Genomic DNA, 56,621 nt, shown 5'->3' on the forward strand with positions numbered 1-56,621 from the left:
CCCATATGAATCAGGCGCTGCCGAAGAAACTCTGGGATCGACTCGGGCTGGTCTCAATACTGGACACGATAACCCGGCTTAACCGCTTAACCTGAACCGCCGTATACGGAACCGTACGTACGGTGGTGTGAGAGGACGGCGGATGTAAATCCGCCTCCTACTCGATTATGAGAGAACACCCATGAACGCCGCCGAAAACCGCATCCTAGAGCTGCGCGCTGAGCTGGATCAGCACAACTACCGTTACCACGTACTGGATGAGCCGAGCATTCCGGACGCCGAGTACGACCGGTTGTTCCACGAACTCAAGGCGCTGGAAGCGGCCCATCCCGAGCTGGTCACCCGTGATTCGCCCACTCAGCGGGTCGGTAGTGCGGCGTTGTCGGCCTTTACCCAGGTGCGTCATGAAGTGCCGATGCTCAGCCTGGGCAACGCCTTCGAAGAAACCGACATGCGTGAGTTCGATCGCCGGGTGAGCGAAGGCCTGGGCCTGCCGGCCGGTGATTTGTTTGGCGGCGGTGTCGAGGTTGAGTACAGCTGCGAACCCAAGCTCGATGGCCTGGCGGTCAGCCTGTTGTACCAGGATGGCGAGCTGGTGCGTGGCGCCACGCGCGGTGACGGCACCACGGGCGAAGACATCAGCATCAACGTGCGCACGGTGCGCAATATTCCGCTCAAGCTGCAGGGCAGCGGCTGGCCGTCGACCCTGGAGGTGCGCGGCGAAGTCTATATGTCCAAGGCCGGTTTCGAGCGCCTCAATGCGACGCAGCTGGAAGCCGGCGGCAAGACCTTCGCCAACCCGCGTAACGCCGCGGCGGGGAGCCTGCGCCAGCTGGATTCGAAGATCACCGCCAGTCGCCCGCTGGAGTTCTGCTGCTATGGCATTGGCCAGGTGTCGGCAGACATTGCCGAAACGCACATTGGTCTCTTGCAGCAGCTCAAGCAGTGGGGCATGCCGGTCAGTCGCGAGCTGAAGCTGGCCAAGGGTATCGGCGAGTGCCTCGACTACTACCGCGACATTGGCGAGCGCCGCAACGCCTTGCCTTACGAAATCGATGGCGTGGTGTTCAAGGTCAACAGCATTGCCTCGCAGCGCGAACTGGGCTTCCGTGCGCGGGAGCCGCGCTGGGCGATTGCCCACAAGTTCCCGGCCATGGAGGAGCTCACCGAGTTGCTCGATGTGGAGTTCCAGGTCGGTCGCACCGGCGCCGTTACTCCGGTTGCGCGCTTGAAACCGGTGAAGGTAGCGGGCGTGACCGTGTCCAATGCGACCTTGCACAACATGGACGAAGTGGCGCGCCTGGGGTTGATGATCGGCGACACGGTGATCATTCGCCGTGCCGGCGACGTGATTCCGCAAGTGGTGCAGGTGGTCGCCGAGCGTCGCCCGGACGATGCCCGCCCGGTGCAGATTCCCGAGAGCTGCCCGGTGTGCGGCTCCCATGTCGAGCGCACGCAACTGGTCAAGCGCAGCAAGGGTCGCGAGACCATCAGCGAAGGCGCGGTGTATCGCTGCGTCGGGCGCCTGGCCTGTGGTGCGCAACTCAAGCAGGCGATCATCCATTTTGTGTCGCGCCGCGCCATGGACATCGAAGGGCTGGGGGAGAAAAGTGTCGAGCAGTTGGTGGATGAGGGCCTGGTCGGCTCGCCAGCGGACCTCTATGCATTGACGTTCGAGCAGATCGTCGACCTCGAAGGGTTCGCCGAACTGTCGAGCAACAACCTGCTGGGCGCCATCGCCGACAGCAAGAAGCCCGGGCTGGCGCGTTTCATCTATGCCCTGGGGATTCCCGACGTCGGCGAAGAGACGGCCAAGGTGCTGGCACGCTCCCTGGGGTCGCTGGCGCGCGTTCAGCAAGCGTTGCCGGAAGTCTTGACCTACTTGCCGGACGTCGGCCTGGAGGTCGCTTACGAGATTCACAGTTTCTTTACCGACGGGCACAACCAGCGGGTGATCGAAGCGTTGCTGGGTCACGGCCTGGACATTCAAGACCAGGGTGAACTGGGGGCCGAGTTCGCCGCCAGCACCACCTTGGGCGGAATGATCGACAAGCTGCACATTCCCTCGGTCGGCCCGGGTGGGGCGCAGAAACTGGCGGACAAGTTCGGTTCGCTGCAGGCGATCATCGCCGCCGACTGGCTGGATATGCGCCAGGCGCTGCCGGAGAAGCAGGCCAACGCGGTGCGCGAGTTCTTCGCCGTCGAGAAAAATCGCCAGCTGGCGTTGAGTGCCGAGCAGCAGTTGCATGATTTCGGCATGCATTGGCACAGCGAGAAGAAAGTCGTCGAAGGCTTGCCGCTGGCGGGGCAGACCTGGGTACTGACCGGTAGCCTGGAGTTGATGAGCCGCGACGTCGCCAAGGACAAGCTCGAAAGCCTCGGCGCCAAGGTCGCGGGCTCGGTGTCGGCCAAGACCTATTGCGTAGTGGCAGGTCCGGGCGCCGGCTCGAAGCTGGTCAAGGCCAATGAGTTGGGGTTGAAGGTGCTGGACGAAGAGGCCTTCGTGGCGTTTCTTAAGGGGCAGGGGATTTCGGTCTGAAGCGGACCTTGTGGCGAGGGGGGAGAGCATGACCCATTGTGGTATCTCTCCTGCAAGCCTTCTTAAGAGTCGCGCTCCCTGAGGTGATGGCCGACGAAATGTTGGTAATTTACTCAATGTATCTTCGATACATATTGAGTGCGATCAGGGCGAAAAAGAAAAAGGTGCTAGAGCCCCATGTTACGACCAATTTTTGTCTCAAGCCTTTCGGGAGTTTTCTGACGTTGGCGACACTCACAAAACCCCTTTTTACAGTGAGGGTTGGCGTCAGCAACACCACAGTAAGAAAGCCATTGCGCATGGCTTTCCCCATAAGGCCCGCTTGTGAAAAAACTCCTATGTTAGCTTCTACGAAACGACTGTTTGGCATCAGTGCTTCCGCTTTTTCTGTGTAGATATGAACCATGTAAAACAACCATATCGTGATAAGCGTCAACGGAGCCCCGATGAAGAGTCCAATCAGACCGAGAGGTGGGGGGCTCATTGCGTCATTTCTCTATGCAAATACTCGCCGACTTTTTCACCCGTTTTTTCCCCGAGCGATCCAGCGGCCCACCCTCCTACAGCACCGCCTATCACGCTGCACACCAGCGCGCCGGGACCTCCGGTAGCAATGCCTAACGCCGCTATGCAGCCGTAAGTTGTAGCGAGCCCGCCTAGAGTGCCCCCACCGGCTCCACCCACCAAGCCTAAAATCAAAGAAGAGCCCTCTACATACTTGGCCTTTGTGCACTCATCCTCCCTCCCCAACGCACAAGCCTTCCTGATATCAAGCCCGGACGAAGCAACATTCAGCGCAACGCCTATATAGACTCCTCTCTTGATAAGTTTCGCGGCCCTGGCCACGCCGCTGACTTTTTGTGCATAGCCCGCAACCTCGCCGGTAGTCATGTAACTTTTAGTAGAAATCCCCAGCATTCTTTTTATCGAGCCTTGATGACGCAGTCCGGAGCCATAGGACGTGACATTTCCCAGTTGCTTTTCCAGTTTGCTGAAAAGCGTGGCGCGTTCGCTGTAAAACCTGTCCCTGGCGGCTATTGATCCAGAACGCAGATATTCCTTATGGAGCTGTTCAATCTCCTCCAGGGTTGTCTTGATCCTGGTCATGTACTTGCTCCACCCATCACTGACGACGGCGGCGCCAACAGAGCCGTGAGCGAGCATGCCCTGGAGCAGTTCGAAGTTGTCCAGAAAGAAGTCGTCAGCGTCGACATGATTGGTCAGCAAGCCGATATGGATTTCGCTCGCCCTGGCCATCAAGTACGCCTCTTGACTCGTATTGGATGCAGTAGACAGGTCACCGATGATAACGAGCTCGCCTGCCAGCACTACCGTGTTGGCGATGTGGCTGTTGAGCGCATCGAACTTGCTTTTTGATATGCCGGTCAGACTCAATTGAGCCTTGAGGGACTCGAAAGGCTGGGTTCGGGAATTGATGAACGATAGAGGCTCCGCCATTTCAGCCTCACGAATATTTTTTATTGCTGATGCGATCCCAGCCGCCCGCTACATTGCCGCCACCGGCACCATCGTTGCGCTTTTGCTGGGTATAGATCGTCTTGATGCGGCCATAATTCAGCTGCACGATTTCTACTGGAATACCAGCGCTGGCATTTTGCATATAGTCGGCAATGATGACTTCCTCGAGAATGATCTCGAAATATTTGAGCTTTTCAGTTCCCGCACGACTAAGAATCAACGTTACTTCTTTCAGGTGTTCGCCGGCGCAACTCGCTTCCATCAGTTTGCAGCTGGATTTGTCCAGAAATTTGGTAAAGGTGAAGTTGCTCAGCGTTGTGCGGCCGGCGGTCGCACCGCCAGCAGAGCTGGCCGTTGCCGAGGCACTTTGATGAGTGCCAAAACTGTATCCGCTGACCTCGATCCAGTTACGGTACTTTTCATCCAGCGCTTCACCTGGAATACCTTCGATTTTGACAAATGCATCAAACGCCATGCTACCTCTCCGTGGTAATTGAATTGTTTATCAATTCTTGCATGAGTAAATGTACTACTCCTGAATAAGCAATGGCTAACCTAAAAGCCATTAAACAGAAAAATCGGATCTTTCCTACTTATGTTTTACTTTGGGCTTGTAGGGTGTTTCCACCAAAATCGCAGACTCTAGCCCTGATTGAAAACGAACGAGTCGTTGCAGTCCACTAGTTCAAATTTCCGTCTTCCCTCCACATGCAATCCCGGGGCCAAACTGTCTCCTGCGTGAAAATATGGGAACGTTCAACAGCCATCCATGATCTAGTCATGGCAAGTCTCAGGGAGAGATCGCCATGTACCGTTTCTTCGAACAGCTCAGTTCGCGTATCGCCGTGCCTTTCATGGGCGAAAACTCGCGCAACAGCAAGGTCTGGTATTGCTGTTGCGGGCAGTAGCTGTTTTTTCGCAACAGTCAGTGTCAGGCCTCTTCCGCGGCCTTGGGCTATCAGTCCGAGCAAAACCGCTTGTCTTCCCCGCAAGCCCGGTTTGCAGCCGGACACCTGGCAACTCGATGCCGAGCTGCAGTCGGGGCCGTTTCGCCGCTGCACCAACTGCGATACCCCGGCGGTCTGTCACTGGCTACTGTCTGAATCAGACACGGGCATGCATTGCATGGCCTGTAGCCTAAACCGGACCATCCCCGACCTGTCGATTACGGAAAACTACGATCATTGGCGCAAAGTCGCGATCGCCAAGCGCCGTCTGGTTGCACAGTTGGTCAGCCTGGGGTTGCAGTTGGTCCTCAAATCTGTCGATGAAGTGTGCGGGCTGGCGTTCGATTTCGTCGGTATCGACCTTGAGGGCAAGTCGCCGACCACGGGCTGATCACTCTAGACATCAAGGAGGCTGACGATGCGCATCGCGAGCGCGTCCGGATGCAGATGCACGACCCCTACCGCACCCTGCTCGGGCACTTTCGACATGAGGTGGGGCACTGCTACTGGGATCGATTGATTGCCAATGGCGCCTGGCTTGAGGGCTTTCGCGGTTTGTTTGGCAATGAACGCTTCCGTTACGCCGAGGTGCTGGAGCAACATTACCAGCAGGATGCACCGCTGGACTGGCAGCAAAGCCACGTCAGTGCCTACGCCACCATGCACCCATGGGAAGACTGGGCGTGGGCGGAAACCTGGGCCCATTACCTGCACGTGATGGACGCGGTGGGGTTTGGCATGAATGCGCGAGAAATGGACTTCGACTATCAGCCATTTGCGTCGAGCGTCCTTTATGACCCACAGCACCCTGGCGGCCCGGTGTTCCTGTTGTTCGTCAACGCGTGGATCGAACAGGCCGGCATGCTCAATGAGTTGTCACGCAGCATGGGGCAGCCGGACTTCTATTCCTTCGTCCTGCTACCCGCGGTGATCGGCAAACTGCATTTCATCCACCTGGTGATCCGGCAGTAGGGTGGCAGGGCGGACGAGGTGTTGGCACAATAAAACCGCGAACAACGCAGGTCCTTGACGGGCCTCGTATTTTTAATCCGAAACCAACGGTTGTAACTTCGTCTCAGATAGGTACAATGGCGCGGCTTGCCGACTGGCGAGCGTCGTTATGGTGACCCCATCGGTCCCCCCGCAACGATCAGCCGTGAACCCGGTCAGGCCTGGAAGGGAGCAGCCGCAGCGGTGACATTGTGTGCCGGGGTGTGGCTGGTGGGGTCGCCACCTTAACGCTAGCTCGTTCTTCAGAAACGGGCTGATCCTCGAAAAATCCTCAAAATAGAACGCCATCTCAGCTGACCCAAACGGGCCCGCGCGAAAGTCTGTTCGTTGCAGACGTCTCTTTTGTCAGTCTCCCTGCCGATTGCCCTCTGAACGCTCCTCGGTTCAAGGTGTCTGCTGCTGCCAATGCGTTCGCGTTATTCCCCCGGTTGGAAAAACTGCACCCATCAACAGGCATCTGATTGATCTCTTTGCGCCTGCGCGCTGGGTGCGCGCATCGGCGTTCTGCCAGTCGCGCGCCCAGGTGTTTGACGATGACGACTTACCGAGGCTGCCAATTCCCGGTCATGGGTCTTTTTTGCCGGGCGCGCTGGTTTCCAGGCGTAATCAAACAAAACAGGCGGGGCAACGATCAGTCGTTACTCCGCCTGTTTCTGTTTCTGTTTCTGGCTCTAAGGCTTGGACAAGGCTTGATCTACCGCTGCGATCAGCTTTCCCAGATCCTTTGGGGGGGCTTTGTGTATGACACCGAAGAGATAGGCACGCTGCTCTTCTTCGTCGCCCAGGTCGGCAAAGAACGCCTTGGGCTTCACGCCCAGTACGTCGGCAAAGCTGAACAGGGCTTCGACGCTGGGGGCGTAGGTGCCGGTTTCGAAGCGGCTGATGGTTTTGGGGTCAAAACCGGTTTTCTCGCCAAGTTCAGCCTGAGTAAGCCCGGCTACCTTGCGGTAGCGTTTGATGGCTGGACCCAAACTTGAAATGTGCATCGCTCGATTCCCATTTAGAATCAAGAACTTAACGACAGTTTTTTGCATTGGACAACTGCATGAACCATCACCTTGCTTTTAAAAACGTGATGTATTTCGTAGAATTAGCGTTTGGCTCGCATATTGGCTGGCCTGGTGCTGGATGTTCGGGTGATGAGAAACGGCCATCATTGCGTCAGCCCTGGACCGGTCTGGAGGGCGTGTCGATGACACCCGGGGCCGTCAACCTTGCCAGTACCGGACGCTCGTCTGAGTGTCGCGAGGTCTTCAAGACTAGTCGATCTTTATATGTCCCGGGGCCATCACCTGCTGTTCATGGAGTTTTAAAGTGCATCTGAATTTGCTGGTCCGCACGCTTGCAAGGACGTTACTCCCGCCGCTTCAAAGGCTGCACGATCCCCGGCAGCGCACCTCCTACTCCTTCATCTCTGCCAGGCATTGCGCACTGGTCGAGCGGTGCAGCCGCTAGATGGGGCACGCTCATGGATGAGAAATACCGCAGGGCAGTGGACGCTGCCGCCATATTTTCCGAGACCGACCTGAGCGGGCGGATTATTCACGTCAACGACCGGTTCTGCGCGATATCGGGCTATAGCCGTGAAGAGTTGCTGGGCGCCGATCATCGCCTGCTGAACTCGGGACTGCACCCTGGCGATTTCTTCGCGACCATGTGGCGCACCATCGCCCTGGGCAAGGTCTGGAAGGGGGAAATCTGCAACCGGGCCAAGGATGGGAGCCTGTATTGGGTCGACAGCACCATGGTACCGGTGCTGGATGAAGTGACCGGCCGGGTGATGCGCTATGTGTCCATTCGCTTCGATGTCAGTGAGAAACGCCAGTTGCTGCACTCCCTGGAATGGCGGGTGGGGCACGATGTGCTGACTGGCTTGCCCAATCGGGCGTTTCTCTTTGATTTGCTCGACCAGGCCCTGGCGTTCTCTCGTGCGGAGGACGTCCCGCTGGCGGTGTGCATGCTCGATCTCGATGGCTTCAAGGCCGTCAACGACGGCTATGGTCATGCCTGTGGCGACTTGTTGCTGGTCGAAGTGGCCAAGCGCCTTCGCGATATTGTGCGGGGCGAGGATGTGGTCGCGCGGCTGGCCGGGGACGAGTTCGTGCTGATCTTGCGCGATGTGAGCGACGTGTCGGAGTTGCGTGCGGCCCTGAACCGGGTACTGGGGGTGATCTCGGCCCCGTATTCGATCCTGGGCAAGGAGTTGCATGTGTACGCCAGTGTCGGCGTCACGCTGTTCCCGGTGGACAACGAAGACGCAGAAACCTTGTTGCGCCATGCCGACCAGGCCATGTACGTGGCCAAGCAAAGCGGGCGCAATCGGTTTCACCTGTTTGATGTGGTGCATGACCGGGAGGTCAAGGCGACCTACCAGACCGTGGCGCGGGTTCGGCAGGCCTTGCTCAATCACGAGTTGCGCCTGCATTTCCAGCCCCGGGTCAACATGCGCAGCGGCACGGTGGTGGGCTTTGAGGCGTTGCTGCGCTGGGAGCACCCGGAGAGGGGCGTGGTGCCGCCCAGGGAGTTTTTGCCATGGGTGGAGGAAACGGACCTGATCGTCGACATCGGCGAGTGGGTCATGGAGCAGGTGCTGGAGCAGTTGTCCCGGTGGCAGCGGCTCGGGTTGCAGTGGCCGGTCAGCATCAACATCGCCGCACGGCACTTTCAGCGTGCCGACTTTTTCGAGCGGCTCAAGGGCGTGCTCCAGCGTCATGCCAGCGTCTCCCCGCGGCTGCTCGATCTTGAGATCGTCGAGTCGGTGGCGATCGAAAACATCCAGCATGTCAGCACTTGCCTGCGAGCCTGCCAGGCGCTGGGCGTGAGGTTCTCGCTGGGGGATTTTGGCACCGGTCACTCATCGCTCAGTTACCTCAAGCGCCTGCACACCCAGACCATCAAGATCGACAAGTCCTTTGTGCGCGACATCCTGCATGATCGTGACGACCTGGCGTTGACCACTGCCGTGATCGGCCTGGCCCGGGCCTTCGGGCGAGAGGTGGTCGCCGAAGGCCTGCACAGTGTGGAGCATGGCCAGTTGTTGCTGCGCCTGGGGTGTGAGGTGGCGCAGGGGTATTTCATTGCCCGGCCGATGCCGGCCAGCGAGGTCCCAGGCTGGGTTGCAGGGTTCGCCGCTCCCGTCCAGTGGCAGGCGCTGGACCGGGTGATCTGAGGTTCATGGCGCGGGGGAGGCCAGGACCGGTTCGCGGGTGCCCGTGTAGAGCTGGATGATGTCGTCGATTTCCCCGGACATTTTCATTTTGTGCAAAGTGCCTAGAATTCGTTGTACCGGTACTTTTGGGTCATTGCGCACGTAGCAACCGACATTCAATTCCTGCAGCACCGTGACGACATGCAGTTGCTGGTCGGGCGTCATCCGTTGATTGAACCAGGCCAGGGTCCATTGATTGCTCACGGCGTACTGATAGCGCCCGGCCTGCAGCTTGTGCAGGACCTGGTCCTGGTTGCGCGCGTCGTCGCGTTGCAGTTGCCCGCTGTCGAACAGTGGCTGCAGGGTCGGGTAGTAATACCCGAGTACAGTGCCGATGGGCTGCGCGGTGAGGCGCGCCGGGACCACTGGGGCGGGAGTGCCAGGCCGGGCGATCAACAGGTCACGCTGCAGCCACAGCGGGACACTCCAGATGTAGTTCCCGGACTGGTTGGGCAGCCAGGCCTGCGCCGCAAAACAGCGCACATCGATTTCCCCGTGTTCCATGCTGCTGTGCACGCGTGCGCGGGCCAGCACCTTGAATTCGGCCGGCACGCCGATCTGGGTGGCCAGGCTGAGCATCATGTCGTACAAAATGCCCTGGACGGGCCGGCCGCGCTCGATCTGCGCCATGGGCATGGCCCAGCTGTCGGTGATCGCGAAACGTATCGGTGTGGGCGCGGCCGTTGCGCAGGTGCCGATTAACAGCAGAACCCCCAGGGCTGAACGCATAAACTCTCCAGCAGAATGCCGCCATACACCGATTAAAGCGTCCCCAAAGACCAGCTTAGACAGATTAGCCGAGCGCACCGGATGCAATTTTGCCCTTGCTCCGCTAGCATTAGCCGCTTCAGCTTCCTTCGTTGCGACGGTTTTCGATGAGTTATCAGGTTCTTGCACGTAAATGGCGTCCGCGCTCGTTCCGCGAAATGGTCGGCCAGACCCATGTGCTCAAGGCTCTGATCAATGCCTTGGACAGCCAGCGGCTGCACCACGCCTACCTGTTTACCGGCACTCGCGGCGTGGGCAAGACCACCATTGCGCGGATCATTGCCAAGTGCCTGAACTGTGAAACAGGTATCACTTCGACGCCGTGCGGCACGTGTTCGGTATGCCGTGAGATCGACGAAGGGCGCTTTGTCGACCTGATCGAGATCGACGCCGCGAGCCGGACCAAGGTCGAGGACACCCGCGAGTTGCTCGACAACGTCCAGTACGCGCCGAGCCGTGGGCGCTTCAAGGTCTACCTGATCGACGAAGTGCACATGCTCTCCAGCCATTCCTTCAATGCACTGTTGAAAACCCTCGAGGAGCCGCCGCCCTACGTCAAGTTCATCCTGGCGACCACCGACCCGCAGAAACTTCCGGCAACGATTCTTTCCCGGTGCCTGCAGTTCTCGTTGAAGAACATGACGCCGGAGCGCGTGGTCGAGCATTTGAGCCACGTGCTGGGTGTCGAGAATGTGCCGTTCGAAGACGATGCCCTGTGGTTGCTCGGGCGTGCCGCCGACGGTTCGATGCGTGACGCCATGAGCCTGACCGACCAGGCCATCGCCTTCGGTGAAGGCAAGGTCATGGCGGCTGACGTGCGGGCGATGCTGGGCACCCTGGATCATGGGCAGGTCTATGACGTCCTGCATTCGCTGATCGAGGGCGACGCCAAGGCGTTGCTCGAAGCGGTGCGCCACCTGGCCGAGCAGGGCCCGGACTGGAATGGCGTGCTGTCGGAAATCCTTAACGTGCTGCACCGGGTGGCGATTGCCCAGGCCCTGCCCGAGGGCGTGGACAACGGCCATGGCGATCGTGACCGGGTGCTGGCGCTGGCCCAGGCCTTGCCGGCCGAAGACGTACAGTTTTATTACCAGATGGGCCTGATCGGTCGTCGCGACTTGCCGCTGGCGCCGGACCCGCGTGGTGGTTTCGAAATGGTCCTGCTGCGAATGCTTGCCTTCCGGCCGGCAGACACCGCGGATGCACCGAGGCAACCGCTAAAGCCAGTGGGGATCAGCCAGGCCACAGTTGATTCCGCGAACTCGGTGGCTGGCGCGCAGCGTGTGGCGCCGGTCGTGGCTGCGGCTCCTGTCGTGGAGGCTGCGGTGCAGCCGATGGCCGAGGTGGCGACACCTGCACCTGCGCCGGTTGCGCCCCAGGTGGTGCCTGCGCCGGTGGTTGAGGCGGTGGCAGCACCCGTGGCCATTGCCGAGGAAGTAGTCGACCTGCCGTGGAACGACCCGGTAGAACCGGCCGTCGTGCAGCAGCCGGCTGCCGAGCCCATGCTGGAAACGACCGCCGAACAGCCTGACCTGACGCCGATGCCGGTGCCGGTTCCAGACAGCGTCGTGCCGGACGCACCGGCCTGGGCCGCCGAGTCGATTCCTGAGCCGAGCGTGGCGCAGGTCGATGCCGCCACGCCGGGCATGGACCTGGACGACGAGCCGCCGCTGGATGAGGACTACATCGAGCCGGACCAGGATTCGGCCTACAGCTACCTGGATGAGCTGGCCAGTGAGCATGCCGCGGAACCGGCGCCGGAGCCTGAACCGGAGCCCGCCGCGATGCCGGCCACCGGTCTGGCGCTGCAATGGCTGGAGCTGTTCCCGAAGCTGCCGATTTCCGGCATGACCGGCAGCATCGCCGCCAACTGCACGCTGATTGCCGTTGATGGCGATCACTGGCTGATGCACCTGGACCCGGCCCACAGTGCGTTGTTCAACGCCACCCAGCAACGCCGACTCAACGATGCGCTGAACCAGTATCACCAGCGTACCCTGACGGTGAGCATCGAACTGATCAAGCCCGAGCAGGAAACCCCGGCCCAGGCCGCCTCGCGTCGACGTGCCGATCGCCAGCGCGAGGCCGAGGATTCGATCCACGGCGATCCGTTCATCCAGCAAATGATGCAACAGTTCGGCGCGGTGATCCGTAACGATACTATTGAACCTGTCGAGGCCCTGGTCAGCCAGGGCTAATAACTGAAGGCGTCCGGCCCGCTTGGCCGGGCGCTGTTTTGATCCAAGTACTTTTGAGGTGATTCCCATGATGAAAGGTGGCATGGCCGGCCTGATGAAGCAGGCGCAGCAGATGCAGGAAAAAATGGCCAAGATGCAGGAAGAACTGGCCAACGCCGAAGTCACCGGTAAAGCCGGTGGCGATATGGTCACCGTGGTGATGACCGGTCGTCACGACGTCAAGCGCGTGACCATCGATCCAAGCCTGGTGGAAGGCCTGAGCGAAGACGACAAGGAGATGCTCGAAGCCGTGTTCGCCGCCGCCGTCAACGACGCGGTGCGCAAGATCGAAGCCAACAGCCAGGACAAGATGTCCGGCATGACTGCCGGCATGCAATTGCCACCGGGCATGAAACTGCCGTTCTGATTCGCCAAGGCGCTTCGGATGGGCTACAAAAAATGCCAGGCATCGCGCCTGGCATTTTTGTTTCTGGTTGAAGGCGATTGCTCATGTCGCCACCGAGCCGGCAAAAACATCGAACGCGAGATCCCCGTCACGGTCTGCTCCCTATACCCACCACGTTCATCGTACAAGGAGATGCTCACATGCCACACGCATTGACCCTCAACCAACGTATCGTCCTGGTGTCGCGGCCCTCGGGGGCGCCGGTGCCGGAAAATTTTCGCCTGGAGCGGGTGGCGCTCCCGGAGCTGGGTGAAGGCCAGGTGCTGCTCAAGACCCTCTACCTGTCGCTCGATCCCTACATGCGCGGACGCATGAGCGATGCACCGTCCTACGCGGCGCCCGTGGCGCTCGGCGATGTGATGACCGGTGGTGCCGTCAGCCGGGTCGAGCGTTCGCTGAACCCGAAATTCCAGGAGGGCGACCTGGTGGTGGGCATTACGGGCTGGCAGAGCCATAGCATCAGTGATGGCCGGGCGCTGGTCCCCGTGCCGTCGGGCTGGCCGAGTCCTTCCCTGGCACTGGGTGTCCTCGGTATGCCGGGGATGACCGCCTACATGGGCCTGATGGACATCGGCCAGCCCAAGGCCGGCGAGACCCTGGTGGTTGCTGCAGCGTCCGGTGCCGTGGGTTCGGTGGTGGGACAGGTGGCGAAAATCAAGGGTCTGAAGGTCGTGGGGGTTGCAGGGGGTGCCGACAAATGCCGTTACGTGGTCCGGGAGCTGGGCTTCGATGCCTGCATTGATCACCACAGCCCGAGCTTTGCCGATGAGTTGGCGCAGGCCTGCGGCGACGGCATTGATGTGTATTTCGAAAACGTCGGTGGCAAGGTGTTCGACGCGGTGTTGCCGCTGCTCAATCCCAAGGCGCGGATCCCGGTGTGCGGCCTGATTGCGCAGTACAATGCCCAGGAGCTGCCCCCCGGCCCGGATCGCTTGCCGCTGCTGCAACGCCTGCTGCTGACCAAGCGTGTGCGGATGCAGGGCTTTATCGTCTTCGACGACTACGGTGATCGGCAATCGGAGTTCATCAAGGCGATGGCGCCCTGGGTGCGTGAAGGCAAGGTGAAGTTTCGCGAGGATGTCGTCCTTGGCCTGGAGCAGGCGCCCGAGGCATTTATCGGGCTGCTGGAGGGGCGTAACTTCGGCAAGCTGGTGGTACGGGTCGCCGAAGACTGACGCCCGGATGAGCATTTGACGCTGGCCAGAGGCGCGGGTATAAACCGCGTCTCGTTGATTTGTCGGACCTTTCTACCATGAGCTTCAGCCCTTTGATTCGCCAACTGATCGACGCCCTGCGTACTTTGCCCGGTGTCGGTCAGAAAACCGCCCAGCGCATGGCGCTGCAACTGCTCGAGCGTGACCGTAGCGGTGGTTCGCGGCTGGCGTTGGCGTTGAGCCAGGCGATGGAAGGGGTTGGCCATTGCCGGCTGTGCCGCACGCTGACCGAAGATGACTTGTGCCCGCAATGCTCGGACACTCGGCGTGACGACACATTGTTGTGTGTGGTTGAAGGGCCGATGGATGTCTATGCCGTGGAGCAGACCGGTTTTCGCGGTCGTTACTTCGTGCTCAAGGGCCATTTGTCACCCCTTGACGGCCTGGGCCCTGAAGCCATCGGTATCCCGCAGCTGCTGGCGCGGATCGAAGAGGCGGGCACCTTCACCGAAGTCATCCTCGCCACCAACCCGACCGTGGAAGGCGAAGCCACCGCGCACTACATTGCCCAGTTGCTCAGCAACAAGGGCCTGATCGCCTCGCGCATTGCCCATGGCGTGCCTTTGGGTGGCGAGCTGGAACTGGTAGACGGCGGTACCCTGGCTCATTCCTTTGCGGGGCGTAAGCCGATCGTTCTGTAGCGTCCGGCTTGACGTTGCCGGCCTCGCGCTTCGGCTGATTCGCTGAAGACGCTTGAAAACCAAGCAAGCGCTCGGTTAACTTCGCTGAACCTTCAGTGGAGTTCGCCGATGCCTGCCTTCCAGGAATACTTCGACCCAAGCCATGAATTGGTCCGTGACAGCGTGCGACGTTTCGTCGAGCGCGAGATTCTTCCGGACATTGATCAGTGGGAAGAGGCCGAGGGCTTTCCCCGTGAGCTCTACCACAAGGCCGGCGCGGCGGGCATCCTCGGCATCGGTTACCCCGAGGCGCTGGGTGGCAGCCACGAAGGCGACCTGTTTGCCAAGATTGCCGCCAGCGAAGCGTTGATGCGCTGCGGTTCCGGCGGGCTGGTGGCGGGGCTCGGCTCGCTGGACATCGGTCTGCCGCCGATCGTCAAGTGGGCCAGGCCCGAGGTACGCGACCGGGTGGTGCCGCACGTCCTGAGTGGCGAGAAAATCAGCGCCCTGGCGGTCACCGAACCCGGTGGCGGCTCGGATGTCGCCAACCTGCAGACCCATGCTGTGCGTGACGGTGACCATTACCGGGTCAATGGCAGTAAAACCTTTATCACCAGCGGGGTACGTGCGGATTTTTATACCGTTGCGGTGCGCACCGGTGAGCCGGGGTTTTCCGGCATCAGCCTGCTATTGATCGAAAAGGGCACGCCGGGATTCACCGTCGGTCGCCAGTTGAAGAAAATGGGCTGGTGGGCGTCGGACACGGCCGAGTTGTTTTTCGACGACTGCAAGGTGCCGGTGGGTAACCTGATCGGTGCCGAGAACATGGGCTTTGCCTGCATCATGGGTAACTTTCAAAGCGAGCGCCTGGCCCTGGCGCTGATGGCCAACATGACCGCGCAGCTGGCACTGGAAGAGAGCCTGAAGTGGGCGCGGCAGCGCGAAGCGTTCGGCAAGCCGATTGGCAAGTTCCAGGTGCTCAAGCATCGTCTGGCGGAAATGGCCACGGCGCTGGAGGTGTCCCGGGAGTTCACCTATCGCCAGGCCGCGAAAATGGCGGCGGGCAAGAGTGTGATCAAGGAAATATCCATGGCCAAGAACCTCGCCACCGACACCGCCGACCGCATCACCTACGACGCGGTGCAGATCCTCGGTGGGCAGGGTTACATGCGCGACAGCCTGGTGGAACGGCTGTACCGCGACAACCGGATCCTCTCCATTGGCGGCGGTACCCGGGAAGTGATGAATGAAATCATCAGCAAGCAGATGGGGCTATAGATTGCGGTATGGCGGTTGACGTGCCTGCTCCCACTGGGGATTGTCGCGAGACACAAATCTTGTGTGCGAAACAGATCCCTGTAGGAGCGAGCGTGCTCGCGATGGTCGCCAACGATAACGCGTGCTGCCTGACACCCCGCGTCGCGCTCACGGTCATCGCGAGCAAGCTCGCACCTACAGGCGCCGCCTGCATTGCCCTGTAGGAGCGAGCGTCGGGCGGTGTTCCGCTTGCCCGCGAAGGCGTCAGTGCAAGCGCTTACTTTTCGGACAACGCAAACTGCGTCAGGCAGAACGTCGGGATGCCCATGTCTTCCAGGCGCTGGGAACCGCCCAGTTCCGGCAGGTCGATAATGGCCGCGGCCTCGAAGATGCTGGCGCCCATGCGTCGCACCAGGTTGGCGGCGGCGATCAGGGTCCCGCCGGTGGCGATCAGGTCGTCGAACATCAGCACCGAGTCCCCTTCACAGAGGCTGTCGGCGTGGACTTCGAGGAAGGCTTCGCCGTACTCGGTCTGGTAACCCTCGGCCAGTACGTCGGCCGGCAGTTTGCCTTGCTTGCGAAACAGCACCAGTGGCTTGTTCAGTTGGTAGGCGAGCACCGAGCCGATCAGGAAACCACGGGCATCCATGGCGCCGATGTGGGTGAAGTCGGCCTCGACATAACGGTGCGCAAAGCAGTCCATCACCAGGCGCAGGGCCTTGGGCGACTGGAACAGCGGGGTGATGTCGCGGAAAATTACGCCCGGCTTCGGGAAGTCGATCACGGGGCGGATCAGGGATTTGATGTCGAAGGAGTCGATGACCATCGTCGGGATGTCCTGGCAGGCTACAAACGCGACAGTATAACCGTGGCTGAGCGGGGCCGCTCAGCCACCTGCGTATCGTCAGCCGTCGACTGAACCGCCGGCCAGCGCGCACAGCTGGATCGGGTCGAGGATGTGCACTTCCTTGCCTTCGGCGGCGAGCAACTCGCTTTGCTGGAAGCGCGTGAACACCCGGGACACGGTTTCCACCGCCAGGCCCAGGTAGTTGCCGATTTCGTTGCGCGACATGCTCAGGCGGAACTGGTTGGCCGAGAACCCGCGAGCGCGGAAGCGTGCCGACAGGTTGACCAGGAAGGTGGCAATGCGCTCGTCGGCGGTTTTCTTCGACAGCAACAGCATCATTTGCTGGTCGTCGCGGATTTCACGGCTCATCACCCGCATCAATTGACGGCGCAATTGCGGCAGTTGCAGGGCCAGTTCATCAAGGCGCTCGAAGGGGATTTCGCAGACCGAGGTGGTTTCCAGCGCCTGGGCGGACACCGGATGCCTCTCGGTGTCCATGCCGGACAAACCGACCAGTTCACTCGGCAGGTGGAAGCCGGTGATCTGTTCTTCGCCGCTGTCGCTCAGGCTGAAGGTTTTCAAGGCGCCCGAGCGTACTGCAAAGACGGAATCGAAAACGTCGCCCTGGCGGAACAGGAATTCGCCTTTTTTCAGTGGGCGGCCACGTTTGACGATGTCGTCCAGCGCATCCATGTCTTCCAGATTCAGAGAAAGTGGCAGGCAAAGTGGTGCCAGGCTGCAATCCTTGCAATGAGCCTGGTTATGAGCGCGCAGTTTAACTGGCTCGGACATTTCTTAGATCCTTGTGGGAAAACACACATAAGGCGTAAGGGTAACCTACGCAAGGACCTTGAAGCCAGTCTGCGGCAACATGGCGCAACCTCGTGGGTGCGCCCAGTGCTTTAAATAACCCGAGAGAAGCGTTGGCGGTTCTGCTGCTCCAGGTAGGCATCGAACACCATGCACACTGAGCGCACCAGCAGTCGCCCGGCGGGCAGGACCAGGATTTTTTCACGGTCGAGCTCGATCAGGCCATCCTCGGCCATCGCCTGCAACTGTGGCCAGAGTCCGGCGAAGTAACCGCGAAAATCGATGTTGAAGTCTTGTTCGACCGTGGCGAACTCCAGGCGGAACCCGCAGATCAGTTGCTGGATCACCGCCCGGCGCAACCGATCGTCCTGATTGCACAGCAGGCCACGGCTGGTGCCGAGTTGGGAGTTGGCCAGGGCGTTCTGGTATTCGTTCAGGTCGCTGCTGTTCTGGCAGTACAGGTCGCCGATCTGGCTGATGGCCGACACGCCGAGGCCAATCAGGTCGCAATGGCCGTGCGTGGTGTAACCCTGGAAATTGCGTTGCAGGGTCGATTCTTCCTGCGCGATGGCCAGTTCATCGTCAGGCAGGGCGAAATGGTCCATGCCGATGTAGCGATAACCGGCGGCGGTCAGTTGCTCGATGGTGCGCTCAAGCATTTTCAGCTTTTCGGCGGGCGCCGGCAGGTCGTCGCTGTTGATTCGCCGCTGCGGCATGAAGCGCTCGGGCAGGTGGGCGTAGTTGAACACGGAAAGGCGGTCGGGCTGCAGGCTGATGACTTCCTCGACAGTGCGGGCGAAGTTGTCGGCGGTTTGCTTGGGCAGGCCGTAGATCAGGTCGATGTTGATCGAGCGGAACTGCAAGGTGCGCGCAGCATCGATTACCGCCCGGGTTTCCTCCAGGCTTTGCAGGCGATTGACCGCCCGTTGTACCGCCGGGTCGAGATCCTGCAGGCCGATACTGACGCGATTGAAGCCCAGTTCGCGCAGCAGGCCCATGGTCGACCAGTCCGCTTCCCGGGGGTCGATTTCGATGCCGTAGTCGCCCGAATCGTCATCCAGCAGGTTGAAGTGCTTGCGCAGTTGCGCCATCAACTGGCGCAGTTCGTCATGGCTGAGAAAAGTCGGGGTGCCGCCACCGAAGTGCAGTTGTTCGACTTTCTGGTTCGGGTCCAGGTGGCAGGCGACCAGCTGGATTTCCTGTTCCAGGCGTTGCAGGTAGGGCTGGGCGCGGCCGCGGTCCTTGGTGATGACTTTGTTGCAGGCGCAGTAGTAGCAGATGTTCGCGCAAAACGGCACGTGCACATACAGCGAGAGCGGGCGCCGGGCCTTGCGGCTGTCACGCAGGGCGTGGAGCAGGTCGAACGTGCCGACCTGGCTGTTGAATTGCACCGCGGTCGGGTACGAGGTGTAGCGTGGTCCCGCCAGGTCGTAACGGCGGATCAGGTCTGTGTCCCAACGAATGGCGTCGAGCATGCGGGCGTTCCCCCGGATAGGCTGGCAGTGTCAGCGAGTCTAGGGGGTTGCCACGAGGGGAATCTTGATTTGTATCAAGAGTGTACGGGTGTACACCGTCGAGCCGGGGTAAATGCCCTGCATGCGGTTACATGGGGGTTCTTCAAGCCTTCGATCGCGGCGGCCTAGTGCCCCATGAGCCAATGCTGGTGGGGCCCGGGCAGGGTCCAGATACCGAACAGGATCACCAGCAGGCCGCCGGTCATGCGTACGCTGCGTTGGCGTAACAGCGCCGTGACGCGTTCAGCGGCGAGCCCCGTGGCCAACAACACCGGCCAGGTGCCGAGGCCAAAGGCGAGCATCAACAGCGCACTGTCGATGGCATCGCCCTGGCTGGCGGCCCACAACAGGGTGCTGTAGACCAGGCCGCATGGCAGCCAGCCCCACAGCGCGCCCAGCAGCAAGGCGCGCGGCACGCTCGATACCGGCAGCAGGCGGTTGGCAACGGGCTGGATATGGCGCCATAGGCCGCGGCCCAGGCTTTCGATGCGGGTCAGGCCGCTCCACCAACCCGCCAGGTACAGTCCCATGGCGATCAGTAGCAAACCGGCGAGCACACGCATGAACATCGCCGCCGGACTGTTGGCCAGGGCCCATCCCGCGAGGCCGATCAGCAGGCCGGCGGTGGTGTAGCTGAGGATTCTGCCCAGGTTGTACGCCAGCAGCAGGCGAAAGCGTCGGCTGCGTTGTTCCTTGGGGATCGCCAGGGTCAGTGCGCCCATCAACCCGCCGCACATGCCCAGGCAATGACCGCCACCGAGCAGGCCGAGGATCACCGCTGACACCAGCAGGGGTGCCAACTCAAGCATGGGGTGGCGCCTTGTCGATTGGCTTGGCCGGATCCGCCGTTGGCTGGCCGTCGGCTTCGTCGATGGCGGCCTTGTGGTTCGGGTCCTGGTCGTCGAACAGGATGCTGTGGGCCGGCCCGTCGAGGTCATCGTACTGGCCGCTGTCGACGGCCCAGAAGAAGATGTAAATGGCGATGGCGACGATCAGCAGCGCTGCCGGGATCATCACGTAGAGAGCTGGCATCTTTACTCCATGCCCGCGCGGCTCAGGCCGGCAGCGGACTTTGATTTTGCCTTTTCCTGACATTCGTTTGTGTCCAGATCGCGTGAAAACGTAACGAGCGAAGGAAAGACAAGGCAAAAACAGGCGAGGAAGCGGAGTTTACTGGTTGTAAATGAGCATTCCGAGCCTGTTTTTAACGCAGTATTTCCGAGCGCAGTAGTTTTCACGTGATCTGGCGAGTAAGGCGCAAGGCATTGAGCACTACGGTCAACGAACTGATGGACATGCCGACGGCGGCCCACACCGGAGTGATCCAGCCGAGGGCGGCAAACGGCAACATGAGGCCATTGTACAGCCCCGCCCACAGCAGGTTCTCGATGATTACCCGGCGGGTGCGGCGGGCCAGGCTGAAGGCTTGTACCAGGGCATCCAGGCGGTTGGACAGCAGCACCGCATCGGCGCTGGTTTTCGCAAGGTCGGTGGCCGAGCCCATGGCCACGCTGATGTCGGCCGCGGCCAGTACCGGCACATCGTTGACGCCGTCGCCGAGCATCAACACTTTGCGGCCTTCCTGGTGCAGTTGCTTGAGCACCTGCAGCTTGTCGTCCGGACGCAACCCGCCACGGGCTTCGTCGATGCCCAGTTCTGCCGCGACGCTGGCCACCATCGGCGAACTATCGCCCGACAGCAGCAGGGTACGCCAGCCGCGTGCCTGGCAGGCGGCGAGCAGGGCCGGTGCGTCGCTGCGCAGGCGGTCATCGAGGACCAGCCAGGCCAGTGCGCCGTTGCTGTCGCCCAGCAGCAGCCATTGACCGGCTTCGTCGGGCATCGGGGGGACGGCGCAACCGCTCAGTTCGCAGACGAATCCCGGCTGGCCGATGCGCAGGCGCTGCGTGCCGACCAGGCCTTCAAGACCCAGGCCGGGCGTGCTCAACACTTCTTCGGCGGCCACGGGGGCTCGACCAAAGGCCCTGGCAATCGGGTGTTCCGAGCGGTTTTCCAGGGCGGCGGCAAGCGCCAGGCACTGGTTGCTGTCGAGGGCCGCCAGTGGGCGGATCGAGCGCAACGCCAACCGACCTTCGGTGAGGGTGCCGGTCTTGTCGAAAATCACTGTGTCGATCTGGTTCAGGCCTTCCAGCACATGGCCTCGGGTCAGGAGCAGGCCGAGTTTATGCAGGGTGCCGGTGGCGGCGGTGAGGGCGGTGGGAGTGGCCAGCGACAAGGCGCAAGGGCAAGTCGCGACCAGCATGGCCAGCACGATCCAGAACGCACGGGACGGATCCAGTTCCCACCAGACCAGGCCGATGACCGCAGCGGCCACCAGCGACAGCAGCAGGAACCATTGCGCCGCGCGGTCGGCGATTTGTGCCAGGCGTGGTTTCTCGGCCTGGGCGCGGTCCAGCAGGCGGACGATGGCCGACAGGCGCGTGTCCTGACCCAGTGCCAGCACTTCGACGGTCAGCGCGCCCTCGACGTTCAGGGTGCCGGCGGTGACGGTGTCGCCGACGGTACGCGGTTGTGGCAGGTATTCGCCCGTCAGCAGCGACTCATCGATACTCGACTGGCCGTCGAGGATCTTGCCGTCGGCCGGCAGGGTGGCGCCGGGATGGACCAGCACCTGGTCGCCCAGGCGCAGTTCGCTGAGCAGAATGCGCTCGCTCTGGCCGTCCGGGCTTAAACGCAGGCACGACGCTGGCAGCAGGTTGACCAGTTGGGCGGTGGCGGCGGCCGTGCGTTCGCGGGCGCGGCGCTCCAGATAACGGCCGGCCAGCAGGAACAGGGCGAACATGCCGACCGCGTCGAAATACAGCTCGCCGGTGCCGGTGATCGAGGTCCAGATGCCGGCCAGGTAGGCACCACCGATCGCCAGCGAGACCGACACATCCATGGTCAGGTGGCGGGTGCGCAGGTCGCGCATTGCCCCTTTGAAGAAGGGTGCGCAGCTGTAGAACACGATCGGGGTGGTCAGGAACAGCGCGACCCAGCGCAGGATCGCATGCAGCTCGGGGCTGAGGTCGATGTTGAACTCCGGCCAGGTGGCCATGGTTGCCATCATCGCCTGGAACCACAGCAAGCCCGCTACGCCCAATTGGCGCAAGGCCAGGCGGTTTTCGCTGGCCAGTTGTTCACTGGCGCGGTCCGCTTGATAGGGGTGGGCGGCGTAGCCGATATGGCGCAGTTCGCCGAGCAGTTGGCTCAATGGCAGCTGACTGTCGGCCCAGCGTACGTGCAGGCGATGGTTGGACAGGTTCAGGCGCGCCTCCGCCACGGCGGGCAGGTTGCGCAGGTGTTTCTCGATCAGCCAGCCACAGGCGGCGCAGCTGATGCCTTCCATTAATAGCGTGGTTTCGGCCAGGTCGCCTTCGTGGCGTACAAAGGGCTGTTGCACGTCGGCGCGGTCATACAGCGCCAGTTCGTCCACCAGTTGCACCGGCAAGGCGTCGGGGTTGGCCGAGGCCTCGCTGCGGTGGCTGTAATAGTGTTCCAGGCCACCGGCGACAATCGCTTCGGCCACCGCCTGGCAGCCCGGGCAGCAGAGCTCGCGCGTCTCGCCGAGGATGACGGCGGTGAACCGGCTGCCGGGCGGGACGGGCAGGGCGCAGTGGTAGCAGGGGGTTGGGGTGGTCATGTGTGCTGTCATGAGAGCTACTGTGGCGAGGGAGCTTGCTCCCGCTCGGCGGCGAAGCAGTCGCAATGCTGCGAACTCGCTGTACCTGAAAGAACCGGTTTGCAGGTTTCAGGGGCGCTTCGCGCCCCAGCGGGAGCAAGCTCCCTCGCCACAAGGCAGTTACTGCTTCAGGTCTTCGGCGCCTTGCAGCGGTTCGTCGCCCAGCAACAGGTCTTTGTCGTGGCTGACCTGTTCTTCTTCGAACATGCGCCAGATGTGGTCGTCCTGGGTGCCCAGCAGCTCGATGAAGCGACGGCCTTCAATCTTGTCGCTCACCTGGCCGATGTAGCGGCCTTGTTCGGTTTCACTGCGGGTCAGGATGATCTTGCGGTCTTTCTCTGGCTGGGTGGGCGAGATCAGGTTCAGTTCCAGGGTCTTCGGCTGGCTGTTGCCGGTCAGGTGCAGGTCGACTTCACCGGTCATGCCGTCCAGGTGCATGCTGGCGCGCATCAGCAGGGTCTGGGCCAGCAGCTCACGGTCCAGCGAACGGTTGATGCCTTTGCCGGCTTCGTAGTAGTTGTCGTTGACCAGGTTGTCCGGGTTGTTCACCGCGATGGTCACCATCGACAGGGTCAGCGTTACCGAACAGGCCAGGATAGCGATGATGATCCATGGCCAGAGGTGCTTGTACCAAGGGCTGGTGGCAGTTGCTGCGGGCATGATGACTTCTCTCAACGAATTTGTGGGCCGATGAATCGGCTCTTGGCTTCAACGTGGACGCTGTCGTCATCGGCATCCTTGAGGATGAATTTCACCTCGTTGGTGCTCGACGGCAGTTGGTCCGGTGCACTCGACAACTCGACCGGCATGCTGAAAATTTCACCCGCGGCGACCTTGATCTCACGCTTGCCTTGCAGCTTGAGGTCGGGCAGGCCGGCGGCGTCCAGTACGTAGGTATGGTCGTGCTGGTCCTTGTTCATGATTTTGAGGCTATAGACGTTCTCGATCCGGCCTTCGGCGTTTTCGCGGTACAGCACGCGGTCCTTGCTGACGTCGAAACCTACCAGCGAGCGCATGAAGAACGCGGTGACCAGCAGGCTGATCATCGCCAGCAACACCAGGGCGTAACCGATCAGGCGCGGGCGCAGTTTATGGGTTTTTTGCCCGGACAGGTTGTGCTCGGTGGTGTAGCTGATCAGGCCGCGCGGGTACTCCATCTTGTCCATGATGCTGTCGCAGGCGTCGATGCAGGCCGCGCAACCGATGCATTCGATCTGCAGGCCGTCGCGGATGTCGATGCCGGTCGGGCAGACCTGCACGCACATGGTGCAATCGATGCAGTCGCCCAGCCCTTGGGCCTTGTAGTCGGCGCCTTTCTTGCGCGGACCACGGCTTTCGCCACGGCGCGGGTCGTAGGAGACGATCAGGGTGTCCTTGTCGAACATCACGCTCTGGAAACGCGCATAGGGGCACATGTAGATGCACACTTGCTCGCGTAGCCAGCCGGCGTTGCCATAGGTGGCGAGGGTGAAGAAGCCGACCCAGAAGTAGGACCAGCCATCGGCTTGCCCGGTGAAAAACTCGAACACCAGTTCACGGATCGGCGAGAAATAACCGACAAAGGTCATGCCGGTGACGAAACCGATCAACAGCCACATCGTGTGCTTGCTGAATTTGCGCACGAACTTGTTGGCGCTCATCGGCGCCTTGTCGAGCTTGATGCGTTGATTGCGGTCGCCTTCGGTGACCTTCTCGCACCACATGAAAATCCAGGTCCAGACGCTTTGCGGGCAGGTATAGCCGCACCAGACGCGCCCGGCGTACACGGTAATGAAGAACAGGCCAAAGGCGGAGATGATCAGCAGGCCCGACAGCAGGATGAAGTCCTGCGGCCAGAAGGTGGCGCCGAAGATGAAGAACTTGCGCTCCGGCAGGTTCCACCAGACAGCCTGGTGGCCGCCCCAGTTGAGCCAGACCGTACCGAAATACAGCAGGAACAGCCCGGCACCGCCCATCATCCGCAGGTTGCGGAACAGGCCGGTGAAGGCGCGGGTGTAGATTTTTTCCCTGGAGGCGTAAAGGTCGACGCTATTGTTCGCGTTCTTGGTGGGCGGGGTAACGTCGTGTACCGGAATCTGGTTGCTCATCATTGCATCCCACGGCAGTGGAAAAATGCCTCGGTCAGTACGTGCCGACCGCGGTCAAAAAGGGCTGTAACAGTGGCGCAATGATACGCCTGTCGCTCTAGGTCAAGGGTGCGACCTTTAGTCGCGTTGGGGAAAAATCCTGGATGGTGTAGCAAATGTAACAAATCATGATGCAGATCAATTGACTACAGCCGATTCCCCTTTTCCTTGGCTGCCTGCACATGATTTGGCTCGGGGAGGGGTGTGCAGCGGGTTGGCGCTGCACACCGGTTACCTGCGTAGTTCACTCCGATGATGCGCTGGCGTCAAGGAAGGTTACCGCCTCCGAGAGAATCCAGCCCACTGCTGCCGCGTTTTTTATCAGCGGCGCTTTCGATGTCCGCGGACCGTCGTGCTCGGCGCTTTTGGGTGCCGGTTTTGTTAGTCGTTCCAGTTGGTGCAACAAGCTCGCAATTGATTGGTTGGTCGGTGTTGTTGGGTTCGTTGTCCGTAGTGTTTTTTTTGCTCATGTCGTAACTTCCTTGTTTGTTGGGTCACTGTTTGTCAGCTTTGATCGTGGTAGCTGGAATATTATTACTTGGCCGTTGATCAAGCTGAGTGAGAAGTTATCAGTTAGCGCAAGCCTGATCTATTGCCGGTTGATTTCAAAGCGTGAAATTTGTAGTGCATGATGTTTGTAAAAGCACTCTCCCGGCATATGGTAGGTGCTTCTGGCCCGCAGCGGCTTTGAGGGATCGCTCGTCGATGGCAATAGTGTGGATGCCGTTATTAATTAACGGAGTTGTTGTCTTTAATCAGGGTGGTGAAAGTTTTTAATTTAATTTGGTGTTCGAGGGTGAAGGAGGTGAGCGTGATGTGCGGTCCGGGTAATACCGTCGCTTGAAACAGCCGTTAACCAGGTCGATGAAGTTGTCCGTGTATTCAACTAGCCGTGAAATGCAAACGGCCCCGCCAATTCTCATTGGCGGGGCCGTTTCTTGTTACTTCAAGCGTTTGCCTTACTTGGCGTCCGCTGCCTTCTCACCGTGAGACAGGCTGTAGACGTAAGCGGCCAGCAGGTGAACCTTGTCGTTACCCTGCATTTGCTCTTGCGCAGGCATCTGGCCCTGACGGCCGTAACGGATGGTCTGCTGCAGTTGAGCGAAGCTCGAGCCGTAGATGAACGCTGCCGGGTGGGTCAGGTTAGGTGCACCCATTGCCGGGGTACCTTTGCCTTCCGGACCGTGGCAGACCGCGCAGTTGGTGGCGAACAGCTTCTGGCCGGCAGCCGGGTCGGCTTTCGCACCTTCTGGCAGTTTGCGGCCATCGAGGTTGGTCAGGACAAACGCAGCGACGTCGCTGACGCCTTGTTCGCCGATCACGTCGGCCCAGGCCGGCATTACCGCGTGACGACCGGCCATGATGGTGGCCTTGATGTCTTGCGGTGCGCCGCCCCAACGCCAGTCGCCGTCGGTCAGGTTAGGGAAACCATAAGCGCCCTTGGCGTCGGAGCCGTGGCAAACCGAGCAGTTGGAGGCGAACAGGCGGCCACCCATCTTCAGGGCTTGCGGGTCCTTGGCGACCTCTTCAATCGGCATGGCGGCGAACTTGGCGAAGATCGGACCGAACTTGGCGTCCGACTTGGCCATTTCCTTTTCCCACTCGTGAACACCGGTCCAGCCAGACTGGCCGTTGGCGAACGGGGTCTGCTTCTCGTTGTCGAGGTAGGTGTAGCCCGGCAGGATGCCTTTCCAGTTACCCAGGCCCGGGTACAGCACCAGGTAGCCGAGGGCGAAGATGATGGTGCCGACGAACAGCATGAACCACCATTTCGGCAGTGGGTTGTCGTACTCCTCGATCCCGTCGAAGGAGTGGCCAACCTTCTCATCTGTCTGTTCGCTGCGCTGGCCCTTGCGGGTCGACAGCAACAGCCAGGTCAGGGCGAAGATGGTACCCAGACTGAGGACTGTGACGTACAGACTCCAGAACGTAGTCATTCTTTGTTACTCCTAGAAGCTTGCTCGACGTGCTTGATGGCTTCGGGATCATCCGCGAAAGGCAGCAAGGTCGCGTCTTCAAACTCGGACTTGCGCTTGGGGCTGAACACCCACAGGGCCAGACCGATAAAGGCAACCATCACGACAACGGTGCCCAGGCCACGAATCATCCCGATATCCATCTAAATCACCGTTTGCTTTTGATGATGGTGCCCAGGCCTTGTAGATAGGCCACCAGCGCGTCCATTTCGGTTTTGCCCTTCACTGCGTCTTTTGCACCGGCGATGTCTTCGTCGGTGTAAGGGACGCCGAGCGTGCGCAAGACTTCCATTTTCTTCGCGGTGTCTTTGCCGTCGAGCTTGTTTTCCACGAGGAACGGGTAACCCGGCATTTTCGACTCGGGTACAACGTTGCGCGGGTTGTACAAGTGCGCACGCTGCCAGTCATCGGAGTAACGACCGCCTACGCGGGCCAGATCCGGACCGGTACGCTTGGAACCCCACAGGAACGGGTGGTCCCAAACACTTTCACCGGCTACCGAGTAGTGGCCATAACGTTCGGTTTCAGCGCGGAACGGACGGATCATCTGCGAGTGGCAGCCGACACAACCGTTGGCGATATAAATGTCGCGGCCTTCCAGTTCAAGGGCGGTACGAGGCTTCATGCCCTCGACCGGCTTGTTGGTGACGTCCTGGAAAAACAGCGGAACGATCTGGGTCAGGCCGCCGATACTGACGGCGATGACCATGAAGAAGGCCAGCAGGCCAATATTCTTCTCGACTGCTTCATGCTTCATCAGTGAGCTCCAACTACGGCAATCTTGGCGGCGGCTTCGGCTTCAGCCGGGTTCGAGGCACGTACGGTACGGAATACGTTGTAGGCCATGAACAGCATGCCGCTGGCGAAGAACGCACCGCCCAGGGCACGAACGATGAAACCAGGGTGGCTGGCTTGCAGCGCTTCAACGAACGAGTAGGTCAGGGTGCCGTCGTCGTTGATTGCACGCCACATCAGGCCCTGGGTGATGCCGTTGACCCACATCGAAGCGATGTAGAGCACGGTACCGATGGTGGCGAGCCAGAAGTGTGCGTTGATCAGGCCGGTGCTGTGCATCTGCTGGCGACCGAACAGTTTCGGGATCATGTGGTAGATCGCGCCGATCGAGATCATCGCTACCCAGCCCAAGGCGCCGGCGTGTACGTGGCCGATGGTCCAGTCGGTGTAGTGCGACAGCGAGTTGACGGTCTTGATGGCCATCATCGGGCCTTCGAAGGTCGACATGCCGTAGAACGCCAGGGAGACCACCAGGAAACGCAGGATCGGGTCGGTGCGCAGCTTATGCCAGGCGCCCGACAGGGTCATCATGCCGTTGATCATGCCGCCCCAGCTCGGTGCCAGCAGGATGATCGACATCGCCATGCCCAGGGACTGGGCCCAGTCCGGCAGTGCGGTGTAGTGCAGGTGGTGAGGACCGGCCCAGATGTACAGGGTGATCAGTGCCCAGAAGTGCACGATCGACAGGCGATACGAGTAGATCGGACGCTCGGCCTGTTTAGGAACGAAGTAGTACATCATCCCCAGGAAGCCGGTGGTCAGGAAGAAACCTACCGCGTTGTGGCCGTACCACCACTGGATCATGGCATCGGTCGCACCGGCGTAGGCCGAGTAGGACTTGAAGAGACTGACCGGCAGGGAAGCGTGGTTAACGATGTGCAGCATCGCCGTCACGACGATGAAGGCACCGTAGAACCAGTTACCCACATAAATGTGCTTGGTCTTGCGCTTGACGATGGTGCCGAAGAACACCAGGCCGTAGGTGACCCAGACGATGGCCAGCAGAATGGCAATAGGCCATTCCAGTTCGGCGTATTCCTTGCTGGTGGTGTAACCCAATGGCAAGGAGATGCCTGCACCGACGATCACCGCTTGCCAGCCCCAGAAGGTGAAGGCCGCGAGGCTGTCGGAAATCAGTCGCGTTTGGCAGGTTCGCTGCACGACGTAATAAGAAGTGGCAAACAATGCACATCCACCGAAGGCGAAAATCACCAGGTTGGTGTGCAGTGGGCGCAGGCGTCCAAAGCTCGTCCACGGCAGGTCGAAGTTCAACTCCGGCCAGACCAGTTGCGAGGCGATGAAGACACCGAGCCCCATGCCAAGGATCCCCCAGACCACCGTCATGATGGCGAACTGGCGGACTACCTTATAGTTATAAGCAGTCGGACTGATTGCTGTGCTCATTCTAAGGTTCCACGGTTTGGGTGTTTTATTAGGGATAAAAATCGGCCGCAAGTATGGAGAAAGCGGGGGGTCATTGCAACGCGCCATGACCTGCGTCAATGCTTTCAAATGCTGATTCTGCGGCCTTTCCATGCGCCGCGTAGGGACAAAATTGCCTGGGGGCAAAATGTCTCGGCGGACGAAAAAGGCGAGGGGGGTCGGGTCGGTTGTAACTGGGCGTGTTCAAACGAAGCGCGCAGGTGACAGACGGCAACTTGCGCGACAGCCGGTAACTACCAGCCTTTGCGGCCTGTCATCGAACAGATTCGTCGGACGCATCCTGTACGGTTGACCTGTGACCGGCTGTTGCCAGTCCGCTTCGGAGCAAGCTTAGACGTGAATCCGCCGAACGGAAAGGCGGACCTTTTGGGGGTGCGACAATGGGTCGCAAAGGGGTAGGGAACTGCCGCATCCGAGGGATGCGGCAGTGGAGCGGTCAAGATTTACTCGCTTTTACCTTCAGCCTGCAGCGGTTGCGCGTTGGCACCGTGAGACAGGCTGTATACATAAGCGGCCAGCAGTTGCACCTTGTCGTTGCCCAGCAGTTCATTCTGCGCCGGCATGTGCCCCTGGCGACCATGGCGAATGGTCTGTTGCAACTGGGCCAGGCTGGTGCCGTAGATGAATGCTGCCGGTTGCGTCAGGTTGGGCGCGCCCATCATTTCCATGCCCTGGCCTTTTGCTCCGTGACACGCTACGCACGTGGTGCTGAACGCTTGCTGTCCGGCGACAAGGTCGGCGCCACTGTCGGCCGGCAGCGGCAGGCCGGCCAGTTCATGACGAACATAAGCGGCGACGTTTTTCACCCCGGCCTCGCCCAGCACTTCACCCCAGGCCGGCATCGCCGCCATCCGGCCACCCATGATGGTGGTCTTGATGGCGTCGGCACTGCCGCCCCAGCGCCAGGCGCTGTCAGCCAGGTTAGGGAAGCCGAACGCACCCTTGGCATCCGAGCCGTGGCACACCGAGCAGTTGGAGGCGAACAGGCGCCCGCCCATTTTCAGTGCTTGCGGGTCTTTTGCCACCTCTTCCACGGGCATGGCTGCAAACTTGGCGAAGATCGGCCCGAACTTCGCGTCGGCCTTGGCCATTTCCTTTTCCCACTCGTGGGCGCCCGTCCAGCCGTTCTCGTAACCGGGCAGGATGCCTTTCCAGTTGCCCAGGCCCGGATAGAGGATCAGGTAGCCGACCGCAAACACCAGGGTGCCGGCGAACAGCAGGAACCACCATTGTGGCAACGGATTGTCGTATTCCTCGATGCCGTCGAAGGCATGGCCCATGGTCTGGTCGACACTGCCCTTGGTTTCGCCCTTGCGGGTGCCGATCAATAGCCAGGTCAGGCCGATCAGGCTGCCGATGGTCAGTACGCAGATCCACGTACTCCAGAAGGTCGTCATGGCCGAATGCTCCTTGTTGCAGGCTCTTGAGAGTGAGCGTCATCTGGTTGAATCAGCGGCTCGTCGGCGAACGGCAGCAGCCGTGCCTGGGCGAACTCCGGATTGCGTTTGCTGTTGAACACCCACAGCGACAGGCCGATGAAGGCGATCATCACCACCAGCGTACCCAGGCCGCGGATCATTCCTGTATCGAGTTCAAAACCCATGGCTCACCTCTTGCTCTTGATCGCAGTGCCGAGCACTTGCAGGTAGGAGACCAGTGCGTCCATCTCGGTCTTGCCCTTGAGGGTCGCGGTCGCGCCTGCGATGTCCTCGTCGGTGTATGGCACGCCGAGGGTGCGCATGACCTTGAGCTTGGTTTCGGTGTTGCTGCCGTCCACCGGTTTGGTCACCAGCCACGGGTAGGCGGGCATTTTCGATTCCGGCACGACGTTGCGCGGGTTGTACAGGTGCGCGCGGTGCCAGTCATCGGAGTAGCGGCCGCCGACACGGGCCAGGTCCGGACCGGTGCGCTTGGAACCCCACAGGAACGGGTGATCCCAGACGCTTTCACCGGCTACCGAGTAGTGGCCGTAGCGCTCGGTTTCGGCACGGAACGGACGGACCATCTGCGAGTGGCAGCCGACGCAGCCTTCGCGGATATAGATGTCACGGCCTTCCAGTTGCAGGGCGGTATAGGGCTTCATGCCGGCGACCGGCTTGTTGGTGACGTCCTGGAAGAACAGCGGGACGATCTGGGTCAGACCACCGATGCTCACCGCAAACACCATCAGCAGCAGGAGCAGGCCGACGTTTTTCTCAATCGTTTCGTGTTTCATGGCGGACTCCTCAGGCCATCTGCGCCGCGGCGGCGACTTCGGCTGGTTGTGCCTCACGCACGGTGCGCCAGGTGTTGTAGGCCATCAGGAACATGCCGCTGAGGAAGATAGCGCCACCCACCAGCCGCACGATGAAGCCAGGGTGGCTAGCCACCAGGGTTTCGACGAAGGAGTAGGTCAGCGTGCCGTCTTCGTTGATCGCGCGCCACATCAGGCCCTGGGCGATGCCGTTGACCCACATCGAAGCGATGTAGAGCACGGTGCCGATAGTGGCGAGCCAGAAGTGCGCGTTGATCAGGCCGATGCTGTGCATCTGCTGGCGACCGAAGATTTTCGGGATCATGTGGTACAGCGCGCCGATGGAAATCATCGCTACCCAGCCCAGAGCGCCGGCGTGTACGTGGCCGATGGTCCAGTCGGTGTAGTGGGAGAGGGCGTTGACGGTCTTGATGGCCATCATCGGGCCTTCGAAGGTCGACATGCCGTAGAACGCCAGGGACACCACCAGGAAACGCAGGATCGGGTCGCTGCGCAGCTTATGCCAGGCGCCCGACAGGGTCATCATGCCGTTGATCATGCCGCCCCAGCTCGGTGCCAGCAGAATCAGCGACATCACCATGCCCAGGGACTGGGCCCAGTCCGGCAGTGCGGTGTAGTGCAGGTGGTGAGGGCCGGCCCAGATGTACAGGGTGATCAGTGCCCAGAAGTGCACGATCGACAGGCGATAGGAGTACACCGGGCGCTCGGCCTGTTTCGGCACGAAGTAGTACATCATCCCCAGGAAGCCTGCGGTCAGGAAGAAACCGACCGCGTTGTGGCCGTACCACCACTGCACCATCGCATCGGTTGCACCGGCGTAGACGGAGTAGGACTTGGTCAGGCTCACCGGCAGTTCGGCGTTGTTGACGATGTGCAGGATGGCGACGGTGATGATGAATGCACCGAAGAACCAGTTACCGACGTAGATGTGCTTGGTCTTGCGCTTGATCAGCGTGCCGAAGAACACGATGGCGTAGGCGACCCAGACAATGGTGATCAGGATATCGATCGGCCATTCCAGCTCGGCGTACTCCTTGGAGCTGGTGTAGCCCAGCGGCAGCGAGATGGCCGCCAGCACGATCACCAGTTGCCAGCCCCAGAAGCAGAACGCAGCAATTGCGGGAGCAAACAAGCGGGTCTGGCAAGTACGTTGCACAGAATAGAATGAACTGGCGAACAAGGCGCAGCCGCCAAAGGCGAAGATCACCGCGTTGGTGTGCAGCGGGCGCAAGCGACCGAAGCTGGTCCACGGTAAATCGAAGTTCAGTTCGGGCCAGACCAATTGAGCTGCGAGAAAAACCCCGAGCCCCATGCCGACGATGCCCCACACCACCGTCATAATGGCGAATTGGCGGACCACCTTGTAGTTATAGGCGGTACTTAAAGAAGTGTTCATGGTTCCCCATCCACGGTTCAGCCAAAGTGAAGCGTCCGCGCAAGGCGATGACGCTCCCTTCGCCTGGAGTTATAGGCAGATTAAAAGCGAGGCAAGCATGGACAAAGAGCACGGGGCCAGTATTGACGGGGATCAATGGGCGCAGTGTGTGCGCGAGCAAGGATGGCTGTGGAATCGCGCCTGCGGGCCGCTGCCGGACGCGGCGCCGACCCTGATCCTGGCCCATGGCGCAGGCGCGCCGATGGACAGCGATTTCATCAATGACATCGCTGCGCGCCTTGCTGCCCGTGGCGTCAACGTACTGCGCTTCGAGTTCCCGTACATGGCCCAGCGACGTATCGACGGCGGCAAGCGCCCACCCAACCCTGCACCGAAACTGCTGGAGTGTTGGCGCGAGGTGTATGCCGTGGTGCGACGCCATGTCACTGGGCGTCTGGCGATCGGTGGCAAGTCCATGGGCGGGCGGATGGCCAGCCTGCTGGCCGATGAATTGGGCGCGGACGGGCTGGTGTGCCTGGGCTATCCGTTCTATGCGGTGGGCAAGCCGGAGAAACCCCGGGTGGAGCATCTGGCCGGACTCAAGACCCCGACCTTGATTGTGCAGGGGGAGAGGGATGCGCTGGGCAACCGCCAGGCGGTGGACGGCTACACACTGTCGCCGAACATCGAGCTGATGTGGCTGGTGGCGGGGGATCATGACTTGAAGCCGTTGAAGGCTTCCGGGTTTAGCCATGAGCAGCATTTGGACGCGGCGGCTGCGAAGGTCGCAGGCTATCTACAGGGTTTGTGATGATCGTTCCCACGCTCTGAACTGGCCCCCAAAGGTTGGACACAACCTTTGGGGGGGGGTGACAGGCCTAGCGGTTAAATCGCTGCACCAGCGAATACTGGGTATTGGCTGTCCTGGTCAGCTCTTCACTCAACAGCGCCGAGTTCTGTGCCTGTTCCGAGGTGTGGTCGGCCAGTTGGGAAATGTTGCTGATGTTGCGGCTGATCTCTTCGGCGACCGCGCTCTGCTCTTCGGTCGCGGCGGCGATCTGGGTGGTCATGTCGGTGATGTTGGCCACCGCTTCACTGATGCCAACCAGTGCCTGGTCTGCTTCCAGGACCCGTGCCACACCCTCTTCAGCCTGGCGATGCCCGGCTTCCATGGTCTGGACCGCGGTGCTGGCGGTTTGCTGGAGCTTGGCGATCAGGCTGTGGATCTGCCCGGTCGATTCAGCGGTGCGTTGTGCCAGCTGTCGAACTTCGTCGGCCACCACCGCAAAGCCACGTCCCATCTCGCCGGCGCGAGCCGCTTCGATGGCGGCGTTCAAGGCCAGCAGGTTGGTCTGGTCGGCAATGCCTTTGATCACATCGACCACGCCACCGATTTCGTCGCTGTCCTTGGCCAGCTGGGTGACGGTGAGGCCGGTCTCTCCCACCACCGCCGACAGGCGCTGGATGGCGTCGCGGGTTTCGCCGGCGATGTCACGCCCGCGCCCGGTCAGGCGGTTGGCTTCCTGGGTGGCGTCCGCCGTGCGCTGCACGTGGCTGGCAACTTCCTGGGTGGTGGCGGCCATCTGGTTGACGGCGGTGGCCACTTGTTCGGTCTCGACGCGCTGGCGCTCCAGGCCGCTGGAACTGTTGTGTGCCAGGGTATCGGACTGGCGCGCCTGGTCGGTCAGGTGCTCGGCGGTGTCCTGCAGACGGGTCAGGCAGGTCCTGAGGCGCGCTTCCTGGCTGAGGATCGACATCTCCAGGCGCGCCTGGGCACCGCGACTGTCGGTGTACATCTGCGCGATCAGCGGGTCGGAGGTGGTCTGCTCGGCCAGGCGCAGCAGGCGCTTGAGGCCGCGTTGTTGCCAGCCCAGCCCCAGCAGGCCCAGCGGCACGCAAAGGCCGGCGGCCAGGGCAAAGCCCCATTGCGAGTTGAGCGTGGCGCCGATCATGAAGCTCAACTGGCTGACCAGAATGAACGGCAGCCAGTCCTGCAACACCGGCAGCCACTTGTCTGTCGATGGGATCGCCGACTTGCCCTGGTTGATGCGTTGATAGAGCGCTTCGGCGCGGCGGATCTGTTCGGCGGTGGGCTTGACCCGCACCGACTCGTAACCGACCACCTGATTGCCGTCGAACACCGGCGTGACATAGGCGTTCACCCAGTAGTGGTCACCGGTTTTGCAGCGATTCTTGACAATGCCCATCCATGGCAAGCCTTGTTTCAGGGTGCCCCACATGTGCGCGAACACCGCTGCCGGTACGTCGGGGTGACGGACCAGGTTGTGCGGTGCACGGATCAGCTCCTCACGAGAAAACCCGCTGATCTCGACGAAGGCGTCGTTGCAGTAGGTGATCACGCCCTTGGCATCGGTTGTGGAAATCAACCGTTGTTGAGCCGGGAAGGTCCGTTCGCGTTGTGTAATGGGCTGGTTGTTACGCATGGCTTTTTCAATCCGTAAGGCTTTGACAGGGTGTCGGCATGGCGGGTGAATTATTGAAAATTTTTTTCAATTGTTGGCACTGCGTCGCAAAACGACCGATGCGTCAGCGGGCCAGCATCGGGTAGCTGAACAAACCGAAATGCAGCAGGTTCAGGCCAAAATGCGTGGCGATCGCGGCAGCCAGCCCGCCGAAGCGATAGGCCAGGCCATAACCGACACCGGCCAGGCCCGCGAGCAGTACCCACTGCCAGCCCGCGCCCAGGTGCGCCAGGCCGAACAGTAATGAGGCGAGCAACAACGCCAGGTGTTCGCCATAAGGCAGGTGCTTGAAGTGCCGGCTCAGGCCACCTTGAATGTAACCACGAAACAGGGCTTCCTCGACCAGGGTCACCAGCAGCAGATTGTTGAGCACCCACAGCCAGGCCTGATCCGGCCATTTCGGTGCCCAGTTGATCATGCCCAGCAACAGTGCGCCGCCAAGACCCAGCGTTGCGCTCAAGATCAATGCCGCGACTGTGGCGCGAATGGCCTGGGGAAGCGAGCGCCGGCCGACGATCCATGGGCAGGCCAGCAACAGCCAGAAGCCGATCAGTGGTTTGTCCAGATTCAGGTACAGGACGAAGGTGACGGCGTCGTCCGTGAAGCGCTGCGGGTCGATCCCGCGCCCATTGTAGAAACCGGGCAGCCAGTGCAACGCCAGCGCCAGGGACATCACGATGAACAAGGCGTGGCCCAGGTAACGACCGATGAGTACCTGGCGCTGAAGTGCGGCATAGCCGGCGAACAGCAACAGGCTGAAGGAGATGACGGCCAACCCGCCGAGTCGACCATAGGCCAGCGCCATGCCGTAACCCATGGAGAGGAGCGCCAGATACGTCCATGGCAAGACAAGCATGTGCGGTCCTTACGCGCCCACGGGGCGGGGGTGTTTGCGGGGGCGCAATTATAAACAGCGAACCGACAAAAACTCCGCCCTGGGGTGTAATGCTGTTCAGTTAACGATAGGTTTGCTCAATACATCCCCCGTGGCGAGCGAGCTTGCTCGCCACAGGTCTCTCACTCGCTTCAAGCGTTTCTTGACTGAATAGCATTACGCCCTGGGGCGGTGTCTTTGTGGGACGGATGTCACGAGGCAATCAATTGTCGCAACACGTAGTGCAGAATCCCTCCCGCCTTGAAGTACTCCACTTCGTTGAGTGTGTCGATCCGGCACAGCACTTCGATTTTCTCGCTGCTGCCGTCCTCACGGGTGATCACCAGGGGCAGGTTCATGCGTGGCGTGAGTTCGGCCTGGCTCAGGCCCTCAATGCTGAATGTCTCTTTACCCGTGAGGTTGAGGCTCTTGCGGTTCTGATCGAGCTTGAACTGCAGCGGCAGGACGCCCATGCCCACCAGGTTGGAGCGGTGGATCCGCTCGAAGCTTTCGGCGATGACCGCCTTGACCCCCAAAAGGTTGGTGCCCTTGGCGGCCCAGTCGCGGCTGGAGCCGGTGCCGTATTCCTGGCCGGCGATGACCACCAGCGGGGTGCCCTCGGCTTGATAGCGCATGGCGGCATCGTAGATGGCCAGCTTCTCGCCGCTGGGCATGTGCAAGGTATTGCCGCCTTCTTCGCCGCCAAGCATTTCGTTGCGGATCCTGATATTGGCGAAGGTGCCGCGCATCATCACCTGATGGTTGCCGCGCCGTGAGCCGTAGGAGTTGAAGTCTCGCGGCTCCACGCCTTGTTCGCGCAGGTAGTGGCCGGCCGGGCTGTCGACCTTGATGTTGCCGGCGGGGGAGATGTGGTCGGTGGTCACCGAGTCGCCGAGCAGGGCCAGGACCCGGGCGCCGCTGATGTCCTGGATCACCGGCAGGGGGCCGGCGATGTCGTCGAAGAACGGTGGGTGCTGGATGTAGGTCGAGTCCTTCTGCCAGACATAAGTGGCGGCCTGCGGCACCTGGATGGCTTGCCACTGTGCGTCGCCGGCAAACACTTCGGCGTACTCTTTGTGGAACATGGCGGTGTTGACCTGATTCACCGCGTCGGCAATCTCCTGGGTGCTGGGCCAGATGTCCCGCAGGTACACCGGGTTGCCATCCTTGTCGTTGCCCAGGGACTCGCTGCTGATATCGATGCGCACGGTGCCGGCCAGTGCATAGGCGACCACTAGGGGCGGGGAGGCCAGCCAGTTGGTTTTTACCAGCGGATGCACCCGGCCTTCGAAGTTGCGGTTGCCGGACAGGACCGAGGCCACGGTGAGGTCAGAGCTCTGGATGGCTTTTTCAATCGGTTCGGGCAGCGGTCCGGAGTTGCCGATGCAGGTGGTGCAGCCATAGCCGACCAGGGCGAAACCCAGTTGGTCGAGGTACTGGGTCAGGCCGGCAGCCTTGTAGTAGTCGGTGACCACCTTGGAGCCGGGGGCCAGCGAACTCTTGACCCAGGGTTTGCGCTTGAGGCCTTTTTCCACGGCCTTTTTTGCCAGCAGGCCTGCCGCCATCATCACGCTCGGGTTGGAGGTGTTGGTGCAGGAGGTGATGGCGGCAATCACCACGGCGCCGTTTTTCAGGCGGTGGGTGTAGCCCTCGAAATGGTAGTCGGCCTCACCGATCAGGTCGGCATTGCCCACGGCAACGCCACCGCCGCCTTCGTTTTCCAGGCGACCTTCTTCCTTGCTGGTGAGTTTGAGCTGCAGCCCCAGGAAGTCATTGAACGCCTGGCCGACATTCGGCAGCGACACCCGGTCCTGTGGCCGTTTCGGCCCGGCCAGGCTGGCTTCGACGCTGCCCATGTCCAGCGCCAGGCTATCAGTGAACGCCGGTTCCTTGCCCGGCAGGCGCCACAGGCCCTGGGCCTTGCAGTAGGCCTCCACCAGCTTGACCACCGCCGTCGGGCGGCCGGACAGGCGCAGGTAGTCCAGCGTCACCTCATCCACCGGGAAGAACCCGCAGGTGGCGCCGTACTCCGGGGCCATGTTGGCGATGGTCGCGCGGTCGGCCAGCGGCAGGTCGGCAAGGCCGTCACCATAGAACTCGACGAATTTGCCCACCACGCCTTTCTTGCGCAGCATCTGGGTGACGGTCAGTACCAGGTCGGTGGCGGTGATGCCTTCCTTGAGCTTGCCGCTGAGTTTGAAGCCGATCACTTCCGGGATCAGCATCGATACGGGCTGGCCGAGCATCGCCGCCTCTGCCTCGATACCGCCCACGCCCCAGCCGAGTACGCCGAGGCCATTGATCATGGTGGTGTGGGAGTCGGTGCCCACCAGGGTGTCCGGGAAGGCATAGGTGCGACCGTCTTCGTCCTTGGTCCACACCGTGCGCCCCAGGTACTCCAGGTTCACCTGGTGACAGATACCGGTGCCGGGGGGCACCACGCTGAAGTTGTCGAAGGCACTTTGCCCCCAGCGCAGGAAGGCATACCGCTCGCCGTTGCGCTGCATCTCGATGTCGACGTTCTGTTCAAAGGCGTGGCTACTGGCGAACTTGTCGACCATCACCGAGTGGTCGATCACCAGGTCAACCGGCGACAGCGGATTGATCCGCTGCGGGTCGCCACCGGCCCTGGCCATGGCGGCGCGCATGGCGGCCAGGTCGACCACCGCCGGAACACCGGTGAAGTCCTGCATCAGAACCCGTGCGGGGCGGTACTGGATTTCCCGGTCGCTGCGGCGTTCCTTGAGCCAGTCGGCGAGGGCCTTGAGGTCGGTGCCAGTGACGGTCTTGTCGTCCTCCCAGCGCAGCAGGTTTTCCAGCAGGACTTTGAGCGACATCGGTAGTTTGTCGAGATCGCCCAGGCTCCTGGCGGCGTGCGGGAGGCTGAAATAGTGGTAGGTCTTGTCGTCTATTTCCAGTGTCTCAAGGGTTTTCAGGCTATCGAGGGACGGCATTGAAATGACTCCTTTGGGTCCGCACGGCTACGGACTGACGGAACGGACAGAGCTTTAAACCTAGCCCTGTTTCAAGTAGCTGGCTAATAACCGGACTCTATGGGCAGGTCCAGCGTTGCGAAGTCAGCTATCATGCGCCGGTTTTCGTGACAGGCTTTGCTACAGGGCAAGTTTGCGCGCATTTGCCCAGGAGATTTAATGAACATCCTCTTTATGCATTGCCGGCCAGGCTTCGAAGGTGAAGTCTGCTCCGAGATAGCCGAGCACGCCGCGCGCTTGAACGTGGCCGGTTATGCCAAGGCCAAGACCGGTGCTGCGTGCGCCGAGTTTGTCTGCACGGAAGAAGACGGCGCCGAGCGCCTGATGCGCGGCCAGCGTTTCGCGCAGTTGATCTTCCCGCGACAATGGGCCCGCGGGATGTTTATCGACTTGCCGGAAACCGACCGCATCAGCGTGATCCTGGCGCACATGGCGGATTTTCCGGTGTGCGGCAGCCTGTGGCTGGAAATGGTCGACACCAACGACGGCAAGGAACTGTCGAATTTCTGCAAAAAGTTCGAAGTCCATCTGCGCAAGGCACTGATGGCCGCCGGCAAGCTGGTGGAAGATCCCCAAAAACCGCGTCTGTTGCTGACTTTCAAGAGCGGTCGTGAAGTGTTCATGGGCCTGGCCGAGTCCAACAACTCGGCCATGTGGCCGATGGGCATTCCGCGCTTGAAGTTCCCCCGTGATGCGCCAAGCCGCTCCACCTTGAAGCTGGAAGAGGCCTGGCACCACTTCATCCCGCGTGATCAGTGGGACGAGCGCCTGCACAGTGACATGACCGGCGTCGACCTGGGGGCCGCCCCTGGTGGCTGGACCTGGCAACTGGTCAACCGCGGCATGCTGGTGACCGCCATCGACAACGGCCCGATGGCCGAAAGCCTGATGGACACCGGGCTGGTGCAGCACTTGATGGCCGACGGTTTTACCTTCAAGCCCAAACAGCCCGTGGACTGGATGGTCTGCGACATTGTCGAGAAACCGGCGCGCAACGCCGCGATGCTGGAAGAGTGGATCGGTGAAGGACATTGCCGTGAAGCGGTGGTCAACCTCAAGCTGCCGATGAAACAGCGTTACGCTGAAGTGAAGCGCCTGCTCGAGCGTATCGAGGAAGGCTTCAAGGCTCGCGGCATCAAGGTCGATATTGGCTGCAAGCAGCTGTATCACGACCGCGAGGAAGTCACCTGTCACCTGCGCCGGCATGATGTGAACAAACCAAAAAAACGCTGACCTCCGCGGACCAGGCCTTTGTGGCGAGGGAGCTTGCTCCCGCTGGGCTGCAAAGCAGCCCTGAAATCAACGACCCCCGTGTCACCGGGCGCACTGCACGAACAGGTTTTGCGACGGCTTCGCCCCGAACGCGGACCGGCCGAGCGGGAGCCAGCGCCCCCGCCACAGGTACAGGTTGCACGCGCTGTTAACGCATCCGGTTTTGCGCGACAATGCCGGCCAGTTTCAGGAGTTAACCATGAGTGAAATGATCAATGCGCCGGTAGACGGCACCCTCGACGCCACTGGCCTCAATTGCCCGGAACCGGTGATGATGCTGCACCAGCACATCCGCGACCTGGTGCCTGGCGGCCTGCTCAAGGTGATTGCCACTGATCCGTCGACCCGTCGCGATATTCCCAAGTTTTGCGTGTTTCTCGACCATGAACTGGTCGGGCAGCATGAAGACGCCGGGACCTTTCTGTACTGGATTCGCAAGAAGTCCGTTTAGCCAGCGTTTGTAGGGCTGTCAGTCAGACGTGTAGGAGCGAGCGCGCTCGCGATGGACGTCAACGATAACGCGTATTTTCTGGGTAAACGCGTTGCTCTGGCGTTCATCGCGAGCGCTCGAACGTCGACCGGCTGCTCCTACAAGGGTCAGCGTTCGTTCGATTGACTGATGCGTATCCGCTTGCGTGCACTGCGCACCAGCCGGATCGACAGCATCAGCGCCGCGCAACTCAGGCCTGCGATCAACCCTTCCCATAACCCGCTCGGGCCGCTGGCCGGGCCGAACCAATCGGTCAGTCCCAGTACGTAGCCCACCGGCAAGCCAATGCCCCAGTAGGCAAACAGCGTCAGGATCATGGTCACCCGAGTGTCCTGGTAGCCGCGCAAGGCGCCCGCGCAGATCACCTGGATCGCATCGGAGAACTGGTACAGCGCGGCATACACGATCAGCATCGAGGCGATCTGGATCACCGCCTTGTCGGGGGTGTAGATCGAGGCGATAGGCTCGCGCAGCAGCAGGATCAGGCTCGCCGAGAACGCCGCGAACACCAGTGCCGCGCCCAGCCCGACCTTGGCCGCGAAGCGCGCCTGATACGGGTCGCCGGCCCCCAGTGCCTGGCCCACTCGCACGGTGACCGCCATGCCCAGTGAATAAGGAATCATGAACAGCAGCGAGCTGATGTTCAGGGCAATCTGGTGCCCGGCCACCACGGTCGAGCCGAGGCTGCCGATCAGCAGGGCAATGACCGCGAAGATGCTGGACTCGGCGAAGACGGCGATGCCAATCGGCAAGCCGATGCCGACCAGGCGCTTGATCACGGCCCACTGCGGGCGATCGAAACGCACCAGCACGCGAGTACGGGCATAGACGGGCGCCCAGCGGGTCCATCCGGCCATGCTCAGGGCCATGAACCACATGACGATGCCGCTGGCCCAGCCACAACCGACGCCACCCAGGGCAGGCAGGCCGAAATGGCCATAGATCAGCGCATAGTTCAGCGGGATGTTGAGCAGCAGGCCACACAGGCCAATGACCATGCTCGGACGGGTGCGGCCCATGCCATCGCTGTAGCAGCGCAGTACGTAATAGAAGGCAATGCCCGGCAAACCGAAGGCGATACCGTGCAGGTAGCCCATGCTCGGTTCGATCAGCTGTGGATCGACTTTCATCCAGTGCAGGATCGGCTCTGCGCTGAGCAGCAGGCCGCTGCCCATCAGTCCGACACACAGTGCCAGCCACAAGGCCTGGCGTGCCAGCGGACCGATCTCGTCGAACTGCCCCGCGCCAAAGCGCTGGGCGATCTTGGGGGTGGTCGCCAGCAGCACGCCGGACATCAACAGGTAAATCGGAATCCAGATCGAATTGCCCAGGGCCACCGAAGCCAGGTCCCGTGGGCTCACCCTGCCGGCCATCACGGCATCGACAAAACCCATGGCCGTGGTGGCCAGCTGCGCGATGATGATCGGTACGGCCAGGCCAAGCAGTCCTTTGAGCTCCAGGCGAACCCGGGCCGGACGGGGGAGGGTGGTAGCGGCGAGGCTGTCAGTCACAGAATTCACAGGCGAAGCGTCCAGAAGGTGTTGATGCGCAAAGCGACGCATTCTACGCCTTTGACGCAACGGTCAGGAAAACTCCCGTGTTGGGGATTTGTAAACCCCGACTGACGGGAGCTGCGCTACACTGCCGATCCGCCAAAGGAGCCTGCCATGCTGATTGTTGCCGACGAAAATATCCCGCTGCTCGATGCCTTTTTTCAAGGGTTCGGCGAAATCCGCCGTGTGCCGGGACGCTCCATCGACCGCGCCACGGTCGAGCAGGCCGATGTACTGCTGGTGCGCTCGGTGACCAACGTCAGCCGTGCGTTGCTCGAAGGCAGCAAGGTACGGTTTGTCGGGACCTGCACCATCGGCACGGATCACCTGGACCTGGAGTACTTCCAGCAGGCCGGCATCACCTGGTCCAGTGCGCCGGGTTGCAATGCGCGAGGGGTGGTCGACTACGTGCTGGGCAGTCTGCTGACCCTGGCCGAGATCGAAGGCGTGGCGTTGACCGAGCGCACCTATGGCGTGGTCGGGGCCGGTGAAGTGGGCGGGCGACTGGTCAAGGTGCTCAAGGGGCTGGGCTGGAACGTGCTGGTCTGCGATCCGCCGCGCCAGGCAGCCGAAGGCGGCGATTACGTCAGCCTGGAGCAGATTGTTGCACAGTGTGACGTCATCAGCCTGCACACCCCGCTGACCAGGAATACCGAGCAGCCAACCTGGCACCTGTTCGATGAGCCACGTTTGCGGCAGCTCAAGCCTGGCGCCTGGCTGATCAACGCCAGCCGTGGCCCGGTGGTGGATAACAGCGCGTTGCGCGAAGTCTTGCTGGCGCGCGAGGACTTGCAGGCGGTACTGGATGTGTGGGAGGGCGAGCCGAGTGTGGATATCGCCCTGGCGGAACTGTGCGTGATCGCCACCCCGCATATCGCCGGCTACAGCCTGGATGGCAAGCAGCGCGGGACCGCGCAGATCTACCAGGCGCTTTGCCAGTTCCTTGGCCAGCCCGCGACGATTTCCCTGGATGATCTGCTGCCGGCGCCGTGGCTGGCACAGGTCAGCCTGAACGCCAGCAGTGATCCGGCCTGGGCCCTGGCGATGCTGTGCCGCGGGGTGTACGACCCGCGTCGTGACGATGCGGACTTCCGTCGTAGCCTGGTCGTCAGCGGTGCCGAACAACGCACGGCATTCGACCTGTTGCGCAAGCACTACCCGGAACGACGCGAGATTGATGGGCTGAAGGTACGGATCGAGGGTGATTCGCCAGCGTTACGGCAGATCGTGACGGCACTGGGCGCGCAAGCCATCTGAGTCATGCGTGCCGATAAAAAACCCGGCCGATAGGGCCGGGTCGGAAGACGCAAGGCTATGTATCAATCTTGCTTGGCAGGCTTGACCAATCGCTGTTCCAGTTCGCGGCAAGCGCTCTGGATCATGGCTTCAGTGATCGGTACTTCGCGGCCCTGAGCATCAATAATCGAGCACCCCAGAGACTGGTCTGGCTGCGTGCGGATCACTTGAATCTTGTCATCGCTGCTGTGTTGCAAGGACATGGCCTGTCTCCTCATCAGGTTGTGCACATAGTGTAGATCCGCCAAATGACCACGCTGTGACAGCTCCCCACAGGCGATGAGGCGGTCTATTGAGTCCATCAGAAATAACCCCTGACTGCCAGCCGGACTTTAGACCAATAACAACTAGGCTCTAGTGTCAGTGGTCATATTCAAACTGACTCATTGTGATTTACATCAGTTCAAGCGGATGGACCGGTGTAGGCTCACCCTGTTGCTCCTTACCGTTGGCCTTTTCCGGATGAACCCGATGCTGTCTGCCCGTCACCGCCGCGCCATTCGCCTGTCCGTCCGCTTTATCGCGCCCTATCGCTGGCAGGCGTTGGGCGCCTTGCTGGCGCTGGTCGTCACGGCGGGCCTGACCCTGTCCATGGGGCAGGGGATTCGCCTGCTGGTGGACCAGGGCTTCATGACCCGCTCGCCGCACCTGCTCAACCAGAGTATCGGCCTGTTCCTGATGCTGGTGGTGGGGCTGGCGATAGGCACGTTTACCCGGTTCTACCTGGTGTCATGGATCGGCGAGCGCTGCGTGGCGGATATTCGTCGGCGGGTGTTCAACCACTTGATCTACCTGCACCCGGGGTTCTACGAAAACAACCGCAGTTCCGAGATCCAGTCACGCCTGACGGCCGACACCACGCTGTTGCAAACGGTGATTGGCTCCTCGCTGTCACTGTTCCTGCGCAATGGGTTGATGGTGATCGGCGGCATTGTGCTGCTGTTCATCACCAACCCCAAGCTCACCAGTATTGTGGTGGTCGCCTTGCCCCTGGTGCTGGCGCCGATCCTGATTTTCGGGCGGCGAGTGCGCAGCCTGTCGCGCCAGAGCCAGGACCGCATCGCCGATGTCGGCAGTTATGTCTCGGAGACCCTGGGCCAGATCAAGACCGTGCAGGCCTACAACCATCAGGGGCAGGACGAACAGCGCTTCGCGGTGACCGTGGAGCAGGCCTTCGATACGGCGCGCAAGCGTATCCTGCAGCGCGCCTGGCTGATCACCCTGGTGATCGTCCTGGTGCTGGGGGCGGTCGGGGTGATGCTCTGGGTCGGCGGCATGGACGTGATCGCCGGACGCATCTCCACCGGCGAACTGGCGGCGTTTGTGTTCTACAGCCTGATCGTCGGCGGCGCCTTTGGCACCTTGAGCGAAGTGATTGGTGAATTGCAGCGGGCAGCTGGGGCGGCGGAGCGGATTGCCGAGTTGCTGCGCGCGGAAAATATCATCCAGCCGCCCGCGACTGGCCGGGTGACATTGCCGGATCGGGTGCGCGGTGAGCTGCAACTTGAAGACCTGCGCTTTTGCTACCCGTCACGCCCTGAAAGCTATGCAATCGACGGCTTGAGCCTGGCGATCAAGGCGGGCGAAACCCTGGCGCTGGTCGGCCCTTCGGGGGCGGGCAAGTCGACGGTGTATGACCTGCTGCTGCGTTTCTACGACCCGGCGCAGGGGCGCATTCTGCTCGATGGCGTGCCGCTGACCCGGCTCGATCCACAGGATGTGCGCCGCTGTTTTGCCCTGGTGTCACAGACCCCGGCGCTGTTTTTCGGCAGCATCGAAGAGAACATCCGCTACGGTAAACCTTCGGCGACGCTGGAGCAGGTCCAGGAGGCGGCGAAGATTGCCTACGCCCACGACTTCATCGAGCAGATGCCCAACGGTTACCAGACCCATCTGGGCGACGGCGGGATGGGCCTCTCCGGTGGTCAGCGCCAGCGCCTGGTCATCGCCCGGGCATTGCTGGTGGACGCGCCGATCCTGTTGCTCGACGAAGCCACCAGCGCCCTCGATGCGCAGAGTGAACACCTGATCCAGCAAGCACTGCCCAGCCTGATGAAAAACCGCACCACCCTGGTCATCGCTCATCGCCTGGCCACCGTGAAGAATGCCGACCGGATTGCGGTGATGGATCAAGGCCGGCTGGTGGCGGTGGGGACGCATCAGGAGCTGGTTGCCAGTAACGCGTTGTATGCACGCTTGGCTGCGTTGCAGTTCAGCAATGAGCATGAAGTGGGGTAAATGAACGCTGCTGAATGCTCTCGGGTTCGGGCATTATGTCGGTCTGAAGGAAGTACCCGGATCAGGAAATGAGCAGCTACCAACCACCGTTAACCCTGAACACTAGAATTCTGGCGTTGATCGCTGAGATCAGCGAGCAGATCGGTCAGCTTTCGGCTGTGGACGAAGGTCGGCAGACACCTCAGCTGCGTCGCGGTAACCGAATTCGGACGATTCAAGCGTCGTTGGCAATCGAGAACAATACCCTCAGCGTCGAGCAAGTGACAGCCGTGTTGGCCGGGCAGCGAGTGCTGGGCTTGCCCAGAGAAATTCAGGAAGTACGCAACGCCTTTGCGGCCTACGAATCCATGCCGGGCTGGCGGTCGAACAGTCGCGTCGATTTGCTTCGGGCTCACGAGTTATTGATGCACGGTTTGATCGACGACTGCGGTCGGTTTCGTCGCGACGGAGTGGGTATTTACCGTGGCGAGCAACTGGTTCATATGGCGCCACCACCGAGCCGTGTGGCAAGTCTGATGGATGACTTGCTGGCATGGCTGGGTACCTCCGATTGGCATCCGTTGATCCTTAGCTGCGTTTTTCACTACGAATTCGAGTTCATCCATCCTTTCGCTGACGGTAATGGGCGTATGGGGCGACTCTGGCAAACCTTGATTCTCAGTCAGTGGCGGCCGGTATTGGCCTATCTGCCGGTCGAAGCCGTCATTCGAGAACAACAGGATGCTTACTATGGGGCCTTGTCTGCCGCCGACCGGATGGCCGAATCGACACCGTTTGTCGAGTTCATGTTGCAGGCCTTGAGTCAGGCCCTTGCTGAAGCTGCTCGTAGCGAGCCAGTAACCGACCAAGTAACCGACCAAGTAACCGACCAAGTAGCGAGGTTGCTTGAGGTGATCCAGGGCGAGAGTTCGCTCAAGGTCAGTGAGTTGATGGCAGAGGTCGGATTGGCGCACAAGGCGACCTTCCGGGCTAACTACCTCAAACCGGCATTGATGGCAGGTTTAATCGAAATGACCAGTCCCGATTCGCCCAACAGTCCCGCTCAGCGGTATCGTCTGACCGAACTTGGCAAGCGGCTTGTGACACGATCTGCCTCGGTTTAGCAGGTCTGGTAATCGACAACGGTTCGAGGCATCAACAAAAAAGCTCGCATCATTCGATGCGAGCTTTTTTCAAGCGAGATCAAAGGGTCGTCCGAACAGGGTTCGAGCTTTCGCCGGTGCCTACGGAACCAGTATTATTGATCGTCAAAATACCGCTCATGCCAATCCACCAGCGGTTGCGGTGAGTTGAGCTTCTGGCCGTAGATCACCGAGTACGACAACACGTTCTGCACGTACTGGCGGGTTTCGTCGAACGGGATGCTCTCCACCCAGACGTCGAAGCTCAGGTGGTCGGCACCGCGCAGCCATTGGCGGACGCGGCCGGGGCCGGCGTTGTAGGCCGCGGAGGCGAGCACGCGGTTGCCATTGAACTGGCTGTGCACCTGGCTCAGGTAAGCGGCGCCGAGCTGGATGTTTTTCTCCGGGTTCAGTACTTGCTGTGGCGAGGCCAGCGGAATGCTGAACTTGCGCGCGGTTTCCTTGGCGGTGGCGGGCATCAACTGCATCAGGCCGCTGGCGCCGACACTGGAGCGGGCATCCTCCATGAAGGCGCTTTCCTGGCGGGTAATGGCGAACACCCAGCTCGAATGCAGGCCGCGAACCTTGGCCTCCCTGACCAGGGTGCCGCGATAGGCCATCGGGAAGCGGATGTCCAGGTCGTCCCAGTACTGCGCCTGACTGATGGTACGAATAGCCGGGAAGTACCACTTCAGGTCGTAGGCCAGTTTGGCCTGGGCAACCATTTCGTCACGGTTGAAGCGGCGACTGACGTGGTACCACTCGCGGCGACCGTCGACGATCTGCCCGCGGGCATGGAACTCCAGCGCGCGGCGAATGCCCGGTGTGTTGCGCACCTTGTTGATCAGTGCCTGGCTCATCACCAGCGGCTTGTGATTCAGGGAGTACGGCGATTGCGAGCGATCGGCCGCCAGGAACCCGTAGAAGTCCCGTTCGCGGGCGAGGTTGCGATACAGGGTCTGTGCTTCCGGGTTCTTTGGCTGGGCCAGTTCCAGGCTGCGGGCCTGCCAGTAGCGCCAGCGACTGGTGGTGGCCAGGTCCTGCGGCAGACGGCGGGTCAGCTGATAGGCATCGTCCCAGCGGGCCAGGCGCAGCAACAGGCGCAGGCGCCATTCGGAGACGGTGTTGTCGCGCAATTCCGGGTCGTACTTGGTCATGACATCAAGGGCGCGGCTGTCGAAGCGACGCGCCAGGGTCAGGCCGATTTCCCGGGCAATGGCGACTTTTTCGTCGCGGGAAAAATGCATGCGGCTGGCGTAATCGTCGAGCAGCGCCATGGCCCGCTCCGGATCCTGGCGTGCCAGGCGCCGCAAGCCAAGGCTGACCACATCGCCCATGGCTTCATCGGCGGGGGTAAAGCGCGACGGCTGGTTGAGCAGCTCCGGTTTTTGCGCCACGTCCACCAGCAGGCGGCCACGGGGGGTCAGGGTGGTCATGTTGTTGATCAGGCTGTTGGCCAGGGCATAGTTACGGCTCTGGGCGGCCAGTTTGGCGCGTTCCCAGCGCTTCTGCTCGGTCAGTTGGCCCTGGGCGGCCCACTGGGCAAACAGCGCATCACAGGCCGCCGGCTGGGATTTGCCGGTCAGCCAGAGTTTTTCGGTGTTGGCATAGCCTTCAGCCTTGAGATTGTGGCTGATCTGGTATTGGGCGTTGAGGCAGTCCAGCTCGGTGAAGTTGAGCTTGGGGTCGTAGTATTTGACGAAGGTCGACCAGTCGCCGCGCTCGGCCAGCCAGCGCAACCAGCGCAGCTTCATCCAGTTGGCCTGTGGCAGGTCACCGTGTTCGGCGAGGAACTTTTCGATTTCGGCATTGCTCGCGCTTTTCAGTCGCGCGGTCAGCTCGTCATAGGCCAGATACGGTTCGAGCGGGTAGTCGGCGAGCGCCTGGCTGTAGCGAAAGTACGGGCCGGTGTCACCCTTGGCCAGGGCGCGCTTGGCTTCATCGTAGTACTGGCGTTGGGTGGACAGGTCCACCGCCTGAGCGGATTGAGCGGCAGTGGCTGAAAGAAGCAGACAGGATAAAAAGCTGAAAAGGCGACTGCGCATGAGACATCCGGGCAGAGAAATCATGACAAGTGCCGGCTGGTGCCGGCACTGATTACCCGTAGCTTAGCCTTTTGCCAGCAACGGGTGAAAGCTTTGCCGGTTCGGCGGCACAAGTTCGCAACATTTAATGTGCAGAGTGCTTGGGCAGTGAAAATGCCGGCCTTCTGGAGCCTCAAGTCAGGTAGAATACGCGCCCGGTTTTTGGAGAAGCTCATGACCCTGCTCAAATTCAGCGATGTGTCCCTTGCTTTCGGCGCTATGCCGTTGTTGGACAAGGTGTCCTGGCAGATCGCCCGTGGTGAGCGGGTGTGCATCATCGGCCGCAACGGCACAGGCAAGTCCAGCATGATGAAGCTGGTCAAGGGCGATCAGAAGCCCGATGACGGCTCTGTATGGCGCGCGCCTGGCCTCAAGATCGGCGAATTGCCGCAAGAATTGCCAGTGGCCGACGAGCGGACAGTGTTCGACGTGGTGGCCGAAGGCCTGGACGGTGTGGGCGAGCTGCTTGCGCAGTACCACCACCTGAGCCAGAACATCGTCACCGATGCCGACCTGGACAAGCTGATGCACGTCCAGCACGACCTCGAAGCCCGCGACGGCTGGCGTTTGCAGCAACTGGTCGACAGCACCCTGAGCCGTCTGCAGCTGCCCGCCGACAAGACCCTCGCCGAATTGTCCGGCGGCTGGCGTCGTCGTGTCCTGCTGGCGCAAGCCCTGGTTTCCGAGCCGGACCTGCTGCTGCTCGACGAACCGACCAACCACCTGGACATCGGTGCGATTGCCTGGCTTGAAGAAGCCCTGAAGGATTTCCAGGGCGCCGTGCTGTTCATCACGCACGACCGCTCCTTCCTGCAGAACCTCGCCACGCGCATCCTGGAACTGGATCGCGGCGGCCTGATCGACTGGAACGGCGACTACGCCAGTTTCCTGGTGCACAAGGAAGCCACGCTGGCGGCCGAAGAAACTGCCAACGCGCTGTTCGACAAAAGGCTGGCCCAGGAAGAAGTCTGGATCCGCCAGGGCATCAAGGCCCGTCGCACCCGTAACGAAGGCCGCGTGCGTGCTCTCAAGGCCCTGCGTGTTGAGCGTAGCGAGCGTCGTGAGCGTACCGGCAAGGCCAATCTCCAGCTGGACACCGCCGACAAGTCTGGCAAGCAAGTGATGGTTCTCGAGAACGTCAGCTTCGCTCACCCGGAGGGTCCGTTCCTGATCAAGGATTTCTCCATGGTCTTGCAGCGCGGCGACCGTATCGGCCTGCTGGGCGCCAACGGTACCGGCAAGACCACCTTGCTGAAACTGATGCTCAACGGCTTGCAGCCGACCAGCGGCACCGTGGAGGAAGGGACGCGCATCGACGTGGCCTACTTCGACCAGTTGCGCCACCAGTTGGACCTGGAAAAGACCGTAATCGACAACGTGGCCGAAGGCCGCGATTTCATCGATATCGACGGCCAGAGCCGCCACGTGCTCAGCTACCTGGGCGACTTCCTGTTCAGCCCGCAGCGTGCCCGCACGCCGGTCAAGGCGCTGTCCGGTGGTGAGCGTGCCCGTCTGTTGCTGGCCAAGCTGTTCAGCAAGCCGGCCAACCTGCTGGTCCTCGACGAACCGACCAACGACCTGGATGTGGAAACCCTCGAGCTGCTGGAAGAGGTCCTGCTGACCTTCAACGGCACCGTGCTGATGGTCAGCCACGACCGGGCATTCCTCGACAACGTGGTCACCAGCACCCTGGTCTTCGAAGGCGAAGGCAAGGTCCGTGAATACGTCGGTGGTTACCAGGACTGGCTGCGTCAGGGCGGCTCGCCGCGCCTGCTGGGCGTGACCGAGAGCAAGTCCGGCAAGGCCGACCTGAACTCTGCCGTGGTCACCGCGGCACCTGCGCCGGCAGTTCAGGAAGCACCGGCGGCGAAGAAGAAACTCAGCTACAAGCTGCAGCGCGAGCTGGAAGCCTTGCCAGGGCAGATCGAGGCCATGGAGCAGCAGATCGCTGCGGTTGAGGCCCAGATGGCCGATGCCGGTTTCTATCAGCGTCCTGCTGCCGAAACGGCGGCGGTGATCGCTCAGTTGGAGCAGTTGCAGGTTGAGCATGACGTGATGGTCGAGCGTTGGGCCGAGCTGGATGCCTGAGTGATCCTGCGATAAAAAAGCCCGGCGTTCAGTGATGAACGCCGGGCTTTTCATATGGGATGGGATCTGGCGCGTTCCCCCTGTAGGAGCGAGCGCGCTCGAAAAAAAGCCCAAGGTAAATGCGGTTCTTCAGTTTCACCGCGTTATGGTTGGCGCCCATCGCGAGCGCGCTCCTGCAGGGAGGGTGGATCAGCTTTTGATCAGGCGCACCGCCAGTACATCGCAAGGTGCACCGTGCAGTACATCATTGGCGGTGGAGCCCAGCAGCAGTGCCAGGCCATGACGACCATGGCTGCCGACGACAATCAGGTCGCAGCCTTGCTCCTTGGCGAAATGGTGGATTTCCTGGCGTGGCTGGCCGTAGGTCAGGTGGCTGTCGTTCTTGGAAAGTTCGGGGTATTTGTTGATCAGGCGCTCAAGGCGCTCCTTGGCCTGGTCGAACTGCTGTTGTTGCAGTTGCGACAGGTCCATTGGCACGTCACCGCCAAAGGCCATGGCCATCGGCTCGACGATGTGGACCAGGGAGAGCCTGGCACTATTGCTCACCGACAGCTCGCGAGCGCGGTGAATCACAGGATCGCACTCTTCGGTTAGATCTACGGCGACCAGAATGTGGTGGTAGGGCATGAGGTGCACCTCCTGAGGATTGCGATAAGGGTAAGTATGGCTGGTTTCAAGCGAATGGGTTTCGACAGAGATCAATTCGCTCATCAAGAATCGGGAGTACAGATATGACGGTCTGGATAGTGGTGTCAATCCTTGCAGTAGTGCTGAGCCCCTTGGCGTGGCTTCGGCCATCACGTCGCCAGGGTGGCCAGATGGCGCTGCGCATGGAGGCTCGGCGCATTGGCCTGGCCATGCAACTGGCGCCCCAGGTGTGGCCTCACTGGCTGGCGCCCGAGCCGCCCAGCCCCTGTGCGCAGTACCATCGGCCACGGCGCGGCAATCGGCCGGCGTGCTGGAGCTACTGGCAAAAGACCCCGGGGGTCTGGGTCAATCAGTGGCAGGAGACCTGCGAGGATCCGGCCTTACTGATTCATTTCGAGAAGTTGCCGGCCAACGTGTACAAGGTCGAGGCCGACAAGCAGATGATTACCCTGTATTGGGGCGAGAAGGGCGAGGTCGAGGTGTTGCAGCGCATCGATGCCACGCTCAAGGCGCTCGCCTGAATACGTCGCTCCCCGTGGCGGCAGGCTTGGCTGGCCGCCGCAGGGGCGTGTTTATGGCGGGGCATAAAAAGCCCGACATTATCATCGGGCTGGAGTTGGCCAGGCAGGCCGGCAATCGGGTTCGATCCGATCTCACGCCGGGTATTCGCCCAAAGCGTTGATCTTTTTCCTTCAAGTCCTGCCAGCGTAGCTGCTTGAGCGCACGTTGCGTCGGATTAGGGCGACGTTTCTAAATATTGATTCTATGAATGTCTATACAGGCTTCGGCGTGTTGCGGCTCTTCGCGTTACGGAAATGACTGCAAAGTCGAGTTTCAACCCGCATTTTGGGCGATTGACAATTGTCGGAAATTCCGTGAAGGTGGTGTACCCAAATCAAACGGGCGTATGAATTGAGCGTTTGTATTTCAGACCGCTCCTACAGAATCCCGACTATCGCGTTGGCGGGTGTGCCTGGTGGAATGGTGTCAGCATCGACGTAGACGTCCATGCCGAGCCAGAACATCAGCGTCCGACGTGTACTGTTCAGCTTCCATATCGTGGAGATCAGTTGATGATTTACGAAGGTAAAGCCATCACGGTTACGGCTCTTGAAAGTGGCATCGTCGAATTGAAATTCGACCTCAAGGGTGAGTCCGTCAACAAGTTCAACCGTCTAACCCTGAACGAATTGCGTCAGGCCGTGGACGCCATCAAGGCAGATGCGTCGGTCAAGGGTGTGATCGTCAGCAGCGGTAAAGACGTCTTCATCGTCGGCGCCGACATCACCGAATTCGTCGACAACTTCAAGCTGCCGGATGCAGAGCTGGTTGCTGGCAATCTCGAAGCCAACAAGATCTTCAGCGATTTCGAAGACCTCAATGTTCCGACCGTCGCCGCGATCAATGGCATCGCCCTGGGTGGCGGTCTGGAAATGTGCCTGGCAGCGGACTACCGCGTCATGGCCTCCAGCGCGAAAATCGGCCTGCCGGAAGTCAAGCTGGGCATCTACCCGGGCTTCGGCGGTACTGTGCGCCTGCCGCGCATCATCGGTGCCGACAACGCCATCGAGTGGATTGCCGCTGGCAAGGAAAACCGTGCTGAAGACGCGCTGAAAGTTGGCGCCGTCGATGCCGTGGTTGCTCCCGAGAAGCTGGCAGAAGCCGCATTGAACCTGGTCAAGGGCGCCATCAGCGGCGAATTTGACTACAAGGCCAAGCGTCAGCCGAAACTGGAAAAACTCAAGCTCAACGCCATCGAACAAATGATGTCGTTCGAAACCGCCAAGGGTTTCGTGGCCGGCCAAGCGGGCCCGAACTATCCGGCACCGGTTGAAGCAATCAAGACCATTCAGAAAGCCGCGAACTTCGGTCGCGACAAGGCACTGGAAGTCGAGGCTGCCGGTTTCGTCAAGCTGGCCAAGACCTCTGCCGCGCAGAGCTTGATCGGTCTGTTCCTGAACGATCAGGAGCTGAAGAAAAAGGCCAAGGCCTACGACGAAATCGCCAAGGACGTGAAGCAGGCCGCCGTATTGGGCGCCGGCATCATGGGTGGCGGTATCGCCTATCAGTCGGCGTCCAAAGGCACGCCGATCCTGATGAAGGACATCAACGAGCACGGTATCGAGCAGGGTCTGGCCGAAGCCGCCAAGCTGCTGGTTGGCCGCGTTGACAAAGGCCGCATGACCGCCGCGAAAATGGCTGAAGTGCTCAACGGCATTCGTCCGACCCTGTCCTACGGTGACTTCGGTCACGTGGACCTGGTGGTTGAAGCCGTTGTCGAGAACCCGAAGGTCAAGCAAGCCGTACTGGCTGAAGTTGAAGACCAGGTCAAAGAGGACACCATCCTCGCCTCGAACACCTCGACCATTTCCATCAGCCTGTTGGCCAAGGCCCTCAAGCGTCCGGAAAACTTCGTCGGCATGCACTTCTTCAACCCGGTGCACATGATGCCGTTGGTTGAAGTGATCCGTGGCGAGAAGTCCAGCGAGCTGGCCGTGGCCACCACCGTTGCCTACGCCAAGAAAATGGGCAAGAACCCGATCGTCGTCAACGACTGCCCGGGCTTTTTGGTCAACCGCGTGCTGTTCCCGTACTTCGGCGGTTTCGCCAAGCTGGTCAGCGCCGGTGTGGACTTCGTCCGTATCGACAAGATCATGGAAAAATTCGGCTGGCCGATGGGCCCGGCGTACCTGATGGACGTAGTCGGCATCGACACCGGCCACCATGGTCGTGACGTGATGGCCGAGGGCTTCCCGGACCGCATGAAGGACGACCGTCGTTCGGCCGTTGACGTGCTCTACGAAGCCAAGCGCCTGGGCCAGAAGAATGGCAAGGGTTTCTACGCCTACGAGACCGACAAGCGCGGCAAGCAGAAGAAAGTGGCCGACCCGTCGGTGCTGGAAGTGCTCAAGCCGATCGTCTACGAGCAGCGCGAAGTCACCGACGAAGACATCATCAACTGGATGATGATCCCGCTGTGCCTGGAAACCGTGCGTTGCCTGGAAGACGGCATCGTCGAGACCGCCGCCGAAGCCGACATGGGCCTGGTCTACGGTATTGGTTTCCCTCCATTCCGTGGCGGCGCACTGCGCTACATCGATTCGCTCGGTGTTGCAGCGTTCGTTGCCCTGGCTGACCAGTACGCTGATCTGGGCGCGCTGTACCACCCGACCGCGAAGCTGCGCGAGATGGCCAAGAACGGCCAGAGCTTCTTCGGTTAAGCGCCCCCAACTAGAGTGAGAGTGAACGTATGAGCTTGAATCCTAGAGACGTCGTGATTGTCGACTTCGGTCGTACTCCGATGGGCCGCTCCAAGGGCGGCATGCACCGCAACACCCGCGCTGAAGACATGTCGGCGCACCTGATCAGAAAATTGCTGGAACGCAACGTCAAGGTCGACCCGAGCGAAGTCGAGGACGTGATCTGGGGCTGCGTGAACCAGACCCTGGAGCAGGGCTGGAACATCGCCCGCATGGCGTCCCTGATGACCCAGATCCCGCACACCGCTGCCGGCCAGACCGTCAGCCGCCTGTGTGGCTCGTCCATGAGTGCCCTGCACACCGCGGCGCAAGCGATCATGACCGGCAACGGTGACGTGTTCGTCGTGGGCGGCGTCGAGCATATGGGTCACGTGAGCATGATGCACGGTGTCGATCCTAACCCGCACATGTCGCTGTACGCGGCGAAAGCCTCGGGCATGATGGGCTTGACCGCGGAAATGCTGGGCAAGATGCACGGCATCACCCGCGAGCAGCAGGACGCCTTTGGCGTGCGCTCCCACCAACTCGCCCACAAGGCGACCGTGGAAGGCAAGTTCAAGGACGAAATCATCCCGATGCAGGGCTACGACGAGAACGGTTTCCTGAAACTGTTCGACTACGACGAAACCATTCGTCCGGAAACCACCCTGGAAAGCCTGGCGGCTCTGAAGCCGGCGTTCAATCCAAAGGGCGGCACCGTGACAGCCGGTACCTCGTCGCAGATCACCGATGGTGCTTCGTGCATGATCGTGATGTCGGCGCAGCGTGCCCAGGACCTGGGTATCCAGCCAATGGCGGTGATCCGTTCGATGGCAGTGGCGGGTGTGGATCCGGCGATCATGGGCTATGGTCCAGTACCGGCTACACAGAAAGCATTGAAGCGTGCGGGCCTGGGTATTTCCGACATCGACTTCTTCGAGCTCAACGAAGCTTTTGCAGCGCAGGCCCTGCCAGTGCTGAAAGATCTGAAAGTGCTCGACAAGATGAACGAGAAGGTTAACCTGCACGGCGGCGCGATCGCCTTGGGCCACCCATTCGGTTGCTCTGGCGCGCGTATCTCCGGTACGTTGCTCAATGTGATGAAGCAAAATGGCGGCACCTTCGGTGTGTCGACCATGTGCATTGGCCTCGGCCAGGGCATTGCCACCGTCTTCGAACGCGTTTAAGCGTTGCGTTGACGGAAGCCGGGGCCAAGTGCCCCGGTTTTTGTTTTTCTGAAGATTTTTTTGTTTTTTATTTGATTGGATTTCAGCGAGGCCCAACGCATGCCGATACAACCAGGGCTCTACCAGCATTACAAAGGTCCGCAGTACCGTGTTTTCAGTGTTGCGCGGCACTCCGAAACCGAAGAAGAAGTGGTCTTCTACCAAGCCCTGTATGGCGATTACGGCTTTTGGGTGCGTCCCTTGAGCATGTTCCTGGAGTCGGTCGAAGTTGACGGCGAGCAGGTCCCACGCTTTGCTTTGGTGCAGGCCGAGCCGAGCCTTTTTTCAAGGCCATAAGGGCAGGGCGCGCAGAACCCTGCGCTTGACCTCACCTTGTTGCCACTATATATAGCGGTGCCGCGTCAGGCGCCAACCGCCTTTCACTTCTAGAATTCAGGAATTTTCTGATCCATGGGCAAATCGCTGGTCATTGTGGAATCCCCGGCTAAGGCCAAGACCATCAACAAGTATTTGGGCAACGAATACGTGGTGAAGTCGAGTATCGGCCATA

Annotated in this window: 48 protein-coding genes, 1 other RNA gene and 2 pseudogenes (1 of these 51 running past the window's edge); 22 read left to right on the forward strand and 29 right to left on the reverse strand. The window is 60.9% G+C overall.

Translation table 11 applies throughout. From position 1 onward, the window contains the following. Both CKW25_RS27120 and ligA read left to right on the forward strand, forming a co-directional pair. Window positions 1–95, forward strand: a pseudogene (locus tag CKW25_RS27120) (maturase); the annotation flags it as partial. A gap of 86 nt (window positions 96–181) precedes the next feature. After that, window positions 182–2,539 carry an NAD-dependent DNA ligase LigA gene (ligA, locus tag CKW25_RS21085; RefSeq protein ID WP_095082201.1) on the forward strand — a complete coding sequence of 786 codons (2,358 nt, stop codon included), beginning with the start codon at window positions 182–184 and terminating at the stop codon, window positions 2,537–2,539. Window positions 2,540–2,648: 109 nt separating this feature from the next. Here the strand turns inward: ligA and CKW25_RS21090 are convergent, their stop codons facing one another. The 3 genes from CKW25_RS21090 to CKW25_RS21100 all read right to left on the reverse strand — a co-directional run bounded on the left by CKW25_RS21090 (window position 2,649) and on the right by CKW25_RS21100 (window position 4,493). Beyond that, a complete protein-coding gene (locus CKW25_RS21090; protein ID WP_143497390.1) occupies window positions 2,649–2,945 on the reverse strand; it encodes a hypothetical protein in 297 nt (98 codons plus the stop codon). 74 nt (window positions 2,946–3,019) lie between these two features. After that, window positions 3,020–3,997: a hypothetical protein gene (locus tag CKW25_RS21095; protein WP_095082205.1), complete on the reverse strand. Its 978-nt coding sequence runs from the start codon at window positions 3,995–3,997 to the stop codon at window positions 3,020–3,022. Window positions 3,998–4,004: 7 nt separating this feature from the next. Continuing rightward, window positions 4,005–4,493, reverse strand: a complete 489-nt coding sequence (locus CKW25_RS21100; RefSeq protein WP_095082207.1) for a type VI secretion system tube protein Hcp — start codon at window positions 4,491–4,493, stop codon at window positions 4,005–4,007. 331 nt (window positions 4,494–4,824) lie between these two features. Here CKW25_RS21100 and CKW25_RS21105 point away from each other — a divergent pair. Then, window positions 4,825–5,937: pseudogene (locus CKW25_RS21105) on the forward strand (putative zinc-binding metallopeptidase). Window positions 5,938–6,095: 158 nt separating this feature from the next. Continuing rightward, window positions 6,096–6,192, forward strand: an RNA gene (gene ffs / locus CKW25_RS21110) — signal recognition particle sRNA small type. A 455-nt stretch (window positions 6,193–6,647) separates the two neighbouring features. On the opposite strand, the gene CKW25_RS21115 is transcribed toward ffs, so the two are convergent. Next, window positions 6,648–6,962 carry a helix-turn-helix domain-containing protein gene (locus tag CKW25_RS21115; RefSeq protein WP_095082209.1) on the reverse strand — a complete coding sequence of 105 codons (315 nt, stop codon included), beginning with the start codon at window positions 6,960–6,962 and terminating at the stop codon, window positions 6,648–6,650. 482 nt (window positions 6,963–7,444) lie between these two features. Between CKW25_RS21115 and CKW25_RS21120 the strand changes: the two genes are divergently transcribed. Continuing rightward, window positions 7,445–9,145 (forward strand): bifunctional diguanylate cyclase/phosphodiesterase, encoded by a 1,701-nt coding sequence (locus CKW25_RS21120; RefSeq protein ID WP_095082211.1) that lies wholly within the window; start codon window positions 7,445–7,447, stop codon window positions 9,143–9,145. 3 nt (window positions 9,146–9,148) lie between these two features. Here the strand turns inward: CKW25_RS21120 and CKW25_RS21125 are convergent, their stop codons facing one another. Then, window positions 9,149–9,913 (reverse strand): ABC transporter substrate-binding protein, encoded by a 765-nt coding sequence (locus CKW25_RS21125; RefSeq protein WP_095082214.1) that lies wholly within the window; start codon window positions 9,911–9,913, stop codon window positions 9,149–9,151. A gap of 146 nt (window positions 9,914–10,059) precedes the next feature. On the opposite strand from CKW25_RS21125, the gene dnaX reads away from it, so the two are divergent. The 5 genes from dnaX to CKW25_RS21150 all read left to right on the forward strand — a co-directional run bounded on the left by dnaX (window position 10,060) and on the right by CKW25_RS21150 (window position 15,707). Further along, window positions 10,060–12,150 carry a DNA polymerase III subunit gamma/tau gene (gene dnaX, locus CKW25_RS21130; protein ID WP_095082216.1) on the forward strand — a complete coding sequence of 697 codons (2,091 nt, stop codon included), beginning with the start codon at window positions 10,060–10,062 and terminating at the stop codon, window positions 12,148–12,150. A 67-nt stretch (window positions 12,151–12,217) separates the two neighbouring features. Then, the gene (locus CKW25_RS21135; protein WP_008028561.1) at window positions 12,218–12,556 is read left to right on the forward strand and encodes a YbaB/EbfC family nucleoid-associated protein; all 339 of its coding nucleotides are present in this window, start codon (window positions 12,218–12,220) and stop codon (window positions 12,554–12,556) included. A gap of 179 nt (window positions 12,557–12,735) precedes the next feature. Continuing rightward, the gene (locus tag CKW25_RS21140) at window positions 12,736–13,770 is read left to right on the forward strand and encodes an NADP-dependent oxidoreductase (protein ID WP_095082218.1); all 1,035 of its coding nucleotides are present in this window, start codon (window positions 12,736–12,738) and stop codon (window positions 13,768–13,770) included. A 77-nt stretch (window positions 13,771–13,847) separates the two neighbouring features. Then, window positions 13,848–14,450 (forward strand): recombination mediator RecR, encoded by a 603-nt coding sequence (recR, locus tag CKW25_RS21145; RefSeq protein WP_095082220.1) that lies wholly within the window; start codon window positions 13,848–13,850, stop codon window positions 14,448–14,450. A gap of 108 nt (window positions 14,451–14,558) precedes the next feature. Next, the gene (locus tag CKW25_RS21150) at window positions 14,559–15,707 is read left to right on the forward strand and encodes an acyl-CoA dehydrogenase family protein (RefSeq protein WP_095082222.1); all 1,149 of its coding nucleotides are present in this window, start codon (window positions 14,559–14,561) and stop codon (window positions 15,705–15,707) included. A gap of 256 nt (window positions 15,708–15,963) precedes the next feature. Here CKW25_RS21150 and CKW25_RS21160 read toward each other — a convergent pair whose 3' ends face one another. From CKW25_RS21160 to ccoN (CKW25_RS21235), 17 genes are all read right to left on the reverse strand, one after another. Then, a complete protein-coding gene (locus CKW25_RS21160; protein WP_095082226.1) occupies window positions 15,964–16,512 on the reverse strand; it encodes an adenine phosphoribosyltransferase in 549 nt (182 codons plus the stop codon). Between the two features lie 78 nt (window positions 16,513–16,590). Beyond that, complete coding sequence (fnr, locus tag CKW25_RS21165; protein ID WP_095082228.1) at window positions 16,591–17,325, reverse strand: fumarate/nitrate reduction transcriptional regulator Fnr; 735 nt, start codon at window positions 17,323–17,325, stop codon at window positions 16,591–16,593. A gap of 110 nt (window positions 17,326–17,435) precedes the next feature. Continuing rightward, window positions 17,436–18,818 carry an oxygen-independent coproporphyrinogen III oxidase gene (gene hemN / locus CKW25_RS21170; protein ID WP_095082230.1) on the reverse strand — a complete coding sequence of 461 codons (1,383 nt, stop codon included), beginning with the start codon at window positions 18,816–18,818 and terminating at the stop codon, window positions 17,436–17,438. A gap of 164 nt (window positions 18,819–18,982) precedes the next feature. Beyond that, window positions 18,983–19,666: a sulfite exporter TauE/SafE family protein gene (locus CKW25_RS21175; protein WP_095082232.1), complete on the reverse strand. Its 684-nt coding sequence runs from the start codon at window positions 19,664–19,666 to the stop codon at window positions 18,983–18,985. Further along, a complete protein-coding gene (gene ccoS / locus CKW25_RS21180; protein ID WP_095082234.1) occupies window positions 19,659–19,889 on the reverse strand; it encodes a cbb3-type cytochrome oxidase assembly protein CcoS in 231 nt (76 codons plus the stop codon). Before ccoS ends, CKW25_RS21175 begins: the two co-directional genes overlap by 8 nt. 202 nt (window positions 19,890–20,091) lie before the next feature. Then, a complete protein-coding gene (locus CKW25_RS21185; RefSeq protein WP_095082236.1) occupies window positions 20,092–22,497 on the reverse strand; it encodes a heavy metal translocating P-type ATPase in 2,406 nt (801 codons plus the stop codon). A gap of 159 nt (window positions 22,498–22,656) precedes the next feature. Then, window positions 22,657–23,196 carry a FixH family protein gene (locus CKW25_RS21190; protein ID WP_095082238.1) on the reverse strand — a complete coding sequence of 180 codons (540 nt, stop codon included), beginning with the start codon at window positions 23,194–23,196 and terminating at the stop codon, window positions 22,657–22,659. 11 nt (window positions 23,197–23,207) lie between these two features. After that, window positions 23,208–24,623: a cytochrome c oxidase accessory protein CcoG gene (gene ccoG / locus CKW25_RS21195; RefSeq protein ID WP_095082239.1), complete on the reverse strand. Its 1,416-nt coding sequence runs from the start codon at window positions 24,621–24,623 to the stop codon at window positions 23,208–23,210. Window positions 24,624–24,928: 305 nt separating this feature from the next. Then, the gene (locus CKW25_RS26390; RefSeq protein ID WP_143497392.1) at window positions 24,929–25,132 is read right to left on the reverse strand and encodes a hypothetical protein; all 204 of its coding nucleotides are present in this window, start codon (window positions 25,130–25,132) and stop codon (window positions 24,929–24,931) included. A 489-nt stretch (window positions 25,133–25,621) separates the two neighbouring features. Then, the gene (ccoP, locus tag CKW25_RS21200) at window positions 25,622–26,599 is read right to left on the reverse strand and encodes a cytochrome-c oxidase, cbb3-type subunit III (RefSeq protein WP_095082240.1); all 978 of its coding nucleotides are present in this window, start codon (window positions 26,597–26,599) and stop codon (window positions 25,622–25,624) included. After that, window positions 26,596–26,781, reverse strand: a complete 186-nt coding sequence (locus CKW25_RS21205) for a CcoQ/FixQ family Cbb3-type cytochrome c oxidase assembly chaperone (RefSeq protein WP_003175465.1) — start codon at window positions 26,779–26,781, stop codon at window positions 26,596–26,598. The genes ccoP (CKW25_RS21200) and CKW25_RS21205 overlap by 4 nt, the downstream gene beginning before the upstream one ends. Before the next feature lie 5 nt (window positions 26,782–26,786). After that, window positions 26,787–27,395, reverse strand: a complete 609-nt coding sequence (gene ccoO / locus CKW25_RS21210) for a cytochrome-c oxidase, cbb3-type subunit II (protein WP_095082242.1) — start codon at window positions 27,393–27,395, stop codon at window positions 26,787–26,789. Continuing rightward, window positions 27,395–28,837: a cytochrome-c oxidase, cbb3-type subunit I gene (gene ccoN / locus CKW25_RS21215; protein ID WP_095082243.1), complete on the reverse strand. Its 1,443-nt coding sequence runs from the start codon at window positions 28,835–28,837 to the stop codon at window positions 27,395–27,397. Before ccoN (CKW25_RS21215) ends, ccoO (CKW25_RS21210) begins: the two co-directional genes overlap by 1 nt. A gap of 482 nt (window positions 28,838–29,319) precedes the next feature. Beyond that, entirely contained in the window at window positions 29,320–30,273 is a 954-nt protein-coding gene (gene ccoP, locus CKW25_RS21220; RefSeq protein WP_095082244.1) for a cytochrome-c oxidase, cbb3-type subunit III, read from the reverse strand. After that, window positions 30,270–30,479: a cbb3-type cytochrome c oxidase subunit 3 gene (locus CKW25_RS21225; protein WP_095082245.1), complete on the reverse strand. Its 210-nt coding sequence runs from the start codon at window positions 30,477–30,479 to the stop codon at window positions 30,270–30,272. The genes ccoP (CKW25_RS21220) and CKW25_RS21225 overlap by 4 nt, the downstream gene beginning before the upstream one ends. 3 nt (window positions 30,480–30,482) lie before the next feature. Continuing rightward, window positions 30,483–31,091 carry a cytochrome-c oxidase, cbb3-type subunit II gene (gene ccoO / locus CKW25_RS21230; RefSeq protein WP_095082247.1) on the reverse strand — a complete coding sequence of 203 codons (609 nt, stop codon included), beginning with the start codon at window positions 31,089–31,091 and terminating at the stop codon, window positions 30,483–30,485. A gap of 10 nt (window positions 31,092–31,101) precedes the next feature. Further along, window positions 31,102–32,526, reverse strand: coding sequence for a cytochrome-c oxidase, cbb3-type subunit I (ccoN, locus tag CKW25_RS21235; protein WP_095082248.1), 1,425 nt, complete (start codon window positions 32,524–32,526; stop codon window positions 31,102–31,104). Window positions 32,527–32,623: 97 nt separating this feature from the next. Between ccoN (CKW25_RS21235) and CKW25_RS21240 the strand changes: the two genes are divergently transcribed. Next, window positions 32,624–33,316 carry an alpha/beta family hydrolase gene (locus CKW25_RS21240; protein ID WP_095082250.1) on the forward strand — a complete coding sequence of 231 codons (693 nt, stop codon included), beginning with the start codon at window positions 32,624–32,626 and terminating at the stop codon, window positions 33,314–33,316. Between the two features lie 67 nt (window positions 33,317–33,383). On the opposite strand, the gene CKW25_RS21245 is transcribed toward CKW25_RS21240, so the two are convergent. The 3 genes from CKW25_RS21245 to acnA form a co-directional block, all read right to left on the reverse strand. Then, on the reverse strand, window positions 33,384–34,949 hold the full coding sequence (locus CKW25_RS21245; protein WP_095082251.1) for a PAS domain-containing methyl-accepting chemotaxis protein: 1,566 nt from the start codon (window positions 34,947–34,949) through the stop codon (window positions 33,384–33,386). 103 nt (window positions 34,950–35,052) lie between these two features. Beyond that, on the reverse strand, window positions 35,053–35,844 hold the full coding sequence (locus CKW25_RS21250) for a CPBP family intramembrane glutamic endopeptidase (protein WP_095082252.1): 792 nt from the start codon (window positions 35,842–35,844) through the stop codon (window positions 35,053–35,055). Between the two features lie 230 nt (window positions 35,845–36,074). Next, entirely contained in the window at window positions 36,075–38,816 is a 2,742-nt protein-coding gene (gene acnA / locus CKW25_RS21255) for an aconitate hydratase AcnA (protein WP_095082254.1), read from the reverse strand. Window positions 38,817–39,014: 198 nt separating this feature from the next. Here acnA and rlmM point away from each other — a divergent pair, with 198 nt between their 5' ends. Together rlmM and tusA are read left to right on the forward strand one after the other, a co-directional pair. Then, on the forward strand, window positions 39,015–40,088 hold the full coding sequence (gene rlmM / locus CKW25_RS21260) for a 23S rRNA (cytidine(2498)-2'-O)-methyltransferase RlmM (RefSeq protein WP_095082255.1): 1,074 nt from the start codon (window positions 39,015–39,017) through the stop codon (window positions 40,086–40,088). Between the two features lie 238 nt (window positions 40,089–40,326). Beyond that, a complete protein-coding gene (gene tusA / locus CKW25_RS21265; protein WP_095082256.1) occupies window positions 40,327–40,578 on the forward strand; it encodes a sulfurtransferase TusA in 252 nt (83 codons plus the stop codon). 146 nt (window positions 40,579–40,724) lie between these two features. On the opposite strand, the gene CKW25_RS21270 is transcribed toward tusA, so the two are convergent. Next, complete coding sequence (locus tag CKW25_RS21270; RefSeq protein ID WP_095082354.1) at window positions 40,725–42,137, reverse strand: MATE family efflux transporter; 1,413 nt, start codon at window positions 42,135–42,137, stop codon at window positions 40,725–40,727. 147 nt (window positions 42,138–42,284) lie between these two features. On the opposite strand from CKW25_RS21270, the gene pdxB reads away from it, so the two are divergent. Further along, window positions 42,285–43,427: a 4-phosphoerythronate dehydrogenase PdxB gene (gene pdxB, locus CKW25_RS21275; protein WP_095082257.1), complete on the forward strand. Its 1,143-nt coding sequence runs from the start codon at window positions 42,285–42,287 to the stop codon at window positions 43,425–43,427. Window positions 43,428–43,489: 62 nt separating this feature from the next. Here pdxB and CKW25_RS21280 read toward each other — a convergent pair whose 3' ends face one another. After that, entirely contained in the window at window positions 43,490–43,669 is a 180-nt protein-coding gene (locus CKW25_RS21280) for a PA1571 family protein (RefSeq protein ID WP_095082259.1), read from the reverse strand. 259 nt (window positions 43,670–43,928) lie between these two features. Here CKW25_RS21280 and CKW25_RS21285 point away from each other — a divergent pair, with 259 nt between their 5' ends. Further along, window positions 43,929–45,704 carry an ABC transporter transmembrane domain-containing protein gene (locus tag CKW25_RS21285; RefSeq protein ID WP_172736596.1) on the forward strand — a complete coding sequence of 592 codons (1,776 nt, stop codon included), beginning with the start codon at window positions 43,929–43,931 and terminating at the stop codon, window positions 45,702–45,704. 68 nt (window positions 45,705–45,772) lie between these two features. Beyond that, window positions 45,773–46,807: a Fic family protein gene (locus tag CKW25_RS21290; protein ID WP_095082261.1), complete on the forward strand. Its 1,035-nt coding sequence runs from the start codon at window positions 45,773–45,775 to the stop codon at window positions 46,805–46,807. Between the two features lie 134 nt (window positions 46,808–46,941). Here the strand turns inward: CKW25_RS21290 and CKW25_RS21295 are convergent, their stop codons facing one another. Further along, on the reverse strand, window positions 46,942–48,870 hold the full coding sequence (locus CKW25_RS21295; RefSeq protein WP_095082263.1) for a transglycosylase SLT domain-containing protein: 1,929 nt from the start codon (window positions 48,868–48,870) through the stop codon (window positions 46,942–46,944). Between the two features lie 213 nt (window positions 48,871–49,083). Between CKW25_RS21295 and CKW25_RS21300 the strand changes: the two genes are divergently transcribed. Next, the gene (locus tag CKW25_RS21300) at window positions 49,084–50,997 is read left to right on the forward strand and encodes an ATP-binding cassette domain-containing protein (protein ID WP_095082264.1); all 1,914 of its coding nucleotides are present in this window, start codon (window positions 49,084–49,086) and stop codon (window positions 50,995–50,997) included. A 189-nt stretch (window positions 50,998–51,186) separates the two neighbouring features. On the opposite strand, the gene CKW25_RS21305 is transcribed toward CKW25_RS21300, so the two are convergent. Continuing rightward, entirely contained in the window at window positions 51,187–51,624 is a 438-nt protein-coding gene (locus tag CKW25_RS21305; protein WP_095082265.1) for a universal stress protein, read from the reverse strand. 104 nt (window positions 51,625–51,728) lie between these two features. Between CKW25_RS21305 and CKW25_RS21310 the strand changes: the two genes are divergently transcribed. The 5 genes from CKW25_RS21310 to topA all read left to right on the forward strand — a co-directional run. After that, window positions 51,729–52,166, forward strand: coding sequence for a hypothetical protein (locus CKW25_RS21310; protein ID WP_095082266.1), 438 nt, complete (start codon window positions 51,729–51,731; stop codon window positions 52,164–52,166). Window positions 52,167–52,718: 552 nt separating this feature from the next. Then, entirely contained in the window at window positions 52,719–54,866 is a 2,148-nt protein-coding gene (fadB, locus tag CKW25_RS21315; protein ID WP_095082268.1) for a fatty acid oxidation complex subunit alpha FadB, read from the forward strand. 29 nt (window positions 54,867–54,895) lie between these two features. Then, complete coding sequence (fadA, locus tag CKW25_RS21320; RefSeq protein ID WP_095082270.1) at window positions 54,896–56,071, forward strand: acetyl-CoA C-acyltransferase FadA; 1,176 nt, start codon at window positions 54,896–54,898, stop codon at window positions 56,069–56,071. Between the two features lie 99 nt (window positions 56,072–56,170). Then, complete coding sequence (locus CKW25_RS21325) at window positions 56,171–56,407, forward strand: DUF1653 domain-containing protein (RefSeq protein WP_019692748.1); 237 nt, start codon at window positions 56,171–56,173, stop codon at window positions 56,405–56,407. Window positions 56,408–56,521: 114 nt separating this feature from the next. Beyond that, on the forward strand, window positions 56,522–56,621 hold the 5' portion of the coding sequence (gene topA, locus CKW25_RS21330) for a type I DNA topoisomerase (RefSeq protein ID WP_095082271.1). Its footprint extends 2,522 nt past the window's final position; only the first 100 of its 2,622 coding nucleotides appear in the window; it begins with the start codon at window positions 56,522–56,524; its stop codon lies beyond the right edge, outside the window.

The organism is Pseudomonas sp. Irchel s3h17 (genome assembly GCF_900187505.1).
GTDB lineage: Bacteria > Pseudomonadota > Gammaproteobacteria > Pseudomonadales > Pseudomonadaceae > Aquipseudomonas.

Excerpts from the sequence above, each read along its gene's own strand:
- CKW25_RS21190 (WP_095082238.1), bottom strand. The coding sequence starts at position 23,196 with ATGCCCGCAGCAACTGCCACCAGCCCTTGGTACAAGCACCTCTGGCCA.
- hemN (WP_095082230.1), bottom strand. The coding sequence starts at position 18,818 with ATGCTCGACGCCATTCGTTGGGACACAGACCTGATCCGCCGTTACGAC.
- CKW25_RS21100 (WP_095082207.1), bottom strand. The coding sequence starts at position 4,493 with ATGGCGTTTGATGCATTTGTCAAAATCGAAGGTATTCCAGGTGAAGCG.
- CKW25_RS21135 (WP_008028561.1), top strand. The coding sequence starts at position 12,218 with ATGATGAAAGGTGGCATGGCCGGCCTGATGAAGCAGGCGCAGCAGATG.
- CKW25_RS21120 (WP_095082211.1), top strand. The coding sequence starts at position 7,445 with ATGGATGAGAAATACCGCAGGGCAGTGGACGCTGCCGCCATATTTTCC.
- CKW25_RS21290 (WP_095082261.1), top strand. The coding sequence starts at position 45,773 with ATGAGCAGCTACCAACCACCGTTAACCCTGAACACTAGAATTCTGGCG.
- CKW25_RS21185 (WP_095082236.1), bottom strand. The coding sequence starts at position 22,497 with ATGACCACCCCAACCCCCTGCTACCACTGCGCCCTGCCCGTCCCGCCC.
- rlmM (WP_095082255.1), top strand. The coding sequence starts at position 39,015 with ATGAACATCCTCTTTATGCATTGCCGGCCAGGCTTCGAAGGTGAAGTC.
- ccoP (WP_095082244.1), bottom strand. The coding sequence starts at position 30,273 with ATGACGACCTTCTGGAGTACGTGGATCTGCGTACTGACCATCGGCAGC.
- dnaX (WP_095082216.1), top strand. The coding sequence starts at position 10,060 with ATGAGTTATCAGGTTCTTGCACGTAAATGGCGTCCGCGCTCGTTCCGC.
- recR (WP_095082220.1), top strand. The coding sequence starts at position 13,848 with ATGAGCTTCAGCCCTTTGATTCGCCAACTGATCGACGCCCTGCGTACT.
- CKW25_RS21325 (WP_019692748.1), top strand. The coding sequence starts at position 56,171 with ATGCCGATACAACCAGGGCTCTACCAGCATTACAAAGGTCCGCAGTAC.
- CKW25_RS21115 (WP_095082209.1), bottom strand. The coding sequence starts at position 6,962 with ATGCACATTTCAAGTTTGGGTCCAGCCATCAAACGCTACCGCAAGGTA.
- CKW25_RS21160 (WP_095082226.1), bottom strand. The coding sequence starts at position 16,512 with ATGGTCATCGACTCCTTCGACATCAAATCCCTGATCCGCCCCGTGATC.
- fadB (WP_095082268.1), top strand. The coding sequence starts at position 52,719 with ATGATTTACGAAGGTAAAGCCATCACGGTTACGGCTCTTGAAAGTGGC.
- ligA (WP_095082201.1), top strand. The coding sequence starts at position 182 with ATGAACGCCGCCGAAAACCGCATCCTAGAGCTGCGCGCTGAGCTGGAT.
- ccoN (WP_095082243.1), bottom strand. The coding sequence starts at position 28,837 with ATGAGCACAGCAATCAGTCCGACTGCTTATAACTATAAGGTAGTCCGC.
- CKW25_RS21285 (WP_172736596.1), top strand. The coding sequence starts at position 43,929 with ATGAACCCGATGCTGTCTGCCCGTCACCGCCGCGCCATTCGCCTGTCC.
- acnA (WP_095082254.1), bottom strand. The coding sequence starts at position 38,816 with ATGCCGTCCCTCGATAGCCTGAAAACCCTTGAGACACTGGAAATAGAC.
- ccoO (WP_095082247.1), bottom strand. The coding sequence starts at position 31,091 with ATGAAACACGAAACGATTGAGAAAAACGTCGGCCTGCTCCTGCTGCTG.
- fadA (WP_095082270.1), top strand. The coding sequence starts at position 54,896 with ATGAGCTTGAATCCTAGAGACGTCGTGATTGTCGACTTCGGTCGTACT.
- CKW25_RS21305 (WP_095082265.1), bottom strand. The coding sequence starts at position 51,624 with ATGCCCTACCACCACATTCTGGTCGCCGTAGATCTAACCGAAGAGTGC.
- CKW25_RS21240 (WP_095082250.1), top strand. The coding sequence starts at position 32,624 with ATGGACAAAGAGCACGGGGCCAGTATTGACGGGGATCAATGGGCGCAG.
- CKW25_RS21310 (WP_095082266.1), top strand. The coding sequence starts at position 51,729 with ATGACGGTCTGGATAGTGGTGTCAATCCTTGCAGTAGTGCTGAGCCCC.
- ccoG (WP_095082239.1), bottom strand. The coding sequence starts at position 24,623 with ATGAGCAACCAGATTCCGGTACACGACGTTACCCCGCCCACCAAGAAC.
- ccoN (WP_095082248.1), bottom strand. The coding sequence starts at position 32,526 with ATGAACACTTCTTTAAGTACCGCCTATAACTACAAGGTGGTCCGCCAA.
- CKW25_RS21090 (WP_143497390.1), bottom strand. The coding sequence starts at position 2,945 with ATGGTTCATATCTACACAGAAAAAGCGGAAGCACTGATGCCAAACAGT.
- CKW25_RS21245 (WP_095082251.1), bottom strand. The coding sequence starts at position 34,949 with ATGCGTAACAACCAGCCCATTACACAACGCGAACGGACCTTCCCGGCT.
- CKW25_RS21300 (WP_095082264.1), top strand. The coding sequence starts at position 49,084 with ATGACCCTGCTCAAATTCAGCGATGTGTCCCTTGCTTTCGGCGCTATG.
- CKW25_RS21225 (WP_095082245.1), bottom strand. The coding sequence starts at position 30,479 with ATGGGTTTTGAACTCGATACAGGAATGATCCGCGGCCTGGGTACGCTG.
- CKW25_RS26390 (WP_143497392.1), bottom strand. The coding sequence starts at position 25,132 with ATGAGCAAAAAAAACACTACGGACAACGAACCCAACAACACCGACCAA.
- ccoP (WP_095082240.1), bottom strand. The coding sequence starts at position 26,599 with ATGACTACGTTCTGGAGTCTGTACGTCACAGTCCTCAGTCTGGGTACC.
- CKW25_RS21295 (WP_095082263.1), bottom strand. The coding sequence starts at position 48,870 with ATGCGCAGTCGCCTTTTCAGCTTTTTATCCTGTCTGCTTCTTTCAGCC.
- CKW25_RS21140 (WP_095082218.1), top strand. The coding sequence starts at position 12,736 with ATGCCACACGCATTGACCCTCAACCAACGTATCGTCCTGGTGTCGCGG.
- pdxB (WP_095082257.1), top strand. The coding sequence starts at position 42,285 with ATGCTGATTGTTGCCGACGAAAATATCCCGCTGCTCGATGCCTTTTTT.
- CKW25_RS21125 (WP_095082214.1), bottom strand. The coding sequence starts at position 9,913 with ATGCGTTCAGCCCTGGGGGTTCTGCTGTTAATCGGCACCTGCGCAACG.
- tusA (WP_095082256.1), top strand. The coding sequence starts at position 40,327 with ATGAGTGAAATGATCAATGCGCCGGTAGACGGCACCCTCGACGCCACT.
- CKW25_RS21150 (WP_095082222.1), top strand. The coding sequence starts at position 14,559 with ATGCCTGCCTTCCAGGAATACTTCGACCCAAGCCATGAATTGGTCCGT.
- CKW25_RS21095 (WP_095082205.1), bottom strand. The coding sequence starts at position 3,997 with ATGGCGGAGCCTCTATCGTTCATCAATTCCCGAACCCAGCCTTTCGAG.
- fnr (WP_095082228.1), bottom strand. The coding sequence starts at position 17,325 with ATGTCCGAGCCAGTTAAACTGCGCGCTCATAACCAGGCTCATTGCAAG.
- CKW25_RS21250 (WP_095082252.1), bottom strand. The coding sequence starts at position 35,844 with ATGCTTGTCTTGCCATGGACGTATCTGGCGCTCCTCTCCATGGGTTAC.
- CKW25_RS21175 (WP_095082232.1), bottom strand. The coding sequence starts at position 19,666 with ATGCTTGAGTTGGCACCCCTGCTGGTGTCAGCGGTGATCCTCGGCCTG.
- CKW25_RS21280 (WP_095082259.1), bottom strand. The coding sequence starts at position 43,669 with ATGTCCTTGCAACACAGCAGCGATGACAAGATTCAAGTGATCCGCACG.
- CKW25_RS21205 (WP_003175465.1), bottom strand. The coding sequence starts at position 26,781 with ATGGATATCGGGATGATTCGTGGCCTGGGCACCGTTGTCGTGATGGTT.
- ccoS (WP_095082234.1), bottom strand. The coding sequence starts at position 19,889 with ATGCCAGCTCTCTACGTGATGATCCCGGCAGCGCTGCTGATCGTCGCC.
- ccoO (WP_095082242.1), bottom strand. The coding sequence starts at position 27,395 with ATGAAGCATGAAGCAGTCGAGAAGAATATTGGCCTGCTGGCCTTCTTC.